This window comes from Kitasatospora sp. NPDC001664 (genome assembly GCF_053596675.1).
This window is the reverse complement of record NZ_JBSFGS010000018.1, coordinates 1-57,671: the sequence shown is the minus strand read 5'-3', so window position 1 is coordinate 57,671 and position 57,671 is coordinate 1. Positions and strand designations below refer to the sequence as shown.

The following is a 57,671-nucleotide window of genomic DNA, read 5'->3' as shown; positions in this document are numbered from 1 at the left end:
GATCCGGCCGAGGCCGATCAGCGCGGCCGGGCGGAGCCGTCCGGCGTTGACCGCCTCCATCAGGTCGGTGGCCCCGGCCACCGGCACCGCGCCGGGTGTGGCGGCGAGCGCCTCGACGGCCTCGTCGAGCGAGGCCGGCAGCATGATCGTCCGGTTCACCAGGAATCCACCGTGCTCCACTTGCTCATCAACTGCCCCGCCGTCCCCCGGCGGTGTGTGGCCTGGCCCGTAGGGTACGGGCGATCGGTGCGGGTTGGGCAACTCTGGCACACAAAGCTTGGTGATCATTTCCTGGCCCGCGAACAAGCTGTGTCAATCCCGGACGAATCCAGGCACAGAACGATCCGATCCGGCGGCCACCGGATCGGATCTTCATCTGTTGTTGACGTCCGGGCCTCCACCAGGAGTTCCCGGAGGCTTCCGACACTCCGTCAGGAGTCCTTCGGCCCGTCGAGTGGACGCCCGAGCACGCCGGGGCGCTTCTGCCAGGGGTGCGGGCCGCCCGGGGGGCGGTACTCCACGCCGAGCGCGTCGAGGCGCGCGTAGTGCGCCGTCATCCTCCGCTCGAATCCCTCCCAGTCCCGCTCGGCCGGCGCGGGCAGCGCCGACCAGGCCACCTCGGCGAAGGCGGCCAGCCGCGGGAAGGCCCGGAAGTCCACGTCCCGGGCGTCGTCCATGAACTCGGTCCAGATGTTGGCCTGGGTGCCGAGCACGTGCGCCGCGGCCTCCTCGTCCAGCTCGGCCGGGACGGGCTCGAAGCGGTACACGTCCTCCAGGGTGCGGACGAAGCCGACCGGGATCGGCTCCTCCTCCCCCGCCCCCTGCCGGTGGTCCAGGTAGACGTACGTCTCCGGGCACATCACCACGTCGTGCCCGGCGGTGGCGGCGGCGATCCCGGCCTCGAAGCCCCGCCAGGAGGAGACCGCGGCGCCGGGCGCCAGCCCGCCCTCCAGGATCTCGTCCCAGCCGATCAGCCGGCGGCCGCGCTCGGCGAGCCAGCTGTCGAAGTGCCGGATGAAGAAGCTCTGCAGCTCGTCCTCGTCGGCCAGCCCCAGCTCGCGGATCCGCTCCTGCGCGGCCGGGCTCTTCCGCCACTGGTCCTTGTCGCACTCGTCCCCGCCCAGGTGCACGAACTGGGACGGGAAGATCTCCAGCACCTCCTCCAGCACGCCCTCGAAGAACCGCAGGGTGGCCTCGGAGACGTTCAGCACGTTCTCGCTGACGCCCCAGTCCGTCCAGACCCCGAGCGCGGCGGTGTCCACCACGTCGGTGTTGCCCAGCTCCGGGTAGGCGGTGATGGCGGCCTGCGAGTGGCCGGGCAGGTCGATCTCCGGCACCACGGTGATCTGCCGGGCGTCGGCGTACGCGACGATCTCGCGCAGGTCGTCCTGGGTGTAGAAGCCGCCGTGCGGCCGGTCGTCCCGGCGGTCCGCCGCCCGGAAGCCGACCATCGACCGCTCCCGCCAGGACGCGGTCTCGGTCAGGCGCGGGTAGCGCTTGATCTCGATCCGCCAGCCCTGGTCGTCGGTCAGGTGGAAGTGCAGGACGTTCAGCTTGTGCGCCGCCATCAGGTCGATGAAGCGGAACACGCCCGCCTTCGGCATGAAGTGCCGCGAGACGTCCAGCAGCACGCCGCGCCAGCCGAACCGCGGCGCGTCCTCGATCTCCGCGTACGGCAGCTCCCAGCCGGCGCGGCGCAGCGGGGCGGTGCGGAAGGCGTCGGCGCCGAGCAGCTGACGGAGCGTCTGGGCGCCGGCGAAGGCGCCGGCCGTGGTGCTCGCGGAGAGCAGCACGCCCTCGGGGCCGACGGCGAGCCGGTACGCCTCGGGGGCGGCGGCCTCGTCGAGCCGCAGCTCGATGCCGCCGGGGGCGGCGGGGAACGGGAGTCCGGTGGAGGCGCCGAGCGTGACGCGCAGCCAGTCGGCGACCGGGGCGAGCGCGGGGTCGGCGGTCAGTCCGGTGCTCGCGTCGAGGGGGTAGGTGCCGGAAGTCTCGGGGGAGATGACACTCAGCGGGGCAGGGATGAGGTCCATGACCTGCATCCTGCCCCGCCGGGGCCCGAGTGGCATAGACCAATCGGGAAGTGTTCTGCAGAGCGCGACGCGCTACTTCTTGTCGTCGTCCCCGCCGCCCTGTGGGCCGCCGATGCCGTCGTAGATCTCCTTGCACATCGGGCAGACCGGGTACTTCTTCGGGTCCCGCCCGGGCACCCAGACCTTGCCGCAGAGCGCGACCACGGGGGATCCGGAGAGCGCGCTCTCCATGATCTTGTCCTTCTGGACGTAGTGCGCGAAGCGCTCGTGGTCGCCGTCCCCGTTGGAGACCTGGGGGACGGGCTCGACCAGGGTGCCGGTACCGAGGCCGCGCTCGGGCTCAAGAGTGCTCATGACGCTCAAGTCTATGGGCCCGCCGAACCGAACAGAAGGCACACGCCCGCAGCCCGCGCCGCCGGGGCCGCCTCAGTTCAGCGTCGGGTCGTCCGGGTACGTCGCCAGCACCGCCAGCGGGCCCCGCTGACGGCGCAGGACGGAGCGCCAGAGGCGTTCGGGCTCCGGGGAGAAGATGTCGCCGGGCTCGCAGTCGACCAGGTACCAGGCGCCCTCGGCGAGTTCGGACTCCAGCTGGCCGGGCGACCAGCCCGCGTAGCCGGCGAAGACCCGCAGGCCGCCGAGCTCCCCGGCCAGCACCTCGGGCGGGGCCTCCAGGTCGACCAGGCCGATCGCGCCGTGCACCCGCCGCCAGCCGAGCGGCTCGACCGAGCCCGGTTCGCCGGGGACGACGGCCACCGCGAGCGCCGAGTCCAGGCCGACCGGGCCGCCCTGGAAGACCACCGGCATCGCCCCGGCCAGCGCGGACCAGCCGTCCAGCACGGCGGCGACCTCGATCGGGGTGGGGTGGTTGAGCACCACGCCGAGCGCGCCCTGGGCGTCGTGGTCCAGCAGCAGCACCACCGCCCGGGAGAAGTTCGGGTCGGTGAGCAGCGGTGTCGCGACCAGCAGTCGGCCGGTGTGCGAGGAGGCCGGGGTCATGCCCACATGATCCCCCAGTCCGGCCCGCCCGGGGCGGACAACACGGGATGCCCCGACACGCCGTGGGCGAACACCCGTACGGCCGTACCGCACCGCCGTGTCGCCGCCGTGGAGGTTCCGGGGAGGCGACCATCACCAGTAGGGCGCAAGGGAACCACCCGCCCGCCCATTACCATCTACAGGTGGTGGAAGGGCATTCGCCGAACGGCGGAAGTTCCTTCCACTCGCGTTTGCCCTGCTCCGCAGCCGCTTCCTCCCCCAGTCACCCCGGATTGCGAGAACGATGACCGACGACGTCCTGCTGGTCCACGGCGGAAACCCGCTCGAAGGCGAGATCCGCGTCCGTGGTGCGAAGAACCTGGTCCCCAAGGCCATGGTCGCCGCCCTGCTCGGCACGGGCCCCAGCAGACTGCGCAACGTCCCGGACATCCGCGACGTCAAGGTCGTGCGCGGCCTGCTGCAGCTGCACGGCGTGACCGTGCGCACCGGCGACGAGGAGGGCGAGCTGATCCTCGACCCCTCGCACGTGGAGAGCGCCAACGTCGCCGACATCGACGCGCACGCGGGCTCCTCCCGGATCCCGATCCTGTTCTGCGGCCCGCTGCTGCACCGCCTCGGCCACGCCTTCATCCCGGGCCTGGGCGGCTGCGACATCGGCGGCCGGCCGGTGGACTTCCACTTCGAGGTGCTCCGCCAGTTCGGCGCCACCATCGAGAAGCACCCGCAGGGCACCTACCTGGTGGCCCAGCAGCGGCTCCAGGGCACCAAGATCGAGCTGCCCTACCCCTCGGTCGGCGCGACCGAGCAGGTGCTGCTCACCGCGGTGCTCGCCGAGGGCGTCACGGAGCTGCGCAACGCGGCCGTCGAGCCGGAGATCGTCGACCTGATCTGCGTCCTGCAGAAGATGGGCGCGATCATCTCGATGGGCACCGACCGCACCATCCTGATCACCGGCGTGGAGGAGCTCTCGGGCTACAACCACCGCGCCCTGCCGGACCGCCTGGAGGCGGCCTCCTGGGCCTGCGCGGCGCTGGCCACCAAGGGCGACATCTACGTCCGCGGCGCGGACCAGATCCCGATGATGACCTTCCTGAACACCTTCCGGAAGGTCGGCGGCGCCTTCGAGATCGACGACGAGGGCATCCGGTTCTGGCACCCGGGCGGCGAGCTCAAGGCGATCGCCCTGGAGACCGACGTGCACCCCGGCTTCCAGACCGACTGGCAGCAGCCGCTGGTGGTCGCCCTGACCCAGGCCGACGGCCTCTCCATCGTCCACGAGACGGTGTACGAGTCCCGGCTCGGCTTCACCGGCGCGCTGAACCAGATGGGCGCCCACATCCAGCTCTACAGCGAGTGCCTCGGCGGCACCCCCTGCCGCTTCGGCGCGCGCAACTTCCAGCACTCCGCGGTGGTCTCCGGCCCGTCCAAGCTGATCGGCGCCGAGCTGGTCATCCCGGACCTGCGCGGCGGCTTCTCGTACCTGATCGCGGCGCTGGCGGCCGAGGGCACCTCCACGGTGCACGGCATCGACCTGATCAACCGCGGCTACGAGAACTTCATGGAGAAGCTCCGCGACCTGGGCGCCCAGGTCGAGCTGAAGAACGAGGAGCCGGCCGACGAGGAGCTGGTCGCCGTCTGATCCGGACGGCACGCGAAACGACCGTGGCCGGTCTCCCCGAGGGGAGACCGGCCACGGTCGTAGGGGCTACCAGGGGCGTCACTTGCCCTTGGCGGCCTCCTTCAGCTTCGAACCGGCGCTGACCTTGGCGCTGTAGCCGGCCGGGATCTGGATCGGGTCGCCGGTCTGCGGGTTACGAGCGGTGCGGGCGGCACGGTGGGTGCGCTCGAAGGTCAGGAAGCCGGGGATGGTGACCTTCTCGTCACCCTTGGCGACGACCTCGCCGACGACCTCGGCGAAGGCGGCCAGAACGGCGTCGGCGTCCTTGCGGGTCACCTCGGCGCGCTCCGACAGAGCGGCCACCAGCTCACTGCGGTTCATGTGTACTCCTGTGGTCTGTTCGCGTTGCGGTGTGCGGGGCCCGTCGGTCGTCCCGCCGGGCCGCCATCACTGGCGACGGCAGGGCCGCTGGTCCGCACACTGTGCTCGTTCAGGCGAGGGTTGGTCAGGGGTCGGGCTTGCACCCCGAAGCGCCTCAAACCGCACTGCCTGGGTACGAATCCTGCCCCGACCGGCACTGAGAAAGCCAATCGGTCCCCGCCGCGGTTGACCCGAACAGCGCCCGCCGGACGGAGTTGTGACGCTCCGTCCGCTCCGGTGGACCGGGGCGGGCGGCGGGCCGGGACGACACGCCGAGGGCCCAGGGGGACGTTCCGTACTTGTCGGACACGCCTGCCCCGTGCAGGGCTACCGTACGCCCTGCCACCGACAAGCCCAAACACGCCCCTTCCCCTTGTGTCGCAAGGGTTCGGGGCGAGCGGGCTCGGGTAGGGTGGCCGGCCGGCCGCCGGACCCTCCGCGCGGGAGGTCCGGACCGGGCCCGCCACCCCGCCCGAGCTGCGGCTGGATCAGAGCTGAACGGCCGGGAACGACGTGGTGTCCAGGGTGCCGACGATGCCCGGGGTGGGCGGGGCCGGGGCCGGCTCGGTCTCGCCGCGGGCGGCCAGCGCGGCCTCCCGGACGGCGGCCGCGACGGTCTTGGCCACGTCGGGGTGGAAGACGCTGGGGATGATGTAGTTCGGGTTCAGCTGGTCGTCGGCCACGGTGGTGGCCAGCGCCCGGGCGGCGGCCAGCATCATCTCGGTGTTGACGGTGCGGCTCTGGGCGTCCAGCAGGCCGCGGAAGACGCCGGGGAAGACCAGCACGTTGTTGATCTGGTTCGGGAAGTCGCTGCGGCCCGTCGCCACCACGGCGGCGGTCTGGCGGGCCACCGCCGGGTCCACCTCCGGGTCCGGGTTGGCCAGCGCGAAGACGATCGCGTTCTCGGCCATGGTGGCCAGGTCGTCGCCGTCCAGCACGTTCGGGGCGGAGACGCCGATGAAGACGTCGGCCCCGGCCACCGCCTCCTTGAGGCTGCCGGTGCGGCCCGAGCGGTTGGTGTGCTCGGCGATCCAGCGCAGGCTGTCGTTGAGGTCGTCGCGGCCCTCGTGGACCACGCCGCGCACGTCCGCCACGGTGGCGTGCCGCACGCCGGCCGCCAGCAGCAGCTTGAGGATCGCGGTGCCGGCCGCGCCCGCGCCGGACATCACCACGCGGATCTCGTCGATGGGCTTGCCGACCACCTTGAGCGCGTTGGTGAGCGCGGCCAGCACCACGATCGCGGTGCCGTGCTGGTCGTCGTGGAAGACCGGGATGTCCAGGGCCTCGCGCAGCCGGGCCTCGATCTCGAAGCAGCGCGGCGCGGAGATGTCCTCCAGGTTGATGCCGGCGAAGCCGGGGGCGATCGCCTTGACGATGGCGACGATCTCGTCGGCGTCCTGGGTGTCCAGGCAGATCGGCCAGGCGTCGATGCCGGCGAAGCGCTTGAACAGCGCGGCCTTGCCCTCCATCACCGGCAGGGCGGCCTTCGGGCCGATGTTGCCCAGGCCCAGCACGGCCGAGCCGTCGGTGACCACGGCGACGCTGTTGCGCTTGATGGTCAGGCGGCGGGCGTCCTCGGGGTTCTCCGCGATCGCCATGCAGACCCGGGCCACGCCGGGGGTGTAGATCATCGAGAGGTCGTCGCGGTTGCGGATCGGCAGCTTCGAGGACATCTCGATCTTGCCGCCGAGGTGCATCAGGAAGGTGCGGTCCGAGACCTTGCCGATCGCCACGCCGTCGATCGCGCGGAGCTTCTCGACGATCTCCTCGCCGTGGGCGACCGAGGCGGCGGCCACGGTGACGTCGATCCGCAGCGCCTCGAGGCCGGAGGCGGTGACGTCCAGGCCGGTGACCGAGCCGCCGGAGGACTCGACGGCGGTGGTGATCGAGCTCACCGCGTTGCCGGTGGCGGGCACCTCCAACCGGACCGTGATCGAGTTCGAGACACTGGGCACCGTCGCCATCGACGTCCTTCTTCCTGAAATCAACACTTTGTTGAATGCCTGCGCAGTCGGCATGCTAGACCTCGATCGTCGCACTCACCAAGGGTTCGATAGAAATAACGTTCATTGAGTGTGCGGAGTCGACAAGGCTTCTTGCCCTCGGCGGACGATGCGTTACATTGGACAAGGCACCGGCTCGATCCAAGCCCCCGGGCCCAACCTTCGTCCCTTAGAGGGACCACTTGCCGCGAGGCGAGCATGGCGGGTCGGTGTCACAGCTTCGAAGGCCCCCTCACCAAGTCCGGTGAGGGGGCCTTCCGCTGTCCCCGCGTCAGCTGGCGGTCCGTCAGCGCAGCAGCGCCGGCACCCCGTCCGCGTCCGGCAGGTCGTCCGGGCCGGAGAGCACGGTGAGCCGCTGGGTGGCCCGGGTCAGCGCCACGTACAGCACCCGCAGGCCCGCCTCGGACTCGCCCGCGATGCCGACCGGGTCGGCCACCACCGTGGCGTCGTACTCCAGGCCCTTGGCCTCCAGCGAGCCCAGCGCGACCGCCCGCTCGCCCAGCCCGGCCACCCAGCCGGCCGCCTCGGCCCGGCGGTCCATCGGGACCACCACCGCGACGGTGCCGTCCACCTCGGCCAGCAGCCGCTCCAGCTCGGCCCGGGCCGCCGCCGCGACCGCGGCCGGCTCGGTCGAGCCGACCGCCGCGAAGCGGGGCTCCAGGCCGGTGGAGCGGACGGCGGTCGGCGAAGGGGTGCCGGGAGCGGCCAGCTCCAGCACCTTGGCCGCCACCTCCGCGATCTCCGAGGGGTTGCGGTAGTTGACGGTCAGGGTGTGCCGACGGCGCGGCTTGCCGGCCAGCACCTCGTCCATCGCGGCCTGCGCCTCCTGCGGGAACGGCCAGGAGGACTGCGCCGGGTCGCCGACGATGGTCCAGGTCGCCATCCGGGCCCGGCGGCCGACCATCCGCCACTGCATCGGCGTCAGGTCCTGCGCCTCGTCCACGATCACGTGGGCGTACTCGGTGCGCTCCACCGGGACGCGCTCCCGCTGGCGGGACATCCGGTCGGCGTAGGTGGTCACCTCGTCCAGGCCGGTCAGCATGTCGACCGCGTCCACCTCACGGACCTTGCGGACCGCCGCCTCGCCGAGCAGCAGCTGCAGCTCGTCCACCAGCGCCACGTCGTGCGCCGACAGCTCGCCCTCCCCGCGGGACGTCAGGTGCCGCCAGGAGTCGGCCAGCAGCCGGGCCTCCTCCGGGGTGACGGCGCGTCGGGCGATCCGGTTGGTGTGCCGGGACTGCTTGAGGGTCGCCAGCACCCGACGGGGCGTCAGCGCGGGCCACCAGGCCTCCAGGAAGTCCAGGAACGCCGCCTCGTCCGAGACGTACTCGTCGAAGGCCTCCTTCTCCTCCTGGCGCTGCTCGCGCGCGTAGTGGTCGGCGGGGCGCGGCAGGTGCCGGGTGGCCTGCTGCCAGAGCGCGTCCAGCAGCAGCCGGCGGGCCCGCGGGCGGAGCAGGTTGAGCGGGGTGCCGCCGCTGCCGATCACGTTGCCGCGCACCGCCTTCAGGCGGCCGGCGTCCAGGCGCAGCGCCTCGCCGCGGGCGAAGACCTTCAGCTCGGTCGGGGCACCCAGCTCCAGGGCGGCCTTGGCCGCCCGGCGCAGCAGCGTCACCATCCGGGCCGAGCCCTTCACGTGGGCGGTCTCCGGGGTGTCGTACCGGCCCGCCTCGATGCCGTCGACCAGGCTGCCGACCGCGCGGATCGCCACCTGGCCCTCCTCGCCCAGCGCGGGCAGCACGCCCTCGGTGTACGAGACCAGCAGCGCGGTCGGGCTGACCACCAGGATGCCGCCCGCGTACCGGCGGCGGTCCTGGTAGAGCAGGAAGGCGGCGCGGTGCAGCGCGACGGCGGTCTTGCCGGTGCCCGGGCCGCCGGTGACCAGGGTGGCACCGGGCGCGGGGGCCCGGATCACCTCGTCCTGCTCCTTCTGGATCGAGGAGACGATGTCGCGCATGGTGTGGCTGCGGGCCCGGCCCAGCGTCGCCATCAGCGCGCCGTCGCCGACCACCGCCAGCTCCTGACCGCCCAGGGTCGGCGTCAGGTCCGGACGGAGCAGGTCGTCCTCGACGCCGATCACCCGGCGGCCCTTGGACCGGATCACCCGGCGCCGGATCACCCGGCCCGGCTCGACCGGGGTCGAGCGGTAGAACGGCGCGGCGGCCGGGGCCCGCCAGTCGATCACCAGCGGACCGAACTCGGCGTCCAGCACGCCGAGCCGGCCGATGTGCAGGGTCTCGGCCACGGCCGGGTCGGCCGGGTCGAGCGGGGTCTGCGACGGGATCCCGTGCTCCTCCGGGGCGTCGGCCTGCTGGAGGTCGATCCGGCCGAACAGGAAGTCCTCGAACTCGGTGTTCAGCCGGTGCAGGTGCGCCCCGGCGCGGTACACCTGGGCGTCCCGCTCCGCGAGCGCGCCGGGCGTGCCCACGTGGACGCGCTTGGCGGCGTCCTCGAGGATGTACTCGGCCTCGGCGAGCTTCTCCTCCAACCGGCGGTAGACGGTGTCGAGGTGGCGCTGCTCCTCGGCGATCTCGCGGTCTCGGACGGTGTCTGAGTCTGTGCTGCTGTGCATGGCCTCGTTCAGTGGCGGCTGTGAACCTGCGGGAAAAAAGAGACGGACGGAAGATCCTACGCCCAGGACCCCGCCCAGCGGCAGACACCCGCACACATCGCCTTCACCACTGGGCCACCAGCCGCTGACCGCTGACCGCTGACGCCCGGCAGGGCAGCGACCCGGGGGCGCGAGGAACTGCGCGAGTCCGGAAGGCGGCCCAGTGCTGGATCGGGGCAGGCGAGCCAGTTGCCCGTGCTGCCGTTCCCCCGCGCGCAGTTCCCCGCGCCCCTGATGGCCCTTCGGGCCACAGCGGCACAACCACGTACGTCCCTCGCGCCCCACCGTCAGACGGCGCCGTACTTCTCCCCCGGCTCCGCCGTCGGGTCCACCGCCAGGCGGTAGCCGCGCTTGACCACAGTGGCGACCAGGTTCGGCGTGCCGAGGGCCGCGCGCAGGCGGGCCATCGCGGTCTCCACGGCGTGCTCGTCGTTGCCGCTGCCGGGCAGGGCGCGGAGCAGCTCGGCGCGGGCCACCACCCAGCCGGGGCGGCGGGCCAGGGCGCGCAGCAGGGCCATCCCGGCGGGCGGGACGGGCCGCAGCTCGCCGTCCACCAGGGCGGCCTGGCCGCGCAGCTCCAGCTGGTGCCCGGCCACCGAGAGCCGCCGCCCGCGCTCGGGGAGCCGGGCGGTGAGCAGCTGCACCATCGCGCCCAGCCGCATCCGTTCGGGCCAGACGGTGGCGATGTCCAGTTCCTCCAGCGGGGCGGCCGTCACGGGCCCGACGCAGACCGGCAGGACGTCGCGGCGCAGCGCGTGCAGCAGCTGGTCGGTCAGGCCGCGCTCCGCTGCCCGGTCGAGCAGGCTGAGCACCGCCGGGGCGGAGGTGAAGGTGATCGCGTCCAGCGCGCCGGTGCAGCAGGCGTCCAGCAGCCGGTCCAGCGGGGCGATGTCGGCGGGCGGCAGCCAGCGGTAGACCGGCACCTCGACCACCTCGGCGCCCGCCGCGGTGAGCGAGTCGACGAAGTCGCGCTGCGGGGCGCCGTGCAGCTGGACGGCGATCCGCTTGCCCTCGACGCCGTCCTCCAGCAGCTTCTCCAGCACCTCCACCGAGGACTCCGACCTCGCCGACCACTCCTCCCGCAGCCCGGCGGCCCGGATGGCGCCCTTGGCCTTGGGGCCGCGGGCCAGCACGGAGGCCTTGCCGAGCCGTTCGATCAGCTCGTCGCCGAGGCCCCAGCCCTCGGCGGCCTCGATCCAGCCCCGGAAGCCGATCCCGGTGGTGGCCACCGCGACGTCCGGCGGCCCGGCGACCAGGGCCCGGGTGGCGGCGAGGAGTTCGGTGTCGTCGGGCAGCGGCACGATCCGCAGTGCGGCGGCCCGCTGCACGGCGGCGCCCCGGCGTTGGAGCAGCGTGGCCAGCTCCTCGGAGCGGCGGGCGGCGGTGATGCCGACGGTGAATCCGGCCAGCGGAGGCACCGGCTCGGCGGCGTGAGGGGCCGTCAGTTCGTCCATGGCTGTGGGTCCTTCGGTGGTGCGCACCCCGGCTGCGGCGGGCCGGGAGGGTGGGTGGACGGGCATCCTCCCCCGGGGCGGTGTCGCTGCGGGGTCGGCCGGATTTCCGGGGTGTTTCACGGGCCGGACCGGCCGTCCAGGGGATGGACGGCCGGTCCGGCCCCGGGGTCAGGCCGCGACCCGCTCCTTCACCGGGGCGGTCACCGCGCTGCCGGTGGGGCGGCGCAGGTAGACGGCCCAGGTGAGGGCGGCGCAGACGGCGTACGCCGCCAGGAAGGAGGCGAAGGCGGGGGTCCCGGTCTTGGCGACCAGGAAGGACTGCCGGAAGGCCAGGTTGATGAAGAGGCCGCCGAGCGCGCCGACCGCGCCGATCACCCCGACGGCCGCGCCGGACATCCGGCGGGACCAGGCGGCGGCCTGCTCGGCGGTGGCGCCGAGCTCGGCGATCCGGTTCTGCGCCTTGGCCTCGAAGATCACCGGGATCATCTTGTAGGTGGAGCCGTTGCCCAGCCCGGCCAGCACGAAGAGCGTGGTGAACCCGGCCAGGAAGACCGGCAGCGAGCGCTCCGAGGAGGCGTACAGCACCACCAGGGTGGCGGCGGCCATCCCGGCGAAGTTCCACAGGGTGATCCGGGCGCCGCCCCAGCGGTCGGCCAGCCAGCCGCCGACCGGGCGGATCAGCGAGCCGAGCAGCGGGCCGACGAAGGTGAGCTGGGCGGCCTGCAGCGGGGTGCGGCCGAACTGGGTCTGCAGCACCAGGCCGAAGGCGAAGCTGAAGCCGATGAAGGAGCCGAAGGTGCCGATGTAGAGCACCGACATCAGCCAGGTGTGACGCTCCCTCAGCACCTCGGCCAGCGCGCCGGTGTCGTTCTTCATCGGCGCCAGGTTGTCCATGAAGAGCGCGGCGAGGGTGGCCGCGATCACGATCAGCGGCAGGTAGATGCCGAGCACCAGCCGGGGTGAGGTGGCCCCGGCCCAGGTGATCACCGCGAGCGCGACCAGCTGGATCACCGGCACCCCGATGTTGCCGCCGCCGGCGTTCAGCCCGAGCGCCCAGCCCTTGCGGTGCTGCGGGAAGAAGGCGTTGATGTTGGTCATCGAGGAGGCGAAGTTCCCCCCGCCGAGCCCGGTGAGCGCGGCGACCACCATGAAGGTGGTGTAGGAGGTCCCCGGCTCCATCACGTACGCGGCGGCCAGTGCGGGCAGCAGCAGGAGCAGCGCCGAGACCACCGTCCAGTTCCGCCCGCCGAAGCGGGCCACCGCCACGGTGTAGGGGATCCGGACGAAGGCGCCGACCAGGGTGGGCATCGCGACCAGGAAGAACTTACCGGCCGGGTCGATCCCGTACTTGGGCCCCATGAAGAGGACCATCACCGACCAGAGGCTCCAGATCGAGAAGCCGATGTGCTCCGAGAGCACCGAGAAGACCAGGTTGCGGTTGGCGGTCCGGCGCCCGGTCCGCTCCCAGAACGCCCGGTCCTCCGGATCCCACTCCTGGATCCAGCCCCGTCGCACCGCCGTGTCTCCACTCATCGCAACTCCCCTTGTGCAAGTTCGGTGCCCTGACCTGGACGACCCTAACGGGCCGGGATTTCCGGGGAGTTGTGGGTTGTGAACCCGCCGGTACGGTCCTCTCACCGGGCCGCCCGGCGCGGTGTGAGACCGCCGAAACGCAAGAAGGCCGCCTCCTCGCGGAGTGCGGCCTTCGAGCGACATGGGTCTGTGGAGATGCCGGGAATCGAACCCGGGTCCAGTGGAGTGGATTCAGGACTTCTCCGAGCGCAGTCCGCTGTGAGTTTCTCGGCCCTGGCAGTCACGCGGACAAGCCGCCAACAAGCCCAGCCACTGTTTTATTTTTCCGCCGACCCCCGTGGCCGGGGTGGCGGATGAGTTCCCTAGATTATGCCAGGATCCGGGTCGGGAACTCCCCGGGCTGACACCCATTCACTCTTGCTTAGGCAGCGAGAGCGAACTGCTGGGAATCGCGCTTAGAGTTGGCGATTATTTTTTTGCGACAGATGGTTAACGAGATCATTGCCGCGTTCCTCGGCTCGCTTCTCCTGTTTCGACGTCCCCTGTCGAAACCGATCATCCCCATGTTGAATTGACAAACAGCTCCGGCGGGCGGGCCCTCCGGTGATGTTGCTCGGGCCATAGTACGCGCAGGCACCGGCCAGGGCCAAGCGATTAACCCCGCTGGCGCTTCCGTGCCGCCGCGACGGCCCGGTCGGACTCGCGGCGGTCCTGCTTCTCGCGCAGGGTCTGCCGCTTGTCGTACAGCTTCTTGCCGACCGCGAGCGCCAGCTCCAGCTTCACCCGGCCGTCCTTGAAGTACAGGGAGAGCGGCACCAGGGTGTGGCCGGTCTCCTTGACCTTCGACTCGATCTTGCGGATCTCGAGCTTGTGCAGCAGCAGCTTGCGCTTGCGCCGCGAGGCGTGGTTCGTCCAGGTCCCCTGGGTGTACTCGGGGATGAACACGTTGTCGACCCACGCTTCGTGGCCCTGCACGTAGGCGTAACCGTCCACCAGGTTGGCCCGCCCCTCGCGGAGCGACTTCACCTCCGTGCCGGTCAGCACCATGCCGCATTCGTACGTGTCGAGGATGGTGTACTCGTGTCGCGCCTTCTTGTTCTGCGCGATCAGCTTCTTTCCCGTTTCCTTAGCCATAGCACCGGCCATTCTCGCACCTCGCCCGCCCGGTGGTCAGCCCATTTGGCCGCGGCCCAGCCCGGAGAGCACGGTGTCGGCGAGCCGGGTCACCGCCTCCGGGTCGCCGCCCGGCGGCTGGGGGACGTCCGGGGTGAGGCCGGTGCCGTCCGGCGAGCGGCCGGCCGGGGTGGCGTAGCGGCCGACGGTGAGCTCCAGGACGGCGCCGTCGGCGAGGCGGCTGGGCTGCTGGACGGTGCCCTTGCCGAAGGTGCGGGAGCCGACCAGGACGGCGCGGCTGCGGTCCTGGAGCGCCCCGGCGAGCAGTTCGGCGGCGCTCATGGTGCCGCCGTCCACCAGCACCACCAGGGGCACGGTGGTGTCTCCGCCGCGCGCGGCGGTCAGCTCGCGCCGCTCGCCGCGCTCCTGGTACGAGGCCACCGGGCCGCCGTCCAGGAAGAGCGAGGCGGTCCCCACGGCCTGGTCCACCAGCCCGCCGGAGTTGCCCCGCAGGTCCAGCAGGACGCCCCGGGCGCCCCGGACGGCCTGCGCCACCTCGGCGGCCACACCGGCCGTGAAGCCGCGCACCGCGACCTTCACCACCCCGGGCCGCAGCTGCTCCACCGTCACGTCCCGGGCGGCCAGCTCGGCCCGGCGCAGCGTCAGCTCGCGGGCCGGCCCGCCCGGCCGGCGGACCGTCAGCTCCACCGCCGTGCCGACCTCGCCGCGCAGCCCGGCCACCACCTCGGTGACCGGGAGCCGGTCGGCCGGGGTGCCGTCGATGCCGAGCAGCACGTCCCCGGCCGCGATCCCGGCCTGCCGGGCGGGCCCGTCGGGGTGCACCCGGTCCACCGTGGTGGCCCCGTCCGCCGCCCGCCGCACCGAGAGCCCGACGCCGCGGTAGCGCCCCTTGGTCAGGTCGGTGTACTCCTCGGGCGTGTAGTACGCGGCCCACGGGTCGCCCCCCTCGGCGACCAGCCGCTCGGCCTGCTGCCGGGACAGCGACGCCCCGGCCAGGTCACGCCCGGCCAGGGCATCGGAGGAGGAGGTGGGCGGGCGCCCGTCGGCCGGAGCCCCGCTCCAGGCCCCGGTGACCGCCCCGGTGAACAGCACGGCGCCGAACGCCAGGGAGAGCACAGCTCCCTGGCGCACTCCCGCACGCAGAGTCACCGGCATGGCAAGGGAGTCTAGGCGCACTGCCTGAGGGGGCGTCAGACCTTCAGGTACTTCCGGAGGGTGATGAACGCCGCGATGCCGGCCATCCCCATGCCGACCACGACCAGCAGCGGGATGACGGTGAGCACCGAGGAGAGCCCGATGAAGTGGATGAACTGCACCCGCTGGGCCAGGAACTCCTGCACGAAGAAGTGCCCGCCGAGCAGCAGCCCGGAGGCCAGCACCGCACCGAGCAGCGCGGCGAAGGCCGCCTCCGCGATGAACGGCATCTGCACGTAGAAGTTCGAGGCACCGACCAGGCGCATGATCCCGGTCTCGCGCCGTCGGCTGAACGCGGACACCCGGACGGTGTTCACGATCAGCAGCAGGGCGACGAAGAGCATCAGCACCATGATCACGAACGCGGCGGTCTGCAGACCGTTCAGCAGGCCGAACAGGTTCTCCAGGATCTTCCGCTGGTCCTCGACCGACTTGACGCCCGGCTTCCCGGCGAAGGCGCTCTGCACCACGTCGTACTTGGTCGGGTCGTTCAGCTTGACCCGCCAGGACTGCGGCATCGCCTCCGCACCCACCGCGGCGAGCAGCGGGTTGTCCGGGTTGGTCTCCTTCCAGCGCTTGTACGCGTCCTGCGAGCTCTCGAAGGTGGAGCTCTGCACCAGCTGGGTCATCTTGTCCAGCTGGCCCTTGACCTCGGCGATCTGCTGGTCGGTGGCGGCACCCGCCGAGCACTGGGCGGAGGTCTTGGCGTCCGACTTGGTGCAGAAGTAGATGCTCACCTCGACCTTGTCGTACCAGTACCCCTTCATGGAGTTGACCTGGTCGCGGACGAGCAGCGAGGCGCCGGCGAGGGCGAGCGATAGCGCGACGCTGACCACGACCGCGATGGTCATGGTCAGGTTGCGGCGGAGACCGACGCCGATCTCCGACAGGACGAACTGGGCGCGCATGGCGTTACTCCAGGGGCAGGCAGGTGGAACGGGCAGGCGGACGGGGCGTCGGGTGGCTCAGTTCTGGTAGCCGTAGACGCCGCGGGCCTGGTCGCGGACCAGCAGCCCCTTGTCGAGCTCGATCACCCGCTTGCGCATCTGGTCGACGATGGCCTGGTCGTGCGTGGCCATCAGGACCGTGGTGCCGGTGCGGTTGATCCGGTCGAGCAGCTTCATGATGCCGACCGAGTTCTGCGGGTCGAGGTTTCCGGTGGGCTCGTCCGCGATCAGCAGCATCGGCCGGTTCACGAAGGCCCGGGCGATCGCCACGCGCTGCTGCTCACCACCGGAGAGCTCACCGGGCATCCGGTCCTCCTTGCCGCCGAGGCCGACCAGGTCGAGCACCTCGGGCACCACCTTGTTGATGGCGCTCTTCGGCTTGCCGATGACCTCCAGCGCGAACGCGACGTTCTGCGCGACGGTCTTGTTCGGCAGCAGGCGGAAGTCCTGGAAGACGGTGCCCAGCTGACGCCGCATGTGCGGCACCTTCCAGTTGGACAGCTTGCCGAGGTCCTTGCCCAGCACGTGGACCGCGCCGGTGCTCGGGCGCTCCTCGCGCAGGCAGAGCCTCAGGAAGGTCGACTTGCCGGAGCCGGACGAACCGACCAGGAAGACGAACTCGCCCTTCTCGATCTCCAGCGAGACGTTGTCCAGGGCCGGACGGTTCTGCTTGGGATAGGTCTTGGAGACGTTGTCGAATCTGATCACGGCTGCATCACGGGGGCCATCCTAGGTGGGTCAGGACTCGGACCCTACGCGAAGCCCCTCCGGGCCCGCAGGCACTGTCCGGGGGTTCACCTGGGATTTGGCGAGAAATATCCCGTTCTGCCCGGATAAGTGCGACCCATGTCACAGCCCGGCATGCGGTTGAGCGGTCGGCGAACGGGGAGGACGGGCCGGAACGGGCGGAACCTGGCACAGTGGTAGCTGAGAGCGCCCGTCCGGGGCCGTCCGAGGAACCGGAGGCCCGTCCGGCGCGTTGCAGTAACCAGCAAGGAGGAGATCGCATGACTTGCGACCATCTGGTGTGCGCCAACTGCAACGGCCGCGTGAGTGACGGCCGCTGCCCGGTCTGCCGCGCCAACCGGGCCCGGCTGCAGGACCAGCAGGGCCCGTTCGCCGCGCTGTCGCCCACGGCGCTGCTCGCGCTGATCGTCGGCCTGCTGGCGGTGGCGCTGATCGCCCGTCAGGCCCTGGCCTGACCGACCCCGCACGCGAAAGGGCCCCGGGAACTCCCGGGGCCCTTTTCGGTGCGTCCTTACGCGGCGGCCTCGCGCTGCTTCCGCCAGCGGATGCCGGCCTCGATGAACCCGTCGATGTCGCCGTCCAGCACCGACTGCGGGTTGCCGACCTCGAACTCCGTCCGCAGGTCCTTGACCATCTGGTACGGGTGCAGCACGTACGACCGCATCTGGTTGCCCCAGGACGAGCCGCCGTCCTTGAGCGCGTCCATCGCGGCGCGCTCCTCCTGACGGCGCCGCTCCAGCAGCTTGGCCTGGAGGACGTTCATCGCCGAGGCCTTGTTCTGGATCTGCGAGCGCTCGTTCTGGCAGGAGACCACGATGCCGGTCGGCAGGTGGGTGATCCGGACCGCGGAGTCGGTGGTGTTGACGCCCTGGCCGCCGGGGCCGGAGGCGCGGTAGACGTCGACGCGCAGCTCGCCCTCGTCGATGTCGACGTGGTCGGAGGTCTCGACGACCGGGAGCACCTCGACGCCGGCGAAGGAGGTCTGCCGGCGGCCCTGGTTGTCGAAGGGCGAGATGCGGACCAGGCGGTGGGTGCCCTGCTCGACCGAGAGGGTGCCGTAGGCGTAGGGCGCCTTGACGGTGAAGGTCGCGGACTTGATGCCGGCCTCTTCGGCGTACGAGGTGTCGTAGACCTCGGTCGGGTAGCCGTGCCGCTCGGCCCAGCGCAGGTACATGCGCATCAGCTGCTCGGCGAAGTCGGCGGCGTCCACGCCGCCGGCCTCGGCCCGGATGTTGACCAGGGCCTCGCGGGCGTCGTACTCGCCCGAGAGCAGGGTGCGGACCTCGAGCTCCTCGACCGCCTTCTGCACCGACGTCAGCTCGGCCTCGGCCTCGGCGCGGGTGTCCGCGTCGTCCTCGGCCTCGGCGAGCTCGAACAGCACGCCGAGGTCCTCGACCCGGCCGCGCAGGGTCTCGAACTTGCGGACCTCGCCCTGGAGGAAGGAGAGCCGGCTGGTCACCTTCTGGGCGTTCGCGACGTCGTCCCAGAGGGCCGGGGCGGCTGCCTCCTCCTCCAGAACGGCGATGTCGGCCCGGATCTTGTCCAGGTCGAGGACGGCCTCGATCGACCCCATGGTCGTTTCGAGGGACTTGAGCTCTTCGGAAGGATCGACGGCTGCCACGCCACCAGACTAATGGTTCGGCGGGCCCGGCTGCGCATGGGTATCCGTCACCCAGTGGATTCCCGCCGGTCGGGCGCCGGAGGTGTGCCGTTCCCGGGCGAAGGCGGAGTACGCGGCGGCCGCGCCGGCCAGCAGCAGCACCGCCGCGATCAGCACCGCGTAGAGCCGGCGGCGGCGCACCAGCGCCCGACGGCCCTTGCGGTGTCCGGCCGGAGCGGCCTCGCGGCGCTGGGCCTGCGATTCGGCGGCGTAGGAGGCGAGTTCGCGGTCGGAGGGGCGGCGCAGGCTGGTGTGGGTGTCGCGGGTGGAGTCCGGCAGCGGGGCCTGGACCAGCGGGACGGCCGGGCCGCGCCGGCGGCGGTGGGTGCCGGGGCCGGCGTCCACCTCGGTGTAGACCGCCTCGCCCGGGGTGAGCGGGGGCTCGGCCTCGGCGCGCTCGGGGGGCAGCTGCGGGGGCAGGCCGACCAGGTACGGGAGCTGCTCGCGCAGCCGGGTGGCCAGCTCGGCCGCGCGCAGCCGGGAGGCCGGGGCCTTGGCCAGGCACTCGGTGATGATCCGGGACAGGCCCTCGGGCAGGCCGGGGACGGCCGGCACCTGCTCGGTGACGTGCCGTCGGAGCACCGCGCCGGTGTGGCCGCCGCCGAACGGGGTGAAGCCGGTGAGCAGCTCGTAGAGCACGGTGGCCAGGGCGTAGATGTCGACCGCGGCGCGCGGCTCCAGGCCCTCGATGATCTCGGGGGCGAGGTAGTCGGGGGTGCCGATGATCCGGGTGGCCCGGGTGCGCCGGGGGGCGTCCACCAGGCGGGCGATGCCGAAGTCGGTGAGCTTGGCGCGCGGGGCGCCGCCGGGGCCGGCCGGGGCGGCCAGGTCCAGCAGCACGTTTTCCGGCTTGACGTCGCGGTGGACGATCCCGGCGGCGTGCGCGGCGGCCAGGCCGTCGGCCACGTCGGCGATCACCGAGACGGCGACGGCAGGGGCCAGCGCGCCCTCGCGCTCCAGCCGGGAGCGCAGGTCGGTGCCCTGGACCAGCTCCATCACCAGGGCGAGGTCGTCGCCGTCCACCACCATGTCGCGGACCTCGACCACGTTGGGGTGGTCGAGGCTGGTCAGCGCGGCGCGCTCCTGGACGAAGCGGCCGACCAGCACCTGATCGGATGCCAGGTCCTCGCGCAGCAGCTTGACTGCCACCGGTCCGTCCGGGCCCTCACCGAGCCACACGGTCCCGGCGGACCCCCGGCCGATCACCTGCTGGACGGTGTACCGGCTGCCGATCTTGCGTGCCAATGCTGCTGCTCCGTAGGCGGCGGGAGCGCGCTGCCCTTCTGCGCGCTCGGTAGGTCGGTGCTTCAGCCACCCAACCTACGCGCCCGAGGGCCGTTCGGGGGACGCCGATCGGCCCGGAACAGCCCTCAGGGGGCAGGAAAAATCGTGAATTGTCGACAAGTCGCCATCACGGCCTCCGGGCTGACGGCCCGGCGGCTAACTGCTCGTCAGGCTGCTGACCCAGTCGCTCGCGTCGGCGAACCAGCCCTTCACGTTCTCCCACCAGACGGGCAGGTCGGTGAAGTTCCACAGCGCCACGGCGGCCAGGGCCAGCACCACGATGACCATCAGACAGCCCTTCAGGCAGCCCAGGCCCGGGATGTACATCCGGTTCCGGCTGCGCCGGCGCGGCTCGCGCTCCCGCTCCCGCGGGGGCTCGGGCTCGCGCTGCTGCGGGGCCGGGGGCTCCTGGCGGCGCGGCGGGGCCGGCTCGGGGCGGCGGACCGGGGCCGGGGCGGGCGGCGGCGCCTGCTGGTAGGCGGGCGGCTGGGGCTGCTGGGGGTGGCCGTAGCCGGGCTGCGCCTGCTGCTGCGGATACCCGTACCCCGGCTGGGGCTGCTGGCGTCCCTGGTACGGCGGCGGGGCCACCGGCGGGCGCTGGTTGTAGCCACCGGGCGGCTGCGGGCGGGGGCCGCCCTGCGGCGGGCCCGGCTGCCGGTGGGGCTGCTGCTGGTGGGGCTGCGGCTGGTCCGGGCGGTACGGCGAGTACGGCTGCGGCGGCTGGTAGCCCTGCGGGGGCCGGGGCGGCTGCGGGTGGGACTGGTAGGGCTGCGGCGCCACCTGCGGGGCGGGCCAGTCGTCCTGGGCGCCGTAGTCGCCGGGGGCGAAGACCTCGGTCTGCTGGTTGCGGTCCCGGGCGGCCCGGAGCTGGGTCTGCCACGGGTGCGGCTGTTCGCCGGCGGGCGCCGCGGGAGCGGCCGGGGCGCCGGGGGGCACCGGCGGCATCGCCGGGGTCTGCGGCATCACGGCGGTGCGGTCGGCGGCGCCGAGCGGCGGGGCGCCCGCGCCCTGAGGGCTCATCAACTGGGTGGCGGCGGCCGCGTCGTACTGCCCCGAGGGCAGCACCTGGGTCTGCTCGCCGAAGGTCTGGTCGCCGAAGGAGGAGTCGGCGAACTGGGCCGGCACCGGCACGCCGGGCTCGGTCGGGGCGCCGGTGGCCGGGGTGGGCCGCGGGTCCGGGCGGAGCAGCTCGCCGACCGCGAAGGCGGCCTCGGCCTGGTCCGGCGAGGCGTGCACGCCGATCCCGGCGGCCACCACCCGCAGCGCCTGGGCCAGCGCCACGGCGCTGGGCCGCTCGGCCGGATCCTTGCGCAGGCAGCGCTCGATCACCGTCCAGAGCGGCTCGGGCATGGTGCGCGGGCGCTCCGGGTCCTGGGCCAGGTGCGCCTGGAGGATCGCCACCGGGTTGTCGCCCTGGAACGGGGCGCGGCCGGTGGTCAGCTCGTACAGCATGATGCCGGCGCCGTAGACGTCCACCGCCGAGGTCTGCGGGCGGCCGTCGGCGGACTCGGGGGCGACGTAGGCGGGGGTGCCGACGAACTCGTGGCTGCGGGTGATGCCCGGGGAGTCGGCGAGCCGGGCGATGCCGAAGTCGGTGAGCATCGGGTGCATCTGCTCGGCGCCGTCCACGGTGGTGGAGGCGAGCAGCACGTTGGCGGGCTTGAGGTCGCGGTGCACCACCCCGTCGGCGTGGCTGGCCGCCAGCGCGTCGGTGATCTGGGCCATCAGCAGGGCGCCGGCGATCGGGCTGAACGGACCGTTCCCGCGCAGGTAGTGGAACAGGTCGGGGCCCTGCACCAGGTCCATCACCAGGGCCAGCAGCTCGCCCTCCACCACCAGGTCGCGGACCCGGACGATGTTGGGGTGGGTCAGCCGGAGCAGGACGGAGCGCTCGCGCAGGAAGCGCATCACCACGTCCGGGTCGGCGGCCAGCTCCTCGCGCAGTATCTTGATCGCCACCGCACTGCCCGGCTCGATCCCCGGCACGACCACGTCCTCGCGCACCCGGGCACGCCAGACGGTGCCGGTGGCCCCGCGTCCGAGGACCTCCTCAAGCAGGTACTTGCTGCCGACTGGCCGCACGCTGTCTCCTCGGTACTACTGCGGTACTGCGCTGCCGTGGTTTTCGGCAACTCTAACGGCGCTCGTCCAGGTTTCCGAGGCACCCCGACGGGACCGGCCCGGGTGCGGGTTGACCTGACGGGGCGTCGGCTCCACCATGGCGATCATCGCAAGATCGTCCGATTCTGGTGCCGGGCGCGCCGTGTCCCCCCGTAGTGGCAGGATGACAGGCACCACTCTTGTGGCCCAACGGCATCACTGAAGGGGAGTGCGGGGGCGATGCAGATCCGGCTCACTGTCCTCCGAGCGCGCAGCGGACCGGCAGCCGCCGGAACGGCCACCGACGTCCTGGTCACGGCCCCGGTCGGTACGGCGCTCGGCGCGGTCGCGGGGGCGCTCGCCGGTGCGGTGGGCGTGCGCGGCCCGCGCTCCGCGACCCATGTGCACCTGTACGCCGGGAACCGGCGGATCGACGAGCAGACCCCGCTCGGCCACCCCCCGCTGCTCGACGGCGCGGTGCTCTCGCTCAACGAGCCCGACCCGGACGCCGACCAGGACGACGCCCCGGCCCCGGCCGAGCTGCGCGTCACCGGCGGCCCCGACGCGGGCGGCGTGCACCGCCTGCACGGGGACCGGGTCACCATCGGCCGCTCCAGCGCCGCCGACGTCCCGCTGGACGACCCGGACGTCTCCCGGCTGCACCTCTCGCTCCAGCTCTCCCCCGACGGCACCGTGACCGTCCGGGACCTGGCCTCCACCAACGGCACCGTGCTGGACGGCCGCTTCCTGCGCGACGAGGCGGTCGAGCTGGCCGAGGACGGCCTGGTCCGGATCGGCGAGTCCACCCTGCTGGTCACCCGCCCCGAGACCAGGGACGGCAACCGCACCACGCCCGACGGCCTCGGCCGGCTCCAGCTGGCCGCCACGCCGTCGGCCCCGTCCGTCCCGGCCGCCGCCGCGCCCGAACCGCCCGCCACCGAGCCCCCGGCCGGCGGCCGCCGCTCGCTGTTCTCCCGCCGACGCCCGGCCGAGCCCGCCGGGCCCAGCGCCGCCCAGCAGCACGCCGCCGTCCGCAGCCGCCAGGCCGCCGCCCAGCGCGAGCGCTGGCCCGACCCGGCCGCCCTGCTGCTCACCGCGCTCGGTGCCGGCCCCCGGCTCTGGGAGCGCGGCCCGCACCACCCGGACGCACTCACCCTCCGGCTCGGCACCGCCGACCTCCCGGGCGGCCCCGGCACCGCCCCCGGCACCGTGCTGCCCGCCGTCCCCGTCACCGTGGACCTGCAGACCGCCGGCAGCCTGGGGCTCGCCGGGCCGCGCCCCCGGCTGGCCGGCCTGGCCCGCGCGGTGCTCGCCCAGCTCGCCGTGCTGCACCCGCCGAGCTCGCTCAGCCTGGTGGTGGCCGCGGCCGACGAGGCCCACTCCGCCGACTGGTCCTGGGCCTTCTGGCTGCCGCACCTGGAGCCGACGCACGGTCAGGACTGCCGCCTGCTGGTCGGGTTCGGCCCCGAGCAGACCGAGGCCCGGCTCACCGAGCTGGCCGCCGGTGCGGGCCTGCGCCGGGAAGCGGGCCTGCGCGCGGAGGCCGGCCTGCGTGGGCGGGCCGGCGCGGCTGACGGACCGTCCGGCACCACCGTGCTGCTGCTCGACGGCGCCCCCACCACCGCGCCCGCCCGCGAGGCGCTCGCCGTCCTGCTGGAGCAGGGCCCGGCCCTCGGCGTCTTCCCGGTCTGCCTGGCCGAGACCCCGCAGGCGCTGCCCGCCGGTCTCGGCGCCACCGCCGTGGTCACCGGCGAGGTCGCCACCCAGCTCACCCTGGACCGCCCGCTGGGCGGCGGCGGCCGCGAACTGGTCCGCGACCTGGCCCTGGACGCCGTCTCCCCCGCCTGGGCCGAGCGGCTGGCCCGGGTGCTGGCCCCGCTGCGCGAGGCCTCCCCGGTCTCCCGCGGCCCGCTGCCCGAGCAGCTGCGGCTGCTGGACCTGCTCCAGCCCGACACCGTCACCCCCTCCAAGCTGGCCGCCCGCTGGGCCGCGCTGCCCGGCGGCCCCGGCACCGCCACCGCCCTGCTCGGCACCGGCCGGGACGAGACCCTGCTGGTCGACCTCGCCGACCCGGACGAGCCCAACGGCCCGCACCTGCTGATCGGCGGCGCCCGCGGCACCGGCAAGACCGAGCTGCTGCGCACCCTGGTCGCCTCCCTCGCCGTCTCCGAGCAGCCCGGGCGGCTGCGGATCACGGTGGTCGACGGCCGCGGCGGCGGCACTCCCGAGGCTCCCGCCGGGCTGGCCGGCTGCACCGACCTGCCGCAGGTCACCGAGCACGTGGACGCCGGGGCCGACCCGCGCCGCGCCCTGCTCGCCGCCGAGACCCTGCTGGACGAACTCGCCCACCGCGAGGCGCTGTTCGACGGCCTCTCGTTCACCGCCTGGCACAACGCCCGGGCCGCCGTGCAGCCCGCCCCGGCCCTGGTGACGGCCGGCGGCGGCACCGCCCCGATGACGGCCCCCCGGGTCGGCCAGCAGCGCAAGCCGGCCGACGTGCTCACCGCCCCGGCCCGGCTGGTCGTGGTGGTGGACGACCTGGACGCGCTGCTCTCCCCCACCTCCCCGGCCGGCCGCCCGCTCAGCCGGGCGCTGTCCGCCGTGGCCGAGCGCGGCGGCCTGCTCGGCGTCCACCTGGTGGCCGCCACCGGGGCGCCCGAGCTGGCGGTGGGCACCGCGCTGGACGAGAACGCCCAGCTGCGGATCGCCCTGCGCACCGCCGACCCGGTCGACTCCGACCTGCTGATCCACCTCACCGACGCCGCCGCCCTCCCCGAGGGCACCCCGGGCCGCGGCTACCTGCGCCGCCCGGACGGCGGGGTGACGGCCTTCCAGGCCGCCAAGGTCAGCGGCCGCATCCCCCGCACCGCCACCCTGCGCCCCACCGTGGTCGCCGTCGACCCGGCCCAGCTCGGCGCCCCGCCGACCCGCCGCCCGGTCCGCGAGCTGGGCAACGGCCCGACCGACCTGGCCCTGCTGGCCAGCGCCCTCCAGCGGGCGGCCACCCTCGGGGCCGGGTCCTGACGGTGTCTCAGGGGCGGTCGCCGGCCTTGTCGACGACCGCCCGGCGGACCACCGCGTCCGCGCCCTGGCCCCAGCGGGCGCCGAGGTACTCGTAGCTGTCGCGGTCGAAGACCCACTCCACGGTGGCCTTGCCGTCCGGCAGCGCCACCCCGACACCGTGCCGGCCGAGCCCGTCCGTGACGTCCTCGTGCACCACCGCCCCGGGGATCAGCCCGGCCGCCCGGAACAGCGCCGCGCTCACCTCCGGTGTCGCGATCTGCTCGGCGACCAGCCGGTTGATCGCCTTGAAGGCGGCGTGCTCGGGGCTCTGGCCCTGCCCCTCGGTCTGAGCCTTGATCAGCGCGAGCAGCGCCGCCGGGTCGGTCGGCAGGGTGGCCACGTAGCGGTAGTTCGGGTTGTTGACGCTGGCCGGCTCGTCCAGCGGGGTCAGCTCCCGCCGCCCGTACCGACTGTCGTCCAGCAGGGCGGGCCGCTTGCCGTCCACCGGCAGCCAGAGCTCGGCCTTCACCTCCGGGTCCTGCCGCTGCACGTAGACGTACTGACTGTCCTTCACCTCCTGCCGCGGCTTGGCCGCCGCCGCCGCGGCCGCCCGGTCCAGCACCACCGAGGCCGCCGAGGCGGTCGGGGCGGCGCCCCCGGTGTTCAGCACCACGGTCAGCGCCAGCGCGCCCGCCAGCACAGGCACTGCGGCCCATCCGTAACGGCGGGTGGTGCTCCTGGGCTTCCGGCTGATCTCGCTCATCAGGTGTCCCCTCAACAGCTGGTGGCGGTCGGCGGGGAGCACCGGCTCGTGCTCGTGGTTCATCAGTTCTTCCCCTCTGACCGGACCGCTTCGACGCGGTCACTCCCTACCTGTCCGCGGCCGCGGTGAGGTTCCGTCAGTTCCTCCGCCGCCAGGTCGCGCAGCCGGGCCCGGGCCCGGGAGAGCCGGGAGCGGACGGTGCCGACCGGCACGCCGAGCGCCTCGGCGGCCGAGGCGTAGTCCAGCCCGGCCAGCACGCAGAGCTGGAAGACCTCGCGCTCGCGGCGGCGCAGCCGCTCCAGCGCGCGCTTGGCGGCGGCCAGCCGGGCGCCGTCGTCCATCCGGCCGACCAGCTCGTCGGCGAAGTCGGGCACCACCTCCCGGTCCGGCAGCCGGGCCAGCGCGGCCCGGTGGCGGCGGCCGGCCCGGGTGGTGTTGCGCAGCACGTTGGTGGCGATGCCGAACAGCCAGGGCCGCACCGACCCGCCGTCCTCCTCCAGCTTCCCGCGCAGCCGCCAGGCCTCCAGGAAGGTCAGCGAGACGGCGTCCTCGGCGGCGGCCCAGTCCCCCAGCGTCCGTACGGCATACCCGTACACCCCCTGTGCGTGTTCGTCGAAGAGCTGCCCGAAGGCGCTCTGGTCCCCGGCGCGCAGCCGGGCCCGTAGTGACAGTTCCACGCCCCTACCTGTCCGCTCGCGCCCCCGGGTTCCGACCAGGATGCCGCGAGGGCGGTACCGGCAGGGAAGCCGGTACCGCCCTCGCGGTGAACTGTCGGACCGTCAGACGCCCGTGCGGAGCAGGGTGCGGATCACCCGCATGGCGACCGAGAGGCTGGACAGCTCGTAGTTGTCCGAACCCCTTATGTCGTCGAGGGTGGTCTTGGCCCGGCTCAGCAGGGTCGAGTTGAGCTCGGCCCAGGCCGCGTACCGCTCCTCGGGCGTGGAGCCCTCGGTGCCGCAGGACAGGATGTCCGCGGTGAGCGCGGAGTGCGCGGCGAACAGGTCCTCGCGGATCGCGGCGCGGGCCATCGAGGACCAGCGGTCGTCGCGCGGCAGCTCGATGATCCGGTCCAGCAGGTGGGTGATCTGCAGGCGGTCGGCCAGGTCGTAGTAGAGCTCGGCGACGTCGGTCACCTCGCTGCCGCTGCGGTCCGCGACGCCGACGATGTCCAGGGTCGGGAAGGCGGAGGACAGACCCGCGATCCGCAGCGCCAGCTCCTCCGGCACGCCGGCCTCGGCCAGCTCCCGGTGGACGCCCTCGAACCAGGTGAGGTCCTCGCCGCGCAGCGGCTTGGGCAGGCTGTCCCAGACCTGGTCGACCCGGGACTGGAAGAACTCGATGGTGCCCTGGATGTCCAGCGGCTGGCGCCGGTTGTTGAGCATCCAGCGGGTGGCCCGCTCGACCAGCCGGCGGGTGTGCAGGCGCATCTTGGTCTGCACCCGCGCCGGGACGGCGTTGTCGAGGCCCTCGACGTCCGACCAGATCCGCTCCAGGCCGAAGACCGCGCGCGCCGCCGCGTGGGTGCGGGCGATCTCCTCCATGGTGGCGCCGGTCTCCTCGCGGAGCCGGAAGGCGAAGGTGCAGCCGCCGCGGTTGATCGTGTCGTTGACGATCAGGGTGGTGATGATCTCGCGGCGCAGCGGGTGCTGGTCGATCGCCTCGGCGAACCGGGCCCGCAGCGCGCTCGGGAAGTACTCGTGCAGCGCGGTGCGGAAGTACGGGTCGTCGGGGAGCTCGGTGGCGAGCAGCTCGTCGGCCAGGGTGATCTTGGTGTAGGCGAGCAGCACCGAGAGCTCGGGCTGGGAGAGCCCGCGCCCGCCGGCCGCCCGCTCCTTGATCTGACGGTCCGTCGGCAGGAACTCGATGGCCCGGTCCAGCTGGCCGTTGCCCTCCAGGCGGTTGATCATGCGGGCGTGCACGTCGACCATCGAGAGGGCCTGGGCGACGGCGTTGGCCAGCACCACGTTCTGCGCGTAGTTGTTGCGCAGCACCAGGTGGCCGACCTCGTCGGTCATCTCGGCGAGCAGCTTGTTGCGCTGCTTGACCGTCATGTCGCCGTCGGCGACGACCTGGTTGAGCAGGATCTTGATGTTGACCTCGTGGTCCGAGGTGTCCACGCCGGCCGAGTTGTCGATGGCGTCGGTGTTGATCCAGCCGCCGGTGCCCTCGGGGCCGCCGGTCGAGGCGTACTCGATGCGGCCGAGCTGGGTGCAGCCGAGGTTGCCGCCCTCGCCGACCACCCGGGCCCGGACCTGGCCGCCGTTGACCCGGATCGCGTCGTTGGACTTGTCGCCCACCTCGGCGTTGGTCTCGGCGGAGGACTTGATGTAGGTGCCGATGCCGCCGTTCCAGAACAGGTCCACCGGGGACTGCAGGATCGCCTTCATCAGCTCGGCCGGGGTGAGCTTGGACTCCTCGATGCCGAGCCGCTCGCGCACCTGGGCGGAGAGCTGGATCGACTTGGCGGAGCGCGGGAAGACGCCGCCGCCGGCCGAGATCAGGCTCTTGTCGTAGTCGTCCCAGGAGCTGCGCGGGACGTCGAAGAGCCGGCGCCGCTCGGCGAAGGAGACCGCCGCGTCCGGGTTCGGGTCCAGGAAGATGTGGCGGTGGTCGAAGGCGGCCACCAGCCGGATGTGCTCGCTGAGCAGCATGCCGTTGCCGAACACGTCACCGGACATGTCGCCGATGCCGACCACGGTGAAGTCCTCGGTCTGGGTGTCGTGGCCCAGCTCGCGGAAGTTGCGCTTGACGGACTCCCAGGCGCCGCGCGCCGTGATGCCCATGCCCTTGTGGTCGTACCCGGCGGAGCCGCCGGAGGCGAAGGCGTCGCCCAGCCAGAAGCCGTAGCTCTCGGCCACGCCGTTGGCGATGTCCGAGAAGGTCGCGGTGCCCTTGTCGGCGGCGACCACCAGGTAGGTGTCGTCCTCGTCGTGGCGGACCACCTCGGACGGGTGCACGACCTCGCCGGCCACCAGGTTGTCGGTGATGTCCAGCAGCGCCGAGATGAAGGTCTTGTACGAGGCGATGCCCTCGGCCAGCCAGGCGTCGCGGTCCACCGACGGGTCCGGCAGCTGCTTGGCGACGAAGCCGCCCTTGGCGCCGACCGGGACGATGACGGTGTTCTTGACCATCTGGGCCTTGACCAGGCCGAGGATCTCGGTGCGGAAGTCCTCGCGCCGGTCGGACCAGCGCAGACCGCCGCGGGCGACCTTGCCGAAGCGCAGGTGCACGCCCTCGACCCGGGGCGAGTAGACCCAGATCTCGAAGGCCGGGCGCGGGGCCGGCAGGTCCGGGATGGCCTTGGGGTCGAACTTCATCGACACGTAGGAGTGCCGCTCGCCGTCCGAGGCGTGCTGGAAGAAGTTGGTCCGCAGGGTGGCCCGGATGAGGTTCAGGAAGGAGCGCAGGATGCGGTCCTCGTCCAGCGAGACGACCTCGTCCAGGGCGCCGGAGAGCTCCTCCAGGATGCCCTCGGTCAGCTCGGACGCACCCTGCTGGTGGCCGGGGCTGAGCCGGGCCTCGAAGAGGTTCACCAGCAGCCGGGTGGTGTGGATGTTGTTGCGGAGCGCGTCCTCCATGTAGTCCTGGGAGAAGGTGCTCCCGGCCTGGCGGAGGTACTTGGCGTAGGCGCGCAGCACCACGGCCTGACGCCAGGTCAGACCGGCGGTGAGGACCAGCTCGTTGAAGCCGTCGTTCTCCGCCTTGCCGGTCCAGGTCGCCGAGAAGGCGTCCTGGAAGCGCTCGCGCGCCTCGTCGGTGAGGGCGGAGGCCTCGCGCAGGCGCAGGCCGAAGTCGTAGACCCAGGCCTTGGAGCCGTCCTCGCGGGTGAGCGCGTACGGGCGCTCGTCGAGCACCTCGACGCCCAGGCGCTGGAGCACCGGCAGGACCTCGGTCAGCGAGATCGGGCCGCCGACCCGGTAGATCTTGAAGCGGCGCTCGTCGTCGCCCGCGCCGACCGGCTGGTAGAGGTTGAGCCGGAAGTCGCCCTCGCCGCTCAGCGCCTCGATCTGCTTGAGGTCGGCCACGGCGGTGCGCGGCGGGAAGTCAGCGCGGTAGCCGTCGGGGAAGGCGTTGGCGTAGCGGCGGCCGAGTTCGGCGGCGCGCTCCTCGCCCAGCTCGACGTGCAGCTGGTCGTGGAAGCCGTCCATCCAGAAGCGCGCGGCCTCGGCCAGCTTGGCCTCGATCCGCTCCACCTCGGCGTCGGTCAGCGAGGGCAGCTCGCTGCCCTTGGCGACCCGGACCACGAAGTGCAGTCGGGTCAGCACCGACTCGGTGGACCAGACGGTGTACTCGATGTTCTCGCCGTTCAGCTCCTGCAGCAGCAGGTCCATCAGGCGCAGCCGGATCCGCGTGGTGTAGCGGTCGCGCGGCAGGTAGATCAGCGCGGAGAAGTAGCGCCCGTACTCGTCCTGACGGAGGAACAGCCGCAGCCGGCGGCGCTCCTGCAGGTAGAGCACGCTGGTGGCGATGGAGAGCAGCTGCTCGGCCGGGGTCTGGAAGATCTCGTCCCGGGGGAAGGTCTCCAGGATCTGGAGCAGGTCGCGGCCGTCGTGGCTCTCGTTGGCGAAGCCGGAGCCGGCCAGCACCTCCTGCACCTTGCGTCGGACCACCGGGATCCGGGTGACCGACTCGGTGTACGCGGCCGAGGAGAACAGGCCGAGGAAGCGGCGCTCGCCGATCACGTTGCCCTGGGCGTCGAAGCGCTTCACGCCGACGTAGTCCAGGTAGGCCGGGCGGTGCACGGTGGACTTGCTGTTGGCCTTGGTGAGGACCAGCAGCTTCTTCTCGTGCGCCTTGGCCCGGACCGGGGCGGACATCCGGCCGAAGGCCTCGGAGACCGGGTGGTGGTCGGTGTCGTGGCTGAGCGGGTCGGAGCGCAGGATGCCGAGGCCGGTGCCGGGGACGGCCCGCAGCACCTCCTCGCCCTCGTGCTCGGCCAGGTCGTACTCGCGGTAGCCGAGGAAGGTGAAGTGGTCGTCGGCCAGCCAGCGCATCAGCTCCCAGGCCTCGCCGACCTCCTGCTCGGCCAGGTGGGCCGGGGGCTCCTCGGCCAGCTCGTCGGCCAGGCGCAGCGCGGAGTCGCGCATCTTGCCCCAGTCCTCGACGACCTCGCGGACGTCGCCGAGCACCCGGCGCAGGTTGGCCTCGATCGCGTGCAGGTCCTCGCGGTCGGTCTCGCGGTCGATCTCGATGTGCATCCAGGACTCGACCGTGGCGTCGGCGGGCCACTCGGTGCCGGCCGCCTGGCTGCGCGAGCAGGCGTCCAGGTCGAGGATCTCCAGCAGCTTGCCGGTCAGGTCACGGCGCACCACCAGCTGGGGGTGGATCACCACGTGGATGCCGCGGTCCTGGCGGGTCAGCTCGTTGGTGACCGAGTCGACCAGGAAGGGCATGTCGTCGGTGACGACCTCGACCACGGTGTGGCCGCAGGACCAGCCGTTCTCCTCCACCGTGGGGGTGTACACCCGGACCTCGGCGGTGCCCTGCGGGCGCTTCAGGCCGAGGCGGTAGTGCGAGGCCGCCGCGCCGTAGACGTCCACCGGGTCGCGGTCGACGAGGTCCTCGGGGGCGGTGTGGAGGTAGTAGTACCGCAGGTACGAGGCCAGAGCACCGTTGCTCAGGCCCTCCCCGGGTGCCGCTCCCCCCACCTGGCTGTTCTCAGCGGCTGCCGCTGCCTTGGTGAGCAGCTCGGCCTTGGCTGCGTCCAGCTTGGTCTGCATGGCTGTATGGCTCCTGTCGCGCGCCGTTGCGTGACTCGGTGATGGGTCCGGGTACACCGCCGGGTCTACCCGCAATCCTCCACCAGCACCGGAGGAAAGTGGCCCATGGCACGCATGAAGCGACCTTCGTCCGGGTAATGGTGACGGATTCGGCACCCGACGACGTCACTCACCCTAACCAAAGCCCAGCAGGGTGTCAGGGGACATGGAGGCAGAAAGCCGGACGAAGATCACACCGTCCTGGACACGTTGTCCAAACCGGCCGGTCACATGACGCGCCGTCAGACCTCGTCGGCCAGGACCAGTTCGACCGCCTCCGCCAGCGAGTCCACCACCGGGGCCCCGAGCCCCGCCAGCTTCTCCCGGGTGTGCGAACCCCCGGTGTACAGCACCGCACGCGCGCCCACCCAGTGGGCGGCCGCCGCGTCGTCCGCCGCGTCCCCGATCACCACGGTGCGCGCCGGGTCCTGGCCGAGCCGCTCCAGGTGCCGCTTCAGGTAGTCGCGCTTGCCCGTCCCGTACGACTCGCCGACCCGGCCGTCCACCCGGACGAAGTGCTCCTCGATCCCGCGGGCCCGCACCTGCGGCACCAGCCGGTGGTGCTCGTGCATCGACAGCAGCGACTGGCTGCGCCCGGCCGCCCGCCAGCCGGCCAGCAGCCCGGCCGCGCCCTCGGTCAGCCCGCAGGCGTCGCTGAGCTCCTGGTAGCGGTCCTGGAAGGCGGCGTCCAGCACCGTCCACTCGTCCCGGCTGGGCTCGCGGCCGAGCAGCAGCTCGTAGAACTTCGGGATCGGGAAGGTGTACAGCTCCCGGTACTGCTCCAGCGTGATCGGCGCCATGCCGAGCGTGGCGAAGGCCGCGTTGCTGGAGGCCACCACGGCCGCCATGTCGTGCAGCAGGGTGCCGTTCCAGTCCCAGACGATGTGCGTGCTCACCCAGGAACGGTACCCGCCGCCGCCGGCGCTCAGGCCCCGGGGGTCGAGCCGTCCGCCAGCAGCTCGCGCAGCACCCGGTCGACCTGGTGGTGCACGAGCTCGGTGCCGGGCGGCACCAGCTCCTCGGTGCGGCGGACCCACTCCGCCACGGTGGAGGCGTCGGCCTGGAGCAGCACGTCGCCCTCCAGCGAGCGGAGCATCACGGTGAGCAGGCCGCGGCCGCCGACGGTGCTCGGCCAGATCCGCACGTCCCCGCTGCCCGTGGCCCGGTAGACGCCCTCGGCCAGCAGCTCCCGGGCGAAGTACCAGCTGACCGGGGAGGCCGAGTGGACGTGGAAGGTGACGTGCACGGCGTACGGGTCGTCGGCCCGGTAGCCCAGCCGGGCCCGGACCGGGATGCTGTCCTGGGGCGACACCAACAGGTCCATGGTCAGGTCGCGCTCCAGCACGGTGCTCTCCATCTCGCGGCTCTCCATCTCGCGCTCTCCTCCGCTCGTCCCGGTCCGGCGCACTGAGAACGACGCCGGGAACGGGTCGGTACCCGCGGATCCGCAACCCTGTAGGGGCAAACAGCGGTGGCCCGGCCGGTTCTGTCGGTGGCGACAAAAGCGCCGGACAGCCTTCCGGATGACACCGCGTCAACTCCGCGACACCGCCTCACCCCCCGAACGCCCGCCCGTCCGCCCACCCGTCCCGCCACCCCACCGTGCGGCCGTGCCCGGCCGGGCACGAACGGCCCCGGAGCGGCCGGGCCGCCGCTTCCTACCCTGACCGCTATGGACGCTCAACCGACCACGGTGCTGGGGGAATCGACCAAGCGGCTGGCCCGGATCCTGCTCGACGGCCTGCCGGAGCTGACCGAGGAGACGGTCCGCCGGATCCGCGAGGAGCTGAAGGTCTACCAGGACGCCGGCCCGCTGCCGTCCGGCCAGCTGCACGAGGCGGTCCGGGACAACCTGGCCTACTCCCTGCGCGGCCTCACCGGCGAGGAGATCACCCTGGAGGCCCCCCGGGTCACCGGGCGCCGCCGGGCCGAGCAGGGCGTGCCGCTGGCCATGGTGCAGACCGCCTACCGGCTGGGCTTCCGCTGCCTGTGGGAGCGGATGGTCGCCGAGGCCGAGCGCACCGGCGCGGCCAGCAGCGCCGACCTGGTCGCGATGGCCAGCGAGGTCTGGCGGTACAACGACGAGGTGGTGGGCGCCATGGTGGACGCCTTCAACGAGCGCACCGCCGCCCTCAAGATCCAGTGGGACCAGGAGCGTTCGGCCCTGGTGGACGTGGTGCTGCGCGGCGGCATGGGCAACCCCGGGCGGGTCCTGGAGGCCGCCGACATGCTCACCCTGCCCTACGACGGCACCTTCGCCGTGGTGGTCGCGCACGCCCCCGGCCTGGCCCGGCAGGCCCTGCCGGACATCGAACCCGCCCTGCGCAGCCACCAGATGGGCTCCGCCTGGCGCCTCACCCCCGACGCCCACATCGGCATCGTCTCCATGCAGGACGGCGCGGCGATGGAGCAACTGGTCGAGACGCTACGGCTCCAGACGGTCCGTCGGGCCGGGGTCAGCCCCTGCTACTCCAGACTCGACCAGACCCCGCAGGCCCTCCACCTGGCCCAGGTCGCGCTGGCCAGCGCGGCCCCCCGCTCCGAGACCGTCTCGGTCTTCGACGCCTCCCCGCTGCCGATGCTGGTGGTCAGCTCCCCCTCCACCGCCTCCCGGATCGGCCACCAGGTGCTCGGCCCGCTGATGGACCTCCCGGAGAGCCAGCGCGAGCAGCTGCTCACCACCATGTCCACCTACTTCGCGGTGGACGGCTCGGCCGACAAGGCGGGCAAACTGCTGTTCTGCCACCCCAACACCATCCGCTACCGCCTGCGCCGGATCGAGCAGCTCAGCGGACGCTCCTTCGAGCGCCCGCTGGACTCGGCCGAGCTCTACATCGCCCTGCAGGCCGTCCTCCGCCTGCCCGAGGTGGTCCGCGACCCGCTGCACTGAGCGCCCTCCAGGGGTGCTCAGCCCTCGAACTCGGCCGCCCCGCGCAGCAGGTGGTGGTCCGACATGCCCGGGGTGCAGGGCGCCGCGTCACCCTTGACGTTGCGGAAGTCCCGGGCGCTCAGGAAGAGGTAGTCGATCTTCGTCGCGGTGGTGGCCTTCGGCGAGCAGAGCGGCTCCACGGTCGGCGCGCCGGTGCGGCAGCGGCCACCCGGCAGCGCGCAGAAGTCGGCGTCGTTCTCGTCCGCCTCCTGGTACTTCCCGCTGCCGCCCGAGTGGTTGTACAGCGCGTCCAGGACCGGCTCCTGCGGGGTCGCGTTGAAGTCGCCCGCCAGCAGCACCGGCTCGCCCGCGTCCACGTACGCCCCGGTCAGCCGGGCCACCTCGGCGGCGTGCACCGGCGTGACGGCGTCGTGCGGGTCCAGGTGGGTGTCGCAGACCCGGACCTGACGGCCGGTCACCTTCGCCTGGGCGCAGAGCAGCGCGCGCTGCTCGGTGCCGTCCGGCTTCGGCAGCATCGTCACCGAGCGGCTGCCCGGCACCACGGTGCCCGCCGGACCCTTCACGAAGATCCCCAGGCCGAAGCGGGTGTCCGCGGCGTCCCACTTGGCGCAGCCGGAGGCCGAGGAGAGCGTCGCGCCCCAGACCGCCTCGTAGCGGCCCGCCAGCTTGGTGCGCAGCAGGTCCCACTGCCCGTGGCAGAGCTCCTGGAGCACCACCACGTCGGCGCTCCAGGCGTCCACCTCGGAGACCAGCCGGTCGCGCCACTTGGCCGGGTCGTTCTGGTAGACGTCCGGGCAGGCCGCCCCGCAGACGTTGTACGTGATGAACCTCGGCTTCGGCCAGGTCACCGGATCGGCCACGTCGGCCCGGGCCGGAGCCCCCGCCAACAGCAGCACCACCACGGCGAGCAGGGCCGTCCACAGCTTGCGCACAGCGCGTTCCCCCTTGATCGACTCCACGACCGGGGGATTCTACGGGGCGTCAGGCCGTCCGGATCAGGCCAGCAGCGCGGGGATCTCCTGGGTGGCGAACCAGAGCAGCTCGTGGTCCTCGGCACCGTCCACCGTGAACTGCGCGTCCGCGTCGCCCCCGTCCGCCGCGCCGATCGCCGCGACCGCCGCCGCCACGTCGGCCACCACGTCCGCGTCGGCCACGTCGGCGTGCACGGCGGCCGCCTTGGCCAGCGGCAGCGGGCCCCTGAGCACGATCCGGCCCAGCGAGGCCTGGTCCTGGTACTCGTCACCGGCGAACGGCGCCACCGCCGAGTCGGCCACGTCCACCGCCACCACCACCCGGCGGCGCGGGGCCTGCGCGTCCTCGGCCAGCAGGCGCAGCGCGGCCTGGGCGGCCCGGTTCAGCGCGGCGTACTCCAGCTCCTCCAGGTCGTCGCTGACGTACCACTCCCGTAGTGCCGGGGTCACGGCGTACGCCACCGACTGGTCCAAGGACCCACCGGGGTGCGCGGCCGCCAGTCCGGCCAGGGTGGTGGGCACGTACACGCGCATCGGGGGCTCCGCTTCCTCGGACGATCCGGACAGCCAAACAATACGGGGCTCACCCCCGCAGAGCCCGCGCCGTGGTGTGCAGGGCTGTCTCCAGGGTCAGCGCACGGCGCAGCGGATCCATCATGTTCGGCCCCATCGCGGCCAGGTCCTCCAGCGTCGGGGCCAGCACGTGCACCCGCACTCCCGCGGCCCGCAGCGCCCGCACCTCGCGGAACAGCTGACGGGTCACCACCCGCCGGTACCGGCCCACCAGTTGCACCAGCACCCCGCGCGGCCGGTCCCGCCGCCGCCACTCCCGCACCGCTCCCGCCCACCCCCGGCTCTCCGCCCGGCCGTCCGGCCAGCCGGGCCGCAGCGCCATCGGGGCCAGGACGTACACCTCGTCCAGGCCCCGGCCGAGCATCAGGTCCGCGTTGGTCGCCGACCAGCAGCCGCCGTCCACGTACCGGTGCCCGTCCAGCTCCACCGGTGCGAACCACCCCGGGATCGCGCAGGAGGCCATCACCGCCTCCGCCGTCGGCGCCGGCGGCTGCCCCGGGTCCCCGAACACCACCCGCCGGCCGGTCCCGTAGTCCACCGACACCACACGCAGCGGCCACCCCCCGGGCGCCGCCTCCCCGACCAGCCCGCGCACCAGCTCACCGACCGGCGCCACCGACGCGCGGCCGGTCGGCGCGGCCGCCGACACCATGGTCAGGAACGGGTACCCCCGCGGGTTGCGCACCGTGGCCCGCAGCAGCCCCGGCGAACCGAACCCCGGCCGCGGCAGCGGCGGCAGCGCCCCGCCCAGCGCCTCCTCGTACCCGAAGCCCACCCCCGCCAGGGGGCCCGCGGCCAGGTCCAGCCCGCGCTGGTGGTCCGTCAGGTCCGCCGTCCCCACCCCCGCCGCCAGCAGCGTCCCCAGCACCGACCCGGCCGAGGTCCCGAGGATCACCTCCGCCTCCCCCGGCCGCCACCCCGTCTCCTCCTCCACCGCCCGCAGCGCACCCACCGCCCAGGCCGCCCCCAGCACCCCGCCCCCGCCGAGCACCAGACCCCGCCGCACCAGGCACCACCTCCGCCCTCCACCGACCGGCCCCCACGGTACGTCCCCCTTCGTGCCCACCCGCCGCGCCCCGCCGGTCAACCCCGTGCACCACCCCCGGCCGCCGCAGCCCTTGTCCCGCACCGCGAACCACCCGGATAGGTGACACCGGCGCGCTCCCGCGACACCTCCCCCCGGGTCCGTTGCCACCGCCACCGGCCCCGGGTACCAAGGAGCCGAACCCGCACCGCTCCGCACGAAGGGCGCCGCCGATGACCGCTCCCACCGCCGCCGCACCCCGGGTCCGAGCCCTGGTCCACCCCCATCCGCGGCGCCCCGACCGCACCCCGCGCCGTCCGCACCCCGTCGGCGAACTGACCCCGCGTCACCCCCGGGCCGCCTGCGCCCCCGCCCGCACCGGCAGCAGCCGACTCGCCGCCCGCTTCGCCCACCGCCTCGTCGAGGTCCTCACCGGCCACCGCCCCGCCGGCCAGCTCCAGCGCCACACCACCCTCCCCGGGTACCAGCAGCTCACCGCCCTGGTCCGCACCGGCCCCCTCCGCCCCCGCGGCCGCCTCACCCCCCACCGCCTCGGCCGCGTCTACGACTCCGCCCCCACCCCCCGCGCCCTCGAGGTCTGCGTCCGCGTCGAGTTCGGCCCCCGCCACCACATGGTCGCCTTCCGCCTCGAACAGCACCGCCGCACCGACCAGTGGCAGTGCACCGCCGTCGAAGCGAGGTAGTTGGAGGCAGCGGCTCGGCAGGGCAGCGCCCAGGGGCGCGGGGAACTGCGCGAACCGGAAGACCCCCCACCGCAAGATCGGGGCAGCCGAGCCAGTTGCACGCGCTGCCGATCCCACGTCCGGCAGGGCACACGCCAAGGGGCGCGAGGAACTGCGCGCTTCGGGAGGCGGCGCACCTGCAACTGACCCACCATCAGCCAGTTGCAGGTGCTGCCGTTCCCCTTCGCGCAGTTCCTCGCGCCCCTGAGGCACTGCCCTTCCGGGCGACCGCGTACAGCTACGCGTTACTTCTTGCGGCGGCCCTTCGCCGCGCGGGCGGCCTTGCGCCGCTCCGCCCGGGTCAGCCCGTCGCCGTCCTCGACGCCGTCCTCGAAGTCGCCCTCGATGACGTGCTCGTCGCCGTCCACCGACGGGGCGGTGTAGTGCAGACGCTGCGGCTTCGGAGCCTCCAGGCCCTTCGCCTTGATCTCCGGGCGGCCGGCCGCCTGGTCCTTCTCCAGCTTGGCGAGGGTCTCCTCGGTGTCCGCGAGCGGCACCTCCTCGACCTGCTGCTCGACCTGGACCTCCAGGTTGAACAGGTAGCCGACCGACTCCTCCTTGATGCCCTCCATCATCGCGGAGAACATGTCGAAGCCCTCGCGCTGGTACTCGACCAGCGGGTCGCGCTGGGCCATCGCCCGCAGGCCGATGCCCTCCTGGAGGTAGTCCATCTCGTAGAGGTGCTCACGCCACCGCCGGTCGAGCACCGACAGCACCACGCGCCGCTCCAGCTCCCGCATGATCTCCGCGCCGAGCGCGTCCTCACGGGCGCCGTACTGCCCCTGCACGTCCTCCTGCAGCGCCTTGACCAGGAACTCGGCGGTGAGCCCGGCCGGCCCGCCGGCCTCCTCCTCGAGCTCCTCCAGGTCCAGCGTCACCGGGTACAGCTGCTTGAGCGCCGCCCACAGCTTGTCCAGGTCCCAGTCGTCCTCGAAGCCCTCGCCGGTCGCGGCGTTGACGTACGCCTCGACGGTGTCGTCCATGAAGTGCGTGACCTGCTCCTGCAGGTCCTCGCCCTCCAGCACGCGACGACGCTCGCCGTAGATGACCTCGCGCTGACGGTTCAGCACCTCGTCGTACTTGAGGACGTTCTTGCGGATCTCGAAGTTCTGCTGCTCGACCTGGGTCTGCGCCGAGGCGATGGCCCGCGTCACCATCTTGGACTCGATCGGCACGTCCTCCGGCACGTTGGCCATGGCCAGCACGCGCTCGACCATCCCGGCCTTGAACAGCCGCATCAGGTCGTCGCCCAGCGACAGGTAGAACCGCGACTCGCCCGGGTCGCCCTGACGGCCGGAACGGCCGCGCAGCTGGTTGTCGATGCGCCGCGACTCGTGCCGCTCGGTGCCGAGCACGTACAGGCCGCCCAGCTCCTGGACCTCGAGCTGCTCCGCCTTCACGGCGGTCTTGGCCTTCTCCAGGGCGGCCGGGAAGGCGGCCTCGTACTCCTCCGGAGTGTCGATCTCGGTGATGCCGCGCTGCGCCAGCTCGGCCACCGCGAGGTGCTCCGCGTTGCCGCCGAGCATGATGTCGGTGCCGCGGCCGGCCATGTTGGTGGCCACCGTGACGGCGCCGCGACGGCCCGCCTGGGCGACGATCTGCGCCTCGCGCTCGTGGTGCTTGGCGTTGAGGACCTCGTGCGGGACGCCGCGCTTGCGCAGCTCCTGCGAGAGGTACTCGGACTTCTCGACCGAGACGGTGCCGACCAGGACCGGCTGGCCCTTCTCGTGCTTCTCGACGATGTCCTCGACCACGGCGGCGAACTTGGCCGGCTCGGACTTGTAGATCAGGTCCGGCTGGTCGATGCGCAGCGGGGTCTTGTTGGTCGGGATCGGCACCACGCCGAGCTTGTAGATCTGGTGGAACTCGGCCGCCTCGGTGGTGGCGGTACCGGTCATGCCGCCGAGCTTGTCGTAGAGGCGGAAGAAGTTCTGCAGGGTGACGGTGGCCAGGGTCTGGTTCTCGTTCTGAACCTCCACACCCTCCTTGGCCTCGATCGCCTGGTGCATGCCCTCGTTGTAGCGGCGGCCGGCCAGGATGCGGCCGGTGTGCTCGTCGACGATCATGACTTCGCCGTTCATGACGACGTAGTCCTTGTCGTTCTTGTAGAGCTCCTTGGCCTTGATGGCGTTGTTCAGGAACCCGACGAGCGGGGTGTTGACCGACTCGTAGAGGTTGTCGATCCCGAGGTAGTCCTCGACCCGGGAGACGCCCTCCTCCAGGACGCCGACCGTGCGCTTCTTCTCGTCGACCTCGTAGTCGCGGTCGCGCTTGAGGCGCAGCACCAGCTTGGCGAAGTCGGCGTACCACTTGGTGGCCTGGTCGGCCGGGCCGGAGATGATCAGCGGGGTGCGGGCCTCGTCGATCAGGATCGAGTCGACCTCGTCGACGATCGCGAAGTTGTGGCCGCGCTGCACCAGTTCGTCCTGCGACCACGCCATGTTGTCGCGCAGGTAGTCGAAGCCGAACTCGTTGTTGGTGCCGTAGGTGATGTCGCAGGCGTACTGCCGCTTGCGCTCGGCGGGCGACATGTTGCCCAGGATCACGCCGACCTCGAGGCCGAGGAAGCGGTGCACCCGGCCCATCCACTCCGAGTCGCGCTCGGCGAGGTAGTCGTTGACCGTGATCAGGTGCACGCCCTTGCCGCTCAGCGCGTTCAGGTACGCGGGCAGGGTGCCGACCAGGGTCTTGCCCTCGCCGGTGCGCATCTCGGCGACGTAGCCCAGGTGCAGCGCGGCGCCGCCCATCAGCTGGACGTCGTAGTGGCGCTGGCCGAGCACGCGCTTGGCCGCCTCGCGGACGGTGGCGAAGGCCTCGGGGAGGATGTCGTCCAGGGTCTCGCCGTCGGCGAGCCGCTGCTTGTACTCGTCGGTGAGTGCCCGCAGGTCCTCGTCGCTGAGGTTGACGAAGTCCTCTTCGATGGAGTTGACCTGGGCAGCAATCCGCTGGAGCTTGCGAAGGACCTTGCCCTCACCGGCGCGCAGGATCTTGTCGAAGACGGACACTAGGGCGGGCTCCTTGCCTGTTCGGCGTTGGACGGCAGCACGGTGGGTCGACCCCACCGCACGGGCCATCGTATGCGAGGGAGCCAACGCGCCGGGAGGTGCGTCAGCACGGTATTCCCGTGTCACCCGTGGGGGCACAACGGCCGATTGCGCTCCGGTGCGGACATTTCGGTCACCCTCCGGCCCTCGCTCAGGTTGTACGCGCCGGGACCTGACTTGGTTCCCGCTCCGGCTCCCCCCGCTGTCAGTCCCTCCGTCTACCCTGCGCGGCATGACCGCCACGCCTGCACCCGTCCTCGAACTCTCCGCCGACGAGGCCCGCCGGATCGCGCTGCGCGCCCAGGGGCTGCTCGGCGCGCCCGACCGCAGGGGCGGGGTGCGCGGCGTGCTCCGGCACCTCGGCGCGGTCCAGCTGGACACCATCTCGGTGCTGGCCCGCTCGCACGAGCTGGTGCCGTACGCGCGCCTCGGCGCGGTCGGCCGCCCGGCGGTGGAGGCGGCGTACTGGGGCGGCGGCACCTCCTTCGAGTACTGGTCGCACGCGGCCTGCATCCTGCCGGTGGAGGAGTGGCCGCTGTTCGGCTTCCGCCGCCGCTCCTACCGGTCCAACGGTCACGTCTGGGGCCGCAGCACCGAGGAGCGGACGTACCGTCAGGTGCTGGACCAGCTGCGCACGGAGGGCCCGCTGACCTCCACCGAGCTGGGCGGCGCCAAGCGCACCTCGGAGTGGTGGGACTGGTCGGACACCAAGGTCGCGGTGGAGAAGGCGCTGGCCTTCGGCGACGTGGTCTGCACCGAGCGGCGCAGCTGGAAGCGGGTGTACGCGCTGGCCGAGCAGGCGATCCCGGCCGAGTACCTGGCCGAGGAGCCCTCCGACGCGGAGTGCGTGCGCCGCCTGGTGGCCCAGGCCGGCACGGCGCTCGGGGTGGCCACCCGGGCCGACCTGATGGACTACTACCGGCTGAAGGCGAAGCACTTCGACGCGGCCCTGCCGGAGTCCGGCCTGGTCCCGGTGACGGTGGCCGGCTGGGGCGCGCAGGCCTGGGCCGACCCGGCCGCGCTGGAGACCGCCCCGCGCGGGCGGCACCGCACCACGCTGCTGTCGCCGTTCGACTCGCTGGTCTGGGACCGGCCGCGGACGGAGCGGATCTTCGGCCTGACGCACCGTCTGGAGGCCTACACCCCGAAGGAGAAGCGGGTGCACGGCTACTTCGCGATGCCGCTGCTGACCGGCGGCCGGCTGGTCGGCCGGGTCGATCCGGCCCGGGAGGGGAGGACCCTGGTGGCCCGTCAGGTCTCGCTGGACTCGCCCCGCCACCTGGAGGCGCTGGCCGGCGCGCTGCGCGAGGCCGCCGGGTGGGTGGGCTGCACCGCCGTCCGGGTGGAGCGGCTGTCCGACGAGGGCCTGCGCCCCGCCCTGGAGAAGCTGATCGGGTGATCCCGGCGGGCCCGGCGTGTCCCGCCGGGCCCCGGGCCGTTGCCCGGTGGTGTCCTTCCGCACCACCGATTCGGAGCACCGCATGGGCCTGACCACCACACGCCGCACCCTGCTCGGAGCGGCCGCCGCCCTGGGCGCGGTCAACCTGGGCGCCGTCGGCCTGGCGCCCCGCCCGGCCACCGCCGCGCCGGCCCGCCCGGCCACGGGCGGCACCCGGGCGGACGGGGCGGTCAGCCGGGGCCTGGCCCGGGAGATGCTGATGGTCGGCGAGGACGAGCGCACCGACCTGACCCTGGAGTACCTCAAGGTCCTGATCGACGGTCAGCTGCCGCCCACCACCGGCCGGAAGCGGGTGCTGGTGGTCGGCGCGGGCGTGGCCGGGCTGACGGCGGCCACCCTGCTGAAGCGGGCCGGCCACGAGGTGGTGGTCCTGGAGGCGAACGCGAACCGGGTCGGCGGCCGGGTGAAGACCTTCCGCGGCATGTTCAGCGACGAGCGGCTGTACGCGGAGGCCGGCGCGATGCGGCTTCCCGACTTCCACCCCCTGGTGCTGGCGCTGGCCGACAAGCTGGGCCTGAAGCGGCGGTTGTTCTTCAACGCCGACATCGCCCCCGGCACCCGGGCGCTCGGTCCGGTGCCCCCGGTGACCCACCGCTCCTTCACCGGCGAGGTCTGGAGCAACGGCCCGGACACCCCCTTCACCGCGCCCGCCCCGGTCTTCCGCACCCTGCTCGCGGTCAACGGCCTGACCACCGCCAAGGCCGACTACGCCCGCGACCCCGGCGAGCTCAACCGCTCCTTCGGCGCCCGCTTCGCCTCCACCGCCGCGGCCGCCGTGCACGCCGCCTTCGAGCCGGCCACCGTCCCGCCCGGCGACATCGCCCGGCGCCTGGACGGCTGGACGGAGGTCTTCTCCCGCTACGGCTACCACTCCACCCGCCGCTTCCTGCGGGAGGAGGCCGGCTGGGACGAGGCGTCCGTCCAGGCCGCCGGGACGCTGGAGAACATCACCTCCCGGCTGCACTACTCCCTCGTCCCGACCCTGATCGACCACGCCCTGATCAACCCCGCGAACCGCTACTGGGAGCTGGAGGGCGGCACCGACACCCTCACCACCGCGCTGGCCGCCCCGCTCGCCGCCGAGCTGCGGATGGGCCGCCGGATGACCAGGCTGTCCCAGAGCGCCGCCGGCGTGCGGATCGAGACGGTCGGCGAGAGCGGCGACGAGGAGTCCTGCGACGGCGCCCCCGACGGCCGCACCGAGGTCTTCGAGGGCGACTACGCCCTGGTCACCATCCCGTTCAGCGCGCTGCGGTTCTGCCGGATCGAGCCGCTGATGTCCTACCCCAAGCGCCGCGCCGTCACCGAGCTGCACTACGACTCCGCCACCAAGGTGCTGCTGGAGTTCAAGCGCCGCTTCTGGGAGGACGGTCCGAACGGCTTCACCGGCGGCGGCTGCGTCTCGGACAGCGCCAGCCGCTTCACCTACTTCCCCTCGCACGCCCCGGGCGGCGCCCCCGGCGGGGTGGTGCTGGCCTCGTACACCTGGTCCGACGACGCGATGCGCTGGGACTCGCTGACCCCGGGCGAGCGGTACGCCTTCGCGCTGGACGACCTGGAGCGGCTGTTCGGCCCCCAGGTGCGCCGCGAGTTCACCGGCGTCGGCGTCACCCAGTCCTGGGCCCGGGCCCGGTACGCCCTGGGCGAGGCGGTGATCCCGACCCCGGGGCAGCTGCACGAGCTGCACCCGGCGGCCGGCCGGCCCGAGGGCCGGGTGCACTTCGCGGGCGAGCACACCAGCCTCAAGCCGGCCTGGATCGAGGGCGCGCTGGAGTCCGCCGTGCGCACCTTCCTGGAGCTGCAGGCCCGCTGACGGAGGGTCAGGCCTGGAGGTCGGCGGTCAGCCGATCTCCAGGATCTTCTCCCGCATCGCGTAGACCACGGCCTCCATCCGGGAGTGCAGCTGCAGCTTCTCCAGGATGTTGCGCACGTGGTTCTTCACGGTGTTCTCGGAGATGAAGAGCTCCTTGGCGATCTCCCGGTTGTTCATCCCGGTGGCGACCAGCTTGAGCACCTCCAGCTCGCGGTCGGTGAGCCGGGGCGCCGGCAGCAGCTCCCGCTCGTCCGGCCGCCGCTGGATCATCGACTTGAACTCGGTGAGCAGCTTGGAGGCCATCGCCGGGCTGATCTGCGACTGCCCGTCGGCGACCGCCCGGATCGCGGTGGCGACCTCGTCGGTGGAGATCTCCTTCAGCAGGTAGCCGGTGGCACCCGCCTTGATCGCCTCGTAGAGGTCGGCCTCCTCGTCGCTTATGGTCAGCATGATGATCTTGGCGCTGGGCACCACGTCCTTGATCGCGGTACAGGCCTCGATCCCGCTGCGACGCGGCATCCGTACGTCCATCAGGATGATGTCGGGCAGCAGGTCGGCCGCCTTGAGCACCGCCTCCGCGCCGTCCCCGGCCTCGCCCACCACCCGGATGTCGGGCTCCTCCGCCAGCACGATCTCCAGGCCCCGGCGGAACAGCGCGTGGTCGTCCACCACCAGGACCCGGATCGGCTCGTCCCGGTGCGGCGGTTCGTCCGCGTCCCCCGGCGGTCCGCCCGTCAGACCGAATCGCTCCCCCATCCGCCCCTCCCCGCCGCCCGGTCAGTGTCGGCACATCATTCCACGAAGCGCCCGCGGTCGATCACCCTCCGCCGTCGCCCCTCCCGGAACGGGTGACCCCCGGTGGCAGCCGCCACCGGGGGTCACCCGCATCGCCTCCTGTGCGTCAGTCCTGGTCCGGGCCGCCGATCGCACCGCCGGCGTCACTGGCCGGGCCGACGTTCGTGCCGTCGGTGGCCAGGTGGATCACGCCGTAGTGGTAGCCGTGCCGCCGGTACACCACGCTCGGCAGGCCGCTGTCCTTCTCCACGAAGAGGTAGAAGTCGTGGCCGACGAGCTCCATCTCGTACAGCGCCTGGTCCAGCGACATGGGCGCGGCGCCGTGCGTCTTCTCCCGGACGACGAGCGGTCCGTCGCCCTCCACCTCCAGCGATCCCATCATGGTCTTGCGGGCCGTGCCGTTGACCCCGGCGCTGGGCTCCTCCACCTCGGGGAGCGACGCCAGCGCCGCCGTCGCCTCCGCGACGCTGATCGGGGTGCGGCCGTTGCCGCCCTTGTGCACCCGCCGCCGGTCGGCGGACTTGCGCAGCTGCGCGTCCAGCTTCGCGGAGGCCAGGTCGAGCGCCGCGTACGGGTCAGCGGCGGCGGCCTCGGCCCGGATCACCGGGCCGCGGGTGCGCATCGTGATCTCCACCCGCTCGGACCGGTCGGCCTGGCGCGGGTTGTGTTCCTTGGACACCTCGACGTCGAGGCTGATCACCTTGCCGTCGAACTTCTGGACCTTCTCCAGCTTCTCGGCCACGTGCTCTCGGAACCTCTTGGGCACCTCGGTCTTGCGGCCCTTGACGACGATGTCCACGCAGAACTCCGATCCCTCGTGCTGACGCCGGGCCGGAACGTTCCCGGACCGGACTGAGACCCAGCCGGACCAGCCGCTTCACCATCACCACCGGGGCTCCCGGGGGCGCTGGGAGGGACTGGCCCTCACCTCACTTCCTCCCCACCAGAAGCGCTTGAAACCCCTTGGAGCCTCATCGAACACCTCACACCGGGATTTCGCCATCCCCGGTCGGCTGGAGGACTGTTCCGTCCTGTTTACCCTCACGCGGGTGAAAAACCGGTAAACACCTGGACAACATGCCCCGGACGGCCCACCGTTTGGTACGGGCCGACCACCGGGAGTCACCATGACCGCCCACGCCCTGTTCGAACTGGCCGACCTCCTGCTGCCCGCCCGCTGCGCCGGCTGCCGCACCGGCCGCACCCCGCTCTGCCCCGGCTGCCGCGCCGCCCTGGACACCGCCCGCCCCGGCCCGGCCACCCCGCACCCGTGCCCGGCCGGCCTGCCCCCGGTGCACGCCGCCACCCGCTACGCCGACCCGGTCCGCCAACTGCTGCTCGCCCACAAGGAGCGCGGGGCCCTGCGCCTGGCCGCCCCGCTCGGCCGCGCCCTGGCCGCCGCGGTGCTCCCCCTGCTGGGCCCCGGCCCGGCCCTGCTGGTGCCCGTGCCCTCCACCCGGGCCGCCACCCGCGCCCGCGGCCACGACCCGACGCTGCGCCTGGCCCGGGCCGCCGCCCGCGAGCTGCGCCGGCGGGGCCACCCCGTCCGGGCCGCGCACCTGCTGCGCCACCGCCGCGCGGTGGCCGACCAGGCGGGCCTGACGGCCGCCCAGCGGCACGCCAACCTGCACGGCGCGCTCACCGCCCGCCCGGGCGCCGCCCGCCTGCTGGCGGGCCGTCAGGCCGTGCTGGTGGACGACCTGGTGACCACCGGAGCCTCTCTCGCCGAAGCCGCCCGCGCCCTCACCGCCCTCGGCCACCCACCCCGCGCCGCCGCCACCGTGGCCGCCGCCCAGCGGGCCACCGGTCAGCCCGGGTAGGAGAACTGACGGCCCTTCAGGCCCGATGCCAGCTCGACCCACTGACTGCCCGACAGCCGGTAGACCTGGTCGGCGGAGGTGGCCAGCACCGGCGGCAGCAGCTCCTTGCTGCCGGTGTTCCGCGCCTCGGTCGCCGAGACCGAGGTCATCGAGTCACCGCCCTGGAGCGGCACGTCCGCGCTGACCGATCCGTCGGTGCCGAAGTAGTGCAGCTGCTGGAGCTTGTCCTGCTCCTTGCCGAGCACCAGCAGCTGGTCCGTGTCGGCCCAGGCCACCGAGACCACCTCGCTCAGCACCGAGGCCACCGCCCGCAGGCCCACCACCTCGGCCCCCGGCCTGGTCTGGCTCCCGGTGTGCAGGACCATGCCGAGCCTGAGCGTGGTCTTGCCGCCCTCGTTCACCACCAGGGCGATCCGGGTGCCGTCCGAGGAGACCCGCAGCGACTGGACCTTCCCGCCGCCCAGCCCTCCGACGTGGACCGGCACCACCGTCCGGCCGCGCACCATGACCACCCCGGAGTCGGCTGCCGGGTCCACCAGCCAGAGGTTGTTCCAGCCGTCCCAGCTCGGCGAGCTCAGCACGCCACCGCTCCGGTGCACGCGCTCCCCCTTGGTGCTGTTGGCGGCCAGGTCGACCAGGAACAGCTCGTGGCCGTCCGCCCCGATCGCGGCCGCCGCCACGCCGTCCCGTCGGACCGCGAAGCCGCTCGGGCGGAGGGATCCGTTCTCCGCCCCCAGCTCGCCCGGGACCGGAGTGCCCCTCCCGTCGGAGTCCGCGGTCTGCATCAGCTGGCCCTTCGCCTGGTCCAGGTAGTACTGCCTGGTCCCGAACACCCCGCCAGCCAGCGCGCCCGGCGCGCGCAGCACGGTGTCGCCGACGGCCTGGCAGGTGCCCTTCTGCCCGTTCAGGGTCAGCAGGGTCAGCCGCTTGCCCTGGACGTCGGACAGGGTGTGGAAGAGCTGCGCGGCCATCTCGCCGCAGCGCCCCGGCTCGGCGCCGAGGTCCGGCACGTCCACCTTCACGGTGGCCGCGTTGGAGTCGTTGACGGTGACGGCGCCCACGATCGCGACCTGCTCGCCGAAGGCCGTCCGGACCCCCTTGGCGAGCCAGGCCGACGGTCCGTCGGCCAGCGCCTGGGCGGCGGCGGTGAGCGGGTCCACCCGGCGGCGCACGTAGATCGGGTCGGGCACCAGCACCGCCTGCGGGCCCGGTTCGGCCGAGGGGTCCTCCCGGGTCGGGAAGTAGCGGTGCACCGCCCGGTAGCCGTTCTTGAACTCGGTCAGATCGGTGATCAGCCCGTCCGGCAGGTCGTCGATCCGCCACTCGCCCTTGTTCTTGCCCTCGGTCTCCCGCACCAGCTTGAACCGCTGGTCGTACGGGGAGGTCTGGCTGGACGACGTGCCCGGGGTCGGCCGGTAGGTGCGGTGCCGGTCCAACTCGGCTATCTGGCCGCCCTGCACCTGGACCTCGGCCCGGTCGGAGCCCGCGGCCAGCGAGACGGTGTACCGGGCCTGCGAGCCCAGGACCACCACCTGCGTCTCCGGCTGCCACTTCCGCAGCGCCGCCGCCGTCAGGTACTGCTTGGCGGTCGCGTAGGTCGCCTCGTCGGCGTTGGCCGCGTCCAGGAAGCCGGTGAGCAGCTTCTCCGGATCGTCCCCGGGGTGCGGAGGCGCCGGGTAGACCCGCACCTGGAGGTTCTCCGGAGCGGCGGTCGCCGGGCTGCCGACCCGCTCCGGCGAGCCGTCCGAGGGCATCGAGACGCAGCCCGCGGCCACCAGCGGGGCGAGCACCGCGCCGAGCGCGCGGAGCAGCCGCCGGTCAGTCCTGTCCGTCCTCCGCACGCCGCTCCCCCTCCGAGTCGCTCCCACCGGCATCCGCGCCGGCCGACGGCGCGTCCGCCGGCCTGGCCGCCGACCGGTCCACCACCACGTGTGCGCCGGTCGCACCGTACCCCGCCGAAGCGGCCCGGACGTCCGAGGGGTCGGCCACCGGGGCCGACGGCGTCTTGCCCAGCCCGGGTCCGATGCTCAGCACGCCGCCCAGCCCGGGGCCGAAGCCCGTGGCCTGGCCCTCCGGCGTCTCCGGGACCTCCGCCGTCTGCTCGGCCGAGGTGAGCGCGGTCGCCCCGGCCGGCCTGGCCCGCCGGTACGGGCCCGCGCTGGCCAGCCCCCGGTTGTGCCGGGAGTCCTCCGGCTCCAGCCGGAACGGCGCCCGGCTGATCTCCCCGCCGCGGGTGCGCGGCAGGGTGAGCCGGAAGTGCGAGCCGCCGCCCGGCTCGCCCCAGGCCTGCAGCCAGCCGCCGTGCAGGTGCGCGTCCTCGACCGCGATCGACAGGCCCAGGCCCGTGCCGCCGGTGGTCCGCACCCGGGACGGGTCGGCCCGCCAGAAGCGGTGGAACACCCGGGAGGCCTCGCCGGGCTTGAGCCCGATGCCGTAGTCCCGGACGCCGACCGCGACCGCGCCCTCGGCCGAACCGAGCCGGATCACCACGTCCCGGCCCTCGCCGTGCTCCAGCGCGTTGACCACCAGGTTGCGCAGGATGCGCTCGATCCGCCGGGAGTCCACCTCGGCGACCACCGGCTCCTCGCCGCCCCGGATGATCACCGCACTGCCCTTGGCCTGCGCCAGCGGGTCGGCCGCCTCGACCACCCGGCCGACGATGTCCCGCAGGTCCACCGGCTCGGCGTCCAGGATCGCCGCGCCCGCGTCGAACCGGCTGATCTCCAGCAGGTCGGCGAGCAGCGACTCGAAGCGGTCCAGCTGCCCCTGCAGCAGCTCCGCCGAGCGGGCCGCCATCGGGTCCAGGTCGTCCCGGCTGTCGTAGATCAGGTCCGCCGCCATCCGGACGGTGGTCAGCGGGGTGCGCAGCTCGTGCGAGACGTCCGAGACGAACCGCCGCTGCACCCGGGAGAGCTCCTCCAGCTGCCGGATCTGCGCCTGCAGCGCGTTGGCCATCCGGTTGAAGGACTCGCCGAGCCGGGCGATGTCGTCGGAGCCGGTGACCTTCATCCGCTCTTCCAGGTGCCCGGCGGCCAGCCGCTCCGAGATCCCGGCCACCATCCGCACCGGGGTGACCACCTGACGGACCACCAGCCAGGCGATGCCGCCGAGCAGCATCACCACGAACACCCCGGCGGTCGCCAGCGTGCCGGTGACCTGCCCGAGCGAGCTGGTCTCCTGGGCGAACGAGAAGACGTAGTACAGCTGGTACTGCGTGGTCCCGTCCGGGCCCCGGAACTGCTGACCGATGATCAGGCCCGGCTCCTCCTTCGGAGCCTTCCCGGGCGCGGTCGCCCGCTGCACCTCGGCGGTCTGCTCGAACATCTGCCCGGGATTCGCGGCGACCTGGGCGCGCAGGGCCGGCGAGATCGAGGCCGGCAGGATCTCGCCGGAGCCGTACGCGCCGCGCAGCGCGGCACTGGACGAGCTCTGCACCTCGTCGCTGTTGGGCACCAGGGCGATCACCGAGTAGACCCCGCTGCCGCCGGTGGCGAGGTCGGAGACCTGCTTGATCAGCCAGGTGCTGGTCTTCACCCGGGTCGGGTCGGTGTTGGCACCGACCGTGGCCTGCAGGTTGATCGCGTCGTTGATCTTGTCCTGCTCGATCTCGAAGCCGCCGCGGGCCTGGTTCTGCGCCGAGTGCTTCTTGGCGTCCAGCAGCACCGTGCGGACCTGGGCGACCACCACCACGCCCAGCACCAGCACCACGGCGAGCGAGAGCAGCAGGGTGGCGGCCACCACCCGCACCTGGATGGAGCGCCGGTACAGCGCCACCACCCGGTGGAAGGGACGCCGGAACTGACGGGCCACCAGCGCGAAGAGTGCCACCGGGCCGCGCCGGGGGCGGCGGCCACCGGTGGTGGTGGAGCTCAACACGTCCCCGCGAACGGTGGACTCCCCGTCGGCGGCGGTGCCCGACGGGGAGTCGTCAGCTTGCTGCGTCACGTCAGCTGGGCCCGGCCTTGTAGCCGACACCGCGGACGGTGACCACGATCTCCGGACGCTCCGGGTCCTTCTCGATCTTCGAGCGCAGGCGCTGCACGTGCACGTTCACCAAGCGGGTGTCGGCGGCGTGCCGGTAGCCCCAGACCTGCTCCAGCAGCACCTCGCGGGTGAACACCTGCCAGGGCTTGCGGGCCAGCGCGACCAGCAGGTCGAACTCCAGCGGGGTCAGCGGGATGCCCCGGCCCTCCCGCTTCACGGAGTGACCGGCCACGTCGATCACCAGATCGCCGATCGTCAGCTGCTCCGGCGTCGGCTCCTCGGCGCGGCGCAGCCGGGCGCGGACCCGGGCCACCAGTTCCTTGGGCTTGAACGGCTTGACGACGTAGTCGTCGGCGCCGGACTCCAGTCCGACCACGATGTCGACGGTGTCGGTCTTCGCGGTGAGCATCACGATCGGCACGCCGGACTCGGAGCGGATCTGACGGCACACGTCGATCCCGTCCCGCCCGGGCAGCATCAGATCGAGGAGGACCAGATCAGGCTTGGTCTCCCGGAACGCGGCTAGTGCCTTGTCCCCGTCCGCGACGAAAAACGGCTCAAAACCCTCACCACGAAGCACGATGCCCAACATCTCGGCCAGTGCGGTGTCGTCATCGACGACGAGGACACGTCCCTTCATGCGTCCATCCTCTCATTACCGGATTGTGACCTGCCGCACAGCCGTGCCAATCTGGCGTGCTCGTGCCCGCCAAGTCAGTCATATCGTCGCAGAGTTCGCCCCCCGCCAGGACCGGGCCCAGGACCGGGCCGGGATATCCCTGCGAGCGCCGAACAGTGCCGTGGCACGATGGGCGCCACAGAGTACCGATTCGACGGGAGCAGTGATGACCGACACTCCGGGCTGGGCCTCGCCCGGCTCACCCGAGCCGCCCCGAGAGGACGCCGGGACGTCGGACGCTCCAGCTCCCGCCGCGGCCACCGCCCCGCCCGTCCCGCCGCAGGCCGGCCCCGTGCCGCCGCCGGTCCCGCCGCCCGCGCCGGGCCCCTACGCCGGCGCCTACGGCCAGCAGCCCCCGTACGGACAGCAGGCCCCCCACGGGCAGCAGCCCGGCTGGGGCCAGCAGCCCCCGTACGGTCCGCAGCCCGGCTGGGGCGGCGGTCAGCAGTGGGGCGGCGCCCCGGGCTGGGGGCAGCCGCCGAGCCCGAAGCCCGGCGTCATCCCGCTCCGCCCGCTCTCCGTCGGCGAGCTGCTGGACGGTGCCTTCACCACCGTGCGCCGCTACTGGCGCTCCACCATCGGCCTCTCCCTCGGCGTCGCGGTCGCCGAGCAGTCGCTCACCGCCGGCGCCGAGTGGTGGGGCTACGAGCAGCCCGACGCGATCGGCCCGGCCGTCCTCAGCATCGCCGCCTACCTGTTCGCGATGCTGCTCGGCATCATCGCCTCCGGCCTGCTCACCATGGTGGTCAGCAAGGCGATCCTCGGACAGCGCGCCACCCTCGGCGCCGCCTGGGCCGCCGCCCGGCCACAGCTGTTGAAGCTCTTCGGGCTCACCGTGATCACCACCCTGATCATGGTCGGCATCGCCCTGGTCGCCATGGCGCCGATGCTGGTGCTCGCCGTCGCCGACGCCGACGGCGCACTGATCGGCCTCGCCGTACTGCCGCTGCTCGCCGGCCTGGCCGTGATGCTCTGGTTGATGGTCCAGCTCAGCATGGCCGCCCCGGCCCTGATGCTGGAGAAGCAGGGCGTCTTCACCGCGCTCTCGCGCTCCCGACGCCTCGTCAAGGGCGCCTGGTGGCGCACCTTCGGCATCACCGCCCTCGGTCAGTTCATCGCCGGACTGATCGCCACCGTCTTCGTGCTGCCGTTCACCGTCATCGGCATGGCCACGCTCGGCGAGGACCAGTTCACCCCGAACTCGGACTTCGGCGTGTTCGGCGCCACCACCCCGCCGTCGCTGATCCTGATCCTCTCGATCGGCGCCATCCTGGCCTCCTGCATCACCATCCCGCTGGTCGCCGCGATCAACGTGCTGCTGTACGTCGACCGCCGGATCCGCCGCGAGGGCCTGGACATCGAGCTGGCCCGCGCCGCGAGCGCGCCCGCCGACGCACCGTCACCCGCCGCCGGCCCGGCCGACACCGCCCCCGACCAGACCGGACCGCAGGGAAGCTGATGCCCAACTGGGGGGAGTGGGCCCCGCTGGCCGCCGGCGTCCCGGTCACCGAGGAGCGTGACGCGGCCCGGGACGCCGCCCGGATCGAACGGCTCGACCCGGCGTACCACCACCACGATCCGAGCCTGCTGCAGCGGATCTGGAACTGGGTGGTCGAGCAGCTCGACAAGGCCTTCGGCGCCGTCGGCATCGCCACCCACGGCATCACCTCCGTGGCGCTCTTCCTGGTCGTCCTGACCGTCCTGGCCGGGCTGCTGTGGTGGCGTCTCGGCGCCCCGCGCCGGGCGGCCCGCAGCACCGCCCCGGACCTGTTCGGCACCGACCGCCCGGCCACCGCCGCCGAGCACCGCGCGACCGCCGCCGCCCACGCGGCGGCGGGCGCCTGGGCCGACGCCGTGCGCGAGCAACTGCGCGCCCTGATACGCGGCTTGGAGGAGCGCACGCTCCTCGACGTCCGCCCCGGCCGGACCGCGGACGAGGCCGCCGCCGAGGCCGGCCGGGTGCTCCCCGAGCACTCCGAGGCCCTGCGCCGCGCCGCCCGCACCTTCGACGACGTGGTCTACGGCGAGCACACCGCCGACGCGGCCGCCTACCAGGCCCTGCTCGACCTCGACCGGGCCGTCACCACCAGCCGGCCGACCCTCGCCGGGAGCACCGCGTGAGCACCGACACCACCGCCCCGGCCCCCGCACCCGCCGCGCCGGCAACCGCTCCTGACGCACCGTCGGAGGGGCCCGCGCCGACCGTCGGCACCGCACTGCGGGTCTTCCCCGGCTGGGGCCGGATCTGGCGTCGCGGCCGCTGGTTCCTGCTCGGCGCTGCCGTCGTCCTGGTCGGCGGACTGCTCGTCACCGGCCTGGACGACCACCGCGAGTACCCCCCGCTCCACCCGCGCGACCCCGATCCGCACGGCACCCGGGCCGTGGTCCGCCTGCTCGAACAGCGCGGCGTCGACGTCCGCACCGCCGCCACCCAGGACGAGCTCTCCGAAGCCCTGGCCGCTCCCGGCACCACCGTGGTGCTGCCCCTCACCGTCCCGCTGACGCCCGGTCAGCTCGGACCGGTCTCCGCCCGCAAGCGCGGCAGCGACAGCCGCCTGGTGCTGATCGGCCCCGACAACGACACCCTGACCCAGCTCGCCCCGGGCATCACCACCGCCAACGACTCCTCCGGCGAGCCGCACCTCACCAAGTCCACCGCCACCGCCCCCGGCTGCTCCCTGCCCGAGGCCGCCCGGGCCGGCACCGCCGAGGTCGGCGGCCTGCTCTACCGGCCCGGCCCCGGCGACACCGGCTGCTACCCCACCAACGGCCGCCCCGCCCTGGTCCGCCACACCGACCCGGGCTCCCGCGAGACCGTGGTCCTCGGCAGCGGCCGCTTCCTCACCAACGAGCGGCTCGCCGAGGAGGGCAACGCCTCGCTCGCCCTCGGCCTGCTCGGCTCCCGCCACCACCTGGTCTGGTACCTCCCGGACTACTCCGGCCCGCAGGCCGAGCAGCCCAGGAGCCTCACCGACCACATCCCGGCCGGCTGGAACTGGGCCGCCCTGCAGCTCGCCGTGGCCGCCGCCCTGGCCGCCCTCTGGCGCGCCCGCCGGCTCGGCCCGGTGGTCACCGAGCAGCTGCCGGTGGTCGTCCGGGCCGCCGAGACCACCGAGGGCCGGGCCCGGCTCTACCAGCGCGCCAAGGCCCGCGGCCGGGCCGCCGACGCCCTGCGCCGCGCCGCCCGCCACCGCACCGCCCCCGCCCTCGGCATCCCCCTGCACACCGGCGAACCCGACCCGACCGCCCTGTGCACCGCCCTGGCCGACCGCCTCGACCGCCCCGCCGCCGACCTCCACGCGCTGCTGTACGGCGACGCACCCACCGACGACGCCGCCCTGCTGCGGCTCACCGACGCCCTCGACGCCCTGGAAAGGCAGGTACGACAGCCGTGACCGAGCAGGCCACCACCTCCCTCAGCAAGCCGACCCCCGAGGACGGTGCCACCCTCTCGGCCGCCCCGGCCGCCGCCACCGACGCCCGGGCCGCGCTCACCGCCCTGCGCGCCGAGATCGGCAAGGCCGTGGTCGGCCAGGACGCCGCCGTCACCGGCCTGGTCGTCGCCCTGCTCTGCGGCGGCCACGTCCTGCTGGAGGGCGTCCCCGGCGTCGCCAAGACCCTGCTGGTCCGCACCCTCTCCACCGCCCTCAGCCTGGAGACCAAGCGCATCCAGTTCACCCCCGACCTGATGCCGGGCGACGTCACCGGCTCCCTGGTCTACGACGCCCGCACCGCCGAGTTCTCCTTCCAGCCCGGCCCCGTCTTCACCAACCTGCTGCTGGCCGACGAGATCAACCGCACTCCCCCGAAGACCCAGGCCTCCCTGCTGGAGGCCATGGAGGAGCGCCAGGTCACCGTCGACGGCGAACCCCGCGCGCTCCCCGTCCCGTTCCTGGTCGCGGCCACCCAGAACCCGGTCGAGTACGAGGGCACCTACCCGCTGCCCGAGGCCCAGCTCGACCGCTTCCTGCTCAAGCTGGTGCTCCCGCTCCCCACCCGGGACCAGGAGTACCAGGTGCTCGCCAAGCACGCTTCCGGCTTCGACCCCCGCGACCTCGCCGCCGCGGGCGTGCGCCCGGTGGCCGGCCCCGCCGACATCACCGCCGCCCGCGCCGAGATCGCCAAGCTCACCGTCTCCCCCGAGGTGCTGGCCTACATCGTCGACCTCTGCCGGGCCACCCGGCAGTCCCCGTCGCTCTCCATCGGCGTCTCCCCGCGCGGGGCCACCGCCCTGCTCAACGCCTCCCGCGCCTGGGCCTGGCTGGCCGGCCGCGACTACGTCTCCCCCGACGACGTCAAGGCCCTCGCCCTGCCCACCCTGCGCCACCGGGTCCAGCTCCGGGCCGAGGCCGAGATGGAGGGCGTCACCGCCGACTCCGTCATCCAGGCCGTCCTGGCCCAGACCCCGGCCCCGCGCTGACCCGTACTGCCCGAAGGAGCGTCACCCATGGCCCTGACCGGCCGCACCGCCCTCATCGCCGCGCTCGGCGCGCTGGTCGTGGGCCTCCTGCTGCCCTCCTGGGGCGGGATCGGCGCGGTCACGGGCCCGCTCCTGCTCGCCGTCCTCGCCGACCTCGCCCTGGCGGCCCCGGTACGGTCCCTGGTGCTCACCCGCACCGGCGACACCACCGTCCGCCTCGGCGAGCCGGCCACGGTCGAACTGTCCGTCACCAACCCCTCCCGGCGCCCCCTGCGGGCCCGTCTGCGCGACGCCTGGCCGCCCTCCACCTGGCGCCCCGGCACCTCCTTCGAGGCCTCCCGGCACGCCCTCACCATCCCCGCGGGGGAGCGCCGCCGGATCACCACCCACCTGCTCCCCACCCGCCGCGGCGACCACCACGCCCACCGGGTCACCGTCCGCTCCCACGGCCCGCTCGGCCTGGCCGCCCGCCAGGGCTCCCACCTGGTGCCGTGGACGGTCCGCGCCCTCCCCCCGTTCGCCAGCCGCAAGCACCTGCCCTCCCGCCTGGCCCGCCTGCGCGAACTCGACGGCCGCACCTCGATCCTGACCCGCGGTCAGGGCACCGAGTTCGACTCCCTGCGCGAGTACCTCCCCGGCGACGACGTCCGCTCCATCGACTGGCGCGCCAGCGCCCGCCGGCACACCGTCGCCGTCCGCACCTGGCGCCCCGAACGCGACCGCCACGTCCTGATCGTCCTCGACACCGGCCGCACCTCCGCCGGCCGCGTCGGCGACGCCCCCCGCCTGGACGCCGCCCTCGACGCCGCCCTCCTGCTGGCCGCCCTGGCCACCAAGGCCGGCGACCGGGTCGACCTCCTCGCCCACGACTCCCACAAGCGCCGCACCGTCGTCGGCCGCTCGGCCTCCGACGTGCTCCCCGCCTTCACCGAGGCGATGGCCACCCTCCAGCCGGCCATGGTCCAGACCGACCTGCGCGCCCTCACCTCCGCCACCCTCCGGCTGGCCCCCCACCGCTCCCTGATCGTCCTGATCACCGGCCTCGACGCCGGCCCCGTCGAGGAGGGCCTGCTCCCCCAGCTCCCCCTCCTCGCCAAGCGCCACGAGCTCGTCCTCGCCTCCGTCGCCGACCCCCGCCTCGACGAACTCGCCACCACCCGCGGCACCGTCCAGGACGTCTACGCCGCCGCAGCCGCCGAGCAGACCCGCGCCGACCGCGCCCGCACCGCCACCCTCCTCACCCGCCGCGGCGTCACCGTCCTCGACGCCCCACCCGCGGCCCTCCCCCCGGCCCTCGCCGACACCTACCTCGCCCTCAAGGCCGCCGGCCGCCTCTGAGCCCTACCTGAGGCGTACGCCCCCGGTACCTCCGGCGGATCCCGCCACGGCTCCCTCGATGATCCAATTGACCGGTCATCAGTAACCTTCGGGGGAGCACCACATGAAGCGCAGGGAATTCCTCCTGCTCAGCACCATCGGCCTGTCATCCCTGGCCCTGGTCGGCTGCGACACCGGCCACAAGAACACCGCCTCGGCAACCGACTCGGTCATCGAAGCGCCCGAGCCCGTCAGCGACCCGGCCTTCATCCGTGGCGCCCTGGCCCGCCTCGGCCCGGTCCTCTCGGCCCACTGGACCGAGATCTCCTCGAACGACTACACCCCCGACCGCGCCATCCCCGGCCCGACCGACCTCTTCTACTGCGCTGTCGCCCAGCTCCCCCCGGGTCAGGTCGCGAAGATCATCGGCCAACTCCCCGCACAGCCGGCCGAGTTCCCCCAGGTCCAGCACTACCCCACCACCTCCAAGGACGTCGACCGCACCGCCGTCCCCGCCTCCCTCCTGCCGCACCTCCCGTCGGCCCCCTCCTGGGTGTCCCACCCGAAGATCGACGAGTTGCTGGACGCCCACAGCGGCCAGGTCCTGCTCGACCGAGCCTCCGACACCGTCTTCGTCAACGCGGTCGACCTGAGGGACCCCACCAAGGCCCAGAACCTCGTCGACGTCAACGGCAACACCTCGACCACCACCCCGGTACCGCTCCCGCCGCTGCCCTGAAAGGGCTTGGAAATGCAGAAAGCCCCCGCCGGTTTCCCGGCGAGGGCTTTCTTGAATGATTGTTCGGCGGCGTCCTACTCTCCCACAGGGTCCCCCCTGCAGTACCATCGGCGCTGTGAGGCTTAGCTTCCGGGTTCGGAATGT

General features: G+C 73.1%; 45 protein-coding genes, 1 rRNA gene and 1 other RNA gene (1 of these 47 running past the window's edge). 15 read left to right on the top strand and 32 right to left on the bottom strand.

Features of this window, described 5'->3' with window-relative positions:
* The 4 genes from ACWCYY_RS24700 to ACWCYY_RS24685 form a co-directional block, all read right to left on the bottom strand.
* Window positions 1–144, bottom strand: the 5' end (the start) of a protein-coding gene (locus ACWCYY_RS24700; RefSeq protein ID WP_449797329.1) for an FAD binding domain-containing protein. The gene continues 717 nt to the left of window position 1, outside the view; only the first 144 of its 861 coding nucleotides appear in the window; its start codon is at window positions 142–144; its stop codon lies beyond the left edge, outside the window.
* 287 nt (window positions 145–431) lie between these two features.
* Window positions 432–2,033: a beta-N-acetylhexosaminidase gene (locus tag ACWCYY_RS24695; RefSeq protein ID WP_345290381.1), complete on the bottom strand. Its 1,602-nt coding sequence runs from the start codon at window positions 2,031–2,033 to the stop codon at window positions 432–434.
* Between the two features lie 72 nt (window positions 2,034–2,105).
* Window positions 2,106–2,387 carry a DUF3039 domain-containing protein gene (locus ACWCYY_RS24690; protein WP_345290380.1) on the bottom strand — a complete coding sequence of 94 codons (282 nt, stop codon included), beginning with the start codon at window positions 2,385–2,387 and terminating at the stop codon, window positions 2,106–2,108.
* A gap of 72 nt (window positions 2,388–2,459) precedes the next feature.
* Window positions 2,460–3,029 (bottom strand): YqgE/AlgH family protein, encoded by a 570-nt coding sequence (locus tag ACWCYY_RS24685; protein ID WP_345290379.1) that lies wholly within the window; start codon window positions 3,027–3,029, stop codon window positions 2,460–2,462.
* Window positions 3,030–3,312: 283 nt separating this feature from the next.
* On the opposite strand from ACWCYY_RS24685, the gene murA reads away from it, so the two are divergent.
* Window positions 3,313–4,668 carry a UDP-N-acetylglucosamine 1-carboxyvinyltransferase gene (gene murA / locus ACWCYY_RS24680; RefSeq protein WP_345290378.1) on the top strand — a complete coding sequence of 452 codons (1,356 nt, stop codon included), beginning with the start codon at window positions 3,313–3,315 and terminating at the stop codon, window positions 4,666–4,668.
* 78 nt (window positions 4,669–4,746) lie between these two features.
* Here the strand turns inward: murA and ACWCYY_RS24675 are convergent, their stop codons facing one another.
* Together ACWCYY_RS24675 and ACWCYY_RS24670 are read right to left on the bottom strand one after the other, a co-directional pair.
* Window positions 4,747–5,028, bottom strand: coding sequence for an HU family DNA-binding protein (locus tag ACWCYY_RS24675; RefSeq protein ID WP_104816345.1), 282 nt, complete (start codon window positions 5,026–5,028; stop codon window positions 4,747–4,749).
* Between the two features lie 527 nt (window positions 5,029–5,555).
* Window positions 5,556–7,031, bottom strand: coding sequence for an NAD-dependent malic enzyme (locus ACWCYY_RS24670; protein ID WP_345290377.1), 1,476 nt, complete (start codon window positions 7,029–7,031; stop codon window positions 5,556–5,558).
* Here ACWCYY_RS24670 and ACWCYY_RS24665 point away from each other — a divergent pair.
* Window positions 6,946–7,140 carry a hypothetical protein gene (locus ACWCYY_RS24665; protein ID WP_345290463.1) on the top strand — a complete coding sequence of 65 codons (195 nt, stop codon included), beginning with the start codon at window positions 6,946–6,948 and terminating at the stop codon, window positions 7,138–7,140. The two genes, ACWCYY_RS24670 and ACWCYY_RS24665, sit on opposite strands and share 86 nt — an antisense overlap.
* 216 nt (window positions 7,141–7,356) lie before the next feature.
* Here the strand turns inward: ACWCYY_RS24665 and ACWCYY_RS24660 are convergent, their stop codons facing one another.
* From ACWCYY_RS24660 to ftsE, 8 genes are all read right to left on the bottom strand, one after another.
* Entirely contained in the window at window positions 7,357–9,639 is a 2,283-nt protein-coding gene (locus tag ACWCYY_RS24660; protein ID WP_380149628.1) for a HelD family protein, read from the bottom strand.
* Window positions 9,640–9,965: 326 nt separating this feature from the next.
* Window positions 9,966–11,132, bottom strand: a complete 1,167-nt coding sequence (locus tag ACWCYY_RS24655) for a uroporphyrinogen-III synthase (protein ID WP_380149629.1) — start codon at window positions 11,130–11,132, stop codon at window positions 9,966–9,968.
* A 168-nt stretch (window positions 11,133–11,300) separates the two neighbouring features.
* On the bottom strand, window positions 11,301–12,665 hold the full coding sequence (locus ACWCYY_RS24650; RefSeq protein WP_380149630.1) for a nitrate/nitrite transporter: 1,365 nt from the start codon (window positions 12,663–12,665) through the stop codon (window positions 11,301–11,303).
* Window positions 12,666–12,852: 187 nt separating this feature from the next.
* Window positions 12,853–13,228, bottom strand: a transfer-messenger RNA (tmRNA) gene (ssrA, locus tag ACWCYY_RS24645).
* Between the two features lie 91 nt (window positions 13,229–13,319).
* On the bottom strand, window positions 13,320–13,799 hold the full coding sequence (smpB, locus tag ACWCYY_RS24640; protein ID WP_345290376.1) for an SsrA-binding protein SmpB: 480 nt from the start codon (window positions 13,797–13,799) through the stop codon (window positions 13,320–13,322).
* A gap of 36 nt (window positions 13,800–13,835) precedes the next feature.
* Complete coding sequence (locus ACWCYY_RS24635; RefSeq protein WP_380149631.1) at window positions 13,836–14,954, bottom strand: S41 family peptidase; 1,119 nt, start codon at window positions 14,952–14,954, stop codon at window positions 13,836–13,838.
* 35 nt (window positions 14,955–14,989) lie between these two features.
* Entirely contained in the window at window positions 14,990–15,901 is a 912-nt protein-coding gene (gene ftsX, locus ACWCYY_RS24630; RefSeq protein WP_345281357.1) for a permease-like cell division protein FtsX, read from the bottom strand.
* A gap of 57 nt (window positions 15,902–15,958) precedes the next feature.
* Window positions 15,959–16,648, bottom strand: a complete 690-nt coding sequence (gene ftsE / locus ACWCYY_RS24625; RefSeq protein ID WP_345281355.1) for a cell division ATP-binding protein FtsE — start codon at window positions 16,646–16,648, stop codon at window positions 15,959–15,961.
* Window positions 16,649–16,947: 299 nt separating this feature from the next.
* Between ftsE and ACWCYY_RS24620 the strand changes: the two genes are divergently transcribed.
* The gene (locus ACWCYY_RS24620) at window positions 16,948–17,142 is read left to right on the top strand and encodes a hypothetical protein (protein WP_345281353.1); all 195 of its coding nucleotides are present in this window, start codon (window positions 16,948–16,950) and stop codon (window positions 17,140–17,142) included.
* A 56-nt stretch (window positions 17,143–17,198) separates the two neighbouring features.
* Here the strand turns inward: ACWCYY_RS24620 and prfB are convergent, their stop codons facing one another.
* From prfB to ACWCYY_RS24605, 3 genes are all read right to left on the bottom strand, one after another.
* Complete coding sequence (prfB, locus tag ACWCYY_RS24615) at window positions 17,199–18,308, bottom strand: peptide chain release factor 2 (RefSeq protein WP_345281351.1); 1,110 nt, start codon at window positions 18,306–18,308, stop codon at window positions 17,199–17,201.
* Between the two features lie 9 nt (window positions 18,309–18,317).
* Complete coding sequence (locus tag ACWCYY_RS24610) at window positions 18,318–19,592, bottom strand: serine/threonine-protein kinase (protein ID WP_380149632.1); 1,275 nt, start codon at window positions 19,590–19,592, stop codon at window positions 18,318–18,320.
* 195 nt (window positions 19,593–19,787) lie between these two features.
* A complete protein-coding gene (locus tag ACWCYY_RS24605; protein WP_449797275.1) occupies window positions 19,788–21,713 on the bottom strand; it encodes a serine/threonine-protein kinase in 1,926 nt (641 codons plus the stop codon).
* 258 nt (window positions 21,714–21,971) lie between these two features.
* Here ACWCYY_RS24605 and ACWCYY_RS24600 point away from each other — a divergent pair, with 258 nt between their 5' ends.
* Window positions 21,972–24,755 (top strand): FtsK/SpoIIIE domain-containing protein, encoded by a 2,784-nt coding sequence (locus tag ACWCYY_RS24600; protein ID WP_449797274.1) that lies wholly within the window; start codon window positions 21,972–21,974, stop codon window positions 24,753–24,755.
* Between the two features lie 7 nt (window positions 24,756–24,762).
* Here ACWCYY_RS24600 and ACWCYY_RS24595 read toward each other — a convergent pair whose 3' ends face one another.
* From ACWCYY_RS24595 to ACWCYY_RS24575, 5 genes are all read right to left on the bottom strand, one after another.
* A complete protein-coding gene (locus tag ACWCYY_RS24595; protein WP_345281342.1) occupies window positions 24,763–25,560 on the bottom strand; it encodes a CU044_5270 family protein in 798 nt (265 codons plus the stop codon).
* A complete protein-coding gene (locus ACWCYY_RS24590) occupies window positions 25,560–26,174 on the bottom strand; it encodes an RNA polymerase sigma factor (protein WP_345281327.1) in 615 nt (204 codons plus the stop codon). Before ACWCYY_RS24590 ends, ACWCYY_RS24595 begins: the two co-directional genes overlap by 1 nt.
* 102 nt (window positions 26,175–26,276) lie before the next feature.
* Window positions 26,277–31,217 carry an NAD-glutamate dehydrogenase gene (locus tag ACWCYY_RS24585; protein WP_449797273.1) on the bottom strand — a complete coding sequence of 1,647 codons (4,941 nt, stop codon included), beginning with the start codon at window positions 31,215–31,217 and terminating at the stop codon, window positions 26,277–26,279.
* A 281-nt stretch (window positions 31,218–31,498) separates the two neighbouring features.
* A complete protein-coding gene (locus tag ACWCYY_RS24580) occupies window positions 31,499–32,152 on the bottom strand; it encodes an HAD family hydrolase (protein WP_449797272.1) in 654 nt (217 codons plus the stop codon).
* A gap of 29 nt (window positions 32,153–32,181) precedes the next feature.
* Window positions 32,182–32,628 (bottom strand): SsgA family sporulation/cell division regulator, encoded by a 447-nt coding sequence (locus ACWCYY_RS24575; protein WP_345281339.1) that lies wholly within the window; start codon window positions 32,626–32,628, stop codon window positions 32,182–32,184.
* Between the two features lie 300 nt (window positions 32,629–32,928).
* On the opposite strand from ACWCYY_RS24575, the gene ACWCYY_RS24570 reads away from it, so the two are divergent.
* Window positions 32,929–34,146 (top strand): PucR family transcriptional regulator, encoded by a 1,218-nt coding sequence (locus ACWCYY_RS24570; protein WP_345281329.1) that lies wholly within the window; start codon window positions 32,929–32,931, stop codon window positions 34,144–34,146.
* Between the two features lie 17 nt (window positions 34,147–34,163).
* Here the strand turns inward: ACWCYY_RS24570 and ACWCYY_RS24565 are convergent, their stop codons facing one another.
* The 3 genes from ACWCYY_RS24565 to ACWCYY_RS24555 are packed head-to-tail and all read right to left on the bottom strand — an operon-like array spanning window position 34,164 to window position 36,696.
* Complete coding sequence (locus ACWCYY_RS24565; RefSeq protein ID WP_449797271.1) at window positions 34,164–35,105, bottom strand: endonuclease/exonuclease/phosphatase family protein; 942 nt, start codon at window positions 35,103–35,105, stop codon at window positions 34,164–34,166.
* 36 nt (window positions 35,106–35,141) lie between these two features.
* Window positions 35,142–35,651 carry a DUF6912 family protein gene (locus tag ACWCYY_RS24560; RefSeq protein ID WP_345281331.1) on the bottom strand — a complete coding sequence of 170 codons (510 nt, stop codon included), beginning with the start codon at window positions 35,649–35,651 and terminating at the stop codon, window positions 35,142–35,144.
* Window positions 35,652–35,700: 49 nt separating this feature from the next.
* Window positions 35,701–36,696 carry a patatin-like phospholipase family protein gene (locus ACWCYY_RS24555; RefSeq protein WP_449797270.1) on the bottom strand — a complete coding sequence of 332 codons (996 nt, stop codon included), beginning with the start codon at window positions 36,694–36,696 and terminating at the stop codon, window positions 35,701–35,703.
* A 251-nt stretch (window positions 36,697–36,947) separates the two neighbouring features.
* Here ACWCYY_RS24555 and ACWCYY_RS24550 point away from each other — a divergent pair, with 251 nt between their 5' ends.
* The gene (locus tag ACWCYY_RS24550; protein ID WP_380149635.1) at window positions 36,948–37,418 is read left to right on the top strand and encodes an Rv3235 family protein; all 471 of its coding nucleotides are present in this window, start codon (window positions 36,948–36,950) and stop codon (window positions 37,416–37,418) included.
* Between the two features lie 284 nt (window positions 37,419–37,702).
* Here ACWCYY_RS24550 and secA read toward each other — a convergent pair whose 3' ends face one another.
* Window positions 37,703–40,462, bottom strand: a complete 2,760-nt coding sequence (secA, locus tag ACWCYY_RS24545; protein WP_345289986.1) for a preprotein translocase subunit SecA — start codon at window positions 40,460–40,462, stop codon at window positions 37,703–37,705.
* 271 nt (window positions 40,463–40,733) lie between these two features.
* On the opposite strand from secA, the gene ACWCYY_RS24540 reads away from it, so the two are divergent.
* On the top strand, window positions 40,734–41,900 hold the full coding sequence (locus ACWCYY_RS24540; RefSeq protein ID WP_449797269.1) for a winged helix-turn-helix domain-containing protein: 1,167 nt from the start codon (window positions 40,734–40,736) through the stop codon (window positions 41,898–41,900).
* Between the two features lie 82 nt (window positions 41,901–41,982).
* Window positions 41,983–43,773, top strand: a complete 1,791-nt coding sequence (locus ACWCYY_RS24535) for a flavin monoamine oxidase family protein (RefSeq protein WP_380149636.1) — start codon at window positions 41,983–41,985, stop codon at window positions 43,771–43,773.
* Window positions 43,774–43,800: 27 nt separating this feature from the next.
* On the opposite strand, the gene ACWCYY_RS24530 is transcribed toward ACWCYY_RS24535, so the two are convergent.
* Both ACWCYY_RS24530 and hpf read right to left on the bottom strand, forming a co-directional pair.
* A complete protein-coding gene (locus tag ACWCYY_RS24530) occupies window positions 43,801–44,529 on the bottom strand; it encodes a response regulator transcription factor (protein WP_345289990.1) in 729 nt (242 codons plus the stop codon).
* A 145-nt stretch (window positions 44,530–44,674) separates the two neighbouring features.
* Entirely contained in the window at window positions 44,675–45,367 is a 693-nt protein-coding gene (gene hpf / locus ACWCYY_RS24525) for a ribosome hibernation-promoting factor, HPF/YfiA family (RefSeq protein WP_345289991.1), read from the bottom strand.
* Between the two features lie 328 nt (window positions 45,368–45,695).
* Here hpf and ACWCYY_RS24520 point away from each other — a divergent pair, with 328 nt between their 5' ends.
* Complete coding sequence (locus ACWCYY_RS24520; RefSeq protein WP_380149637.1) at window positions 45,696–46,388, top strand: ComF family protein; 693 nt, start codon at window positions 45,696–45,698, stop codon at window positions 46,386–46,388.
* Here the strand turns inward: ACWCYY_RS24520 and ACWCYY_RS24515 are convergent.
* The 3 genes from ACWCYY_RS24515 to mtrA are packed head-to-tail and all read right to left on the bottom strand — an operon-like array spanning window position 46,376 to window position 51,012.
* Window positions 46,376–48,229, bottom strand: a complete 1,854-nt coding sequence (locus ACWCYY_RS24515) for an LpqB family beta-propeller domain-containing protein (RefSeq protein WP_449797268.1) — start codon at window positions 48,227–48,229, stop codon at window positions 46,376–46,378. The two genes, ACWCYY_RS24520 and ACWCYY_RS24515, sit on opposite strands and share 13 nt — an antisense overlap.
* Window positions 48,207–50,333, bottom strand: coding sequence for an MtrAB system histidine kinase MtrB (mtrB, locus tag ACWCYY_RS24510; RefSeq protein WP_380149639.1), 2,127 nt, complete (start codon window positions 50,331–50,333; stop codon window positions 48,207–48,209). Before mtrB ends, ACWCYY_RS24515 begins: the two co-directional genes overlap by 23 nt.
* 1 nt (window position 50,334) lies before the next feature.
* A complete protein-coding gene (mtrA, locus tag ACWCYY_RS24505; protein ID WP_104816374.1) occupies window positions 50,335–51,012 on the bottom strand; it encodes an MtrAB system response regulator MtrA in 678 nt (225 codons plus the stop codon).
* A gap of 205 nt (window positions 51,013–51,217) precedes the next feature.
* Between mtrA and ACWCYY_RS24500 the strand changes: the two genes are divergently transcribed.
* The 6 genes from ACWCYY_RS24500 to ACWCYY_RS24475 all read left to right on the top strand — a co-directional run bounded on the left by ACWCYY_RS24500 (window position 51,218) and on the right by ACWCYY_RS24475 (window position 57,527).
* Complete coding sequence (locus ACWCYY_RS24500) at window positions 51,218–52,510, top strand: hypothetical protein (RefSeq protein ID WP_449797267.1); 1,293 nt, start codon at window positions 51,218–51,220, stop codon at window positions 52,508–52,510.
* A complete protein-coding gene (locus ACWCYY_RS24495; protein ID WP_345289994.1) occupies window positions 52,510–53,172 on the top strand; it encodes a DUF4129 domain-containing protein in 663 nt (220 codons plus the stop codon). The genes ACWCYY_RS24500 and ACWCYY_RS24495 overlap by 1 nt, the downstream gene beginning before the upstream one ends.
* Window positions 53,169–54,446, top strand: a complete 1,278-nt coding sequence (locus ACWCYY_RS24490; RefSeq protein ID WP_449797266.1) for a DUF4350 domain-containing protein — start codon at window positions 53,169–53,171, stop codon at window positions 54,444–54,446. Before ACWCYY_RS24495 ends, ACWCYY_RS24490 begins: the two co-directional genes overlap by 4 nt.
* Entirely contained in the window at window positions 54,443–55,471 is a 1,029-nt protein-coding gene (locus ACWCYY_RS24485; RefSeq protein WP_449797265.1) for an AAA family ATPase, read from the top strand. The genes ACWCYY_RS24490 and ACWCYY_RS24485 overlap by 4 nt, the downstream gene beginning before the upstream one ends.
* A gap of 27 nt (window positions 55,472–55,498) precedes the next feature.
* A complete protein-coding gene (locus ACWCYY_RS24480; RefSeq protein WP_449797264.1) occupies window positions 55,499–56,809 on the top strand; it encodes a DUF58 domain-containing protein in 1,311 nt (436 codons plus the stop codon).
* A 103-nt stretch (window positions 56,810–56,912) separates the two neighbouring features.
* A complete protein-coding gene (locus tag ACWCYY_RS24475; RefSeq protein ID WP_345289998.1) occupies window positions 56,913–57,527 on the top strand; it encodes a hypothetical protein in 615 nt (204 codons plus the stop codon).
* Between the two features lie 61 nt (window positions 57,528–57,588).
* Here the strand turns inward: ACWCYY_RS24475 and rrf are convergent.
* Window positions 57,589–57,671: ribosomal RNA gene (rrf, locus tag ACWCYY_RS24470) — 5S ribosomal RNA — on the bottom strand; the annotation flags it as partial.

Coding starts and splice junctions, on each gene's coding strand:
- ACWCYY_RS24520 (WP_380149637.1), top strand. CDS start 45,696: ATGACCGCCCACGCCCTGTTCGAACTGGCCGACCTCCTGCTGCCCGCC.
- smpB (WP_345290376.1), bottom strand. CDS start 13,799: ATGGCTAAGGAAACGGGAAAGAAGCTGATCGCGCAGAACAAGAAGGCG.
- ACWCYY_RS24690 (WP_345290380.1), bottom strand. CDS start 2,387: ATGAGCACTCTTGAGCCCGAGCGCGGCCTCGGTACCGGCACCCTGGTC.
- ACWCYY_RS24495 (WP_345289994.1), top strand. CDS start 52,510: ATGCCCAACTGGGGGGAGTGGGCCCCGCTGGCCGCCGGCGTCCCGGTC.
- ACWCYY_RS24670 (WP_345290377.1), bottom strand. CDS start 7,031: ATGGCGACGGTGCCCAGTGTCTCGAACTCGATCACGGTCCGGTTGGAG.
- ACWCYY_RS24635 (WP_380149631.1), bottom strand. CDS start 14,954: ATGCCGGTGACTCTGCGTGCGGGAGTGCGCCAGGGAGCTGTGCTCTCC.
- ACWCYY_RS24660 (WP_380149628.1), bottom strand. CDS start 9,639: ATGCACAGCAGCACAGACTCAGACACCGTCCGAGACCGCGAGATCGCC.
- ACWCYY_RS24500 (WP_449797267.1), top strand. CDS start 51,218: ATGACCGACACTCCGGGCTGGGCCTCGCCCGGCTCACCCGAGCCGCCC.
- ACWCYY_RS24550 (WP_380149635.1), top strand. CDS start 36,948: ATGACCGCTCCCACCGCCGCCGCACCCCGGGTCCGAGCCCTGGTCCAC.
- ACWCYY_RS24535 (WP_380149636.1), top strand. CDS start 41,983: ATGGGCCTGACCACCACACGCCGCACCCTGCTCGGAGCGGCCGCCGCC.
- ACWCYY_RS24675 (WP_104816345.1), bottom strand. CDS start 5,028: ATGAACCGCAGTGAGCTGGTGGCCGCTCTGTCGGAGCGCGCCGAGGTG.
- ACWCYY_RS24560 (WP_345281331.1), bottom strand. CDS start 35,651: ATGCGCGTGTACGTGCCCACCACCCTGGCCGGACTGGCGGCCGCGCAC.
- murA (WP_345290378.1), top strand. CDS start 3,313: ATGACCGACGACGTCCTGCTGGTCCACGGCGGAAACCCGCTCGAAGGC.
- ACWCYY_RS24650 (WP_380149630.1), bottom strand. CDS start 12,665: ATGAGTGGAGACACGGCGGTGCGACGGGGCTGGATCCAGGAGTGGGAT.
- ACWCYY_RS24540 (WP_449797269.1), top strand. CDS start 40,734: ATGACCGCCACGCCTGCACCCGTCCTCGAACTCTCCGCCGACGAGGCC.
- ACWCYY_RS24600 (WP_449797274.1), top strand. CDS start 21,972: ATGCAGATCCGGCTCACTGTCCTCCGAGCGCGCAGCGGACCGGCAGCC.
- ACWCYY_RS24575 (WP_345281339.1), bottom strand. CDS start 32,628: ATGGAGAGCCGCGAGATGGAGAGCACCGTGCTGGAGCGCGACCTGACC.
- ACWCYY_RS24595 (WP_345281342.1), bottom strand. CDS start 25,560: ATGAACCACGAGCACGAGCCGGTGCTCCCCGCCGACCGCCACCAGCTG.
- ftsX (WP_345281357.1), bottom strand. CDS start 15,901: ATGCGCGCCCAGTTCGTCCTGTCGGAGATCGGCGTCGGTCTCCGCCGC.
- ACWCYY_RS24530 (WP_345289990.1), bottom strand. CDS start 44,529: ATGGGGGAGCGATTCGGTCTGACGGGCGGACCGCCGGGGGACGCGGAC.
- ACWCYY_RS24475 (WP_345289998.1), top strand. CDS start 56,913: ATGAAGCGCAGGGAATTCCTCCTGCTCAGCACCATCGGCCTGTCATCC.
- ACWCYY_RS24685 (WP_345290379.1), bottom strand. CDS start 3,029: ATGACCCCGGCCTCCTCGCACACCGGCCGACTGCTGGTCGCGACACCG.
- ACWCYY_RS24620 (WP_345281353.1), top strand. CDS start 16,948: ATGACTTGCGACCATCTGGTGTGCGCCAACTGCAACGGCCGCGTGAGT.
- ACWCYY_RS24585 (WP_449797273.1), bottom strand. CDS start 31,217: ATGCAGACCAAGCTGGACGCAGCCAAGGCCGAGCTGCTCACCAAGGCA.
- ACWCYY_RS24570 (WP_345281329.1), top strand. CDS start 32,929: ATGGACGCTCAACCGACCACGGTGCTGGGGGAATCGACCAAGCGGCTG.
- ACWCYY_RS24480 (WP_449797264.1), top strand. CDS start 55,499: ATGGCCCTGACCGGCCGCACCGCCCTCATCGCCGCGCTCGGCGCGCTG.
- ACWCYY_RS24655 (WP_380149629.1), bottom strand. CDS start 11,132: ATGGACGAACTGACGGCCCCTCACGCCGCCGAGCCGGTGCCTCCGCTG.
- mtrA (WP_104816374.1), bottom strand. CDS start 51,012: ATGAAGGGACGTGTCCTCGTCGTCGATGACGACACCGCACTGGCCGAG.
- ACWCYY_RS24695 (WP_345290381.1), bottom strand. CDS start 2,033: ATGGACCTCATCCCTGCCCCGCTGAGTGTCATCTCCCCCGAGACTTCC.